Raw genomic sequence first — 45,649 nt, 5'->3', positions numbered from 1 at the left:
CCCTCGCCGCATGACCACCCAAAACAGCCCGATACCCGGCACCACGTCCTTGACGAAGGACATAGAGACACCCCCCCCGCGCCGGGGCCGCCGTCGGGTCGTTTCCCGGGGAGCAGGACGGGAGGGTGCTCCGTGCACCAGGTGCGGTAGCGGGCGACGAGGCCGTCGAAGGCCGCGGGCTCCAGGCCGGTGAGGCTTGGATGACGCAGCCAGGCGGGGGTCTTGTCGCCGGCGGGGAACCGGCCGAAGGCCGGGTCATGGGGCGGAGTGGCCGCAGGATCGGGCGGGGCGAGCGGCTCCGGGCGCAGGGTGTAGTTCCAGGTGCCGTGCCACTCGTGCGGGGTGAGGGGCAGGCGGTTCATGATGCTGTCGGGGACGGTGACGCCGGTGGGGTAGGTGCCGGGGTCGAGTTCGGCGTGGACGGTGAGCCCGGTGCGCGTCCGGGTGGCGCCGATGGTGGAGACCACGACTTCGTGGCTGGTCAGCGGGCGTTCCCGCCAGTTGATGCTGATCTGGGAGAACAGTCGGTGCTCTATCTTGTTCCACTTCGACGTGCCCGGCGGAAAGTGACAGACCGTCACTTGCAGCCCGCTGGCCAGGGCGAAAGCGGCGAGCTCCTTCTTCCAGGCCCGCACCCGGTAGCCGTTGGAGCCGCCCGCGTCGGCGGTGATCAGCAGCCGGGAGGCGTCCGGGTAGCGGTGCCGTCCCTCCCCGTCCCACCAGCGGCGCAGGGTGGCCACGGCGAAGGCGGACGTGTCGCCGTCGCACCCCACCGCCACCCAGCCGGCATCCGCGCCGATGTCGTAGATCCCGTACGGAACCGCCTTGAGAGCACCCTTCTCGGGAAAGTCGTGGGCCCGAACCTCCACAGGCTGCCCGGCCCGGTGCCATTCCCGCCCGATAACCGCGTAGCGGCCCAGCGTCTCCTTCTTCTTCGCATCCACACTGATGACCGGCTGCCCGTCCGCGAGATACGCCGTGACCTGGTCATTGATGTAGCGGAACTGGGCGTCACGATCGGGGTGGCGGGCTCCCTCGGTGGTGCGCGAGGTGGCCTGCAGGGAGAACCCCTCGTCCTTCAGCAGCGTGGCCACGGTGTCATGCCCGACCCGCCGCCCCTGCCCGGACAGCTCCGCCGCCAGGGCGCGGGTGGACTTCACCGTCCACCGCAACGCAGACTCCGGATCCCCCCGCTCATCGGGCTCGACCAGCGCCAGCAGGTCCGGCACCAACTCCGGGTCGAGATCCCGCAGCCGATTGCGGCCCGCGCCGGCCACCCGGACCCGACCGTCGCTCTCCCCGCCCCGCTCCAGCTCACGCAGTCCACGCGAGACCGTCGACCCCCGCATCCTACGAGCCAACGGACCTATGAAACCGAGGAGTTATTTATCGACAGCCCCCTGGGTGGCTCACGGCCGCCGGGCCGCCGGGTGCCGCCTACCAAGTTCCGACAGAACTAGCGCGATCTCCCCACCCGTAATTGTGCAAGTTTCTTTCCTCGAAGTACGCGTCCCCCTCCCACGCCAACACCCTCGTGAACGTTTCCCCCAAATAGTCGTTGTGCTCATACAGTTCAGTCACCCGAGTTCCCACCATCTTGAAGGAAGAGATCTCGTCGTTCCAACTGCCCAGTTTCCTGAACCCCCGATTCTTCCGCAGATTTTTCCAATCTCCTTCGAAGTTTATGTGTTCATTGAATCCCGTTTGAGGGAACGGGGGGGCGGCCCTTGCGAAGAGGCTTGACGATAGGGGCTCGGTAATGGGGGGCAAGCAACGACCGTGCCGATATTGTTCAAGGAAGGTGAGCTGGCGCCAACTCGCGAACAGTTCTCGATCGTCTAGCACCAGCATGTGATCGCCCTCCGGCGACGCCACAAAATGGAGCTCTTTGCCATTGAAGCGGGTGATGTCTTCCGGGTCATATACTGTTCCGTTGAGGACGAATGGGACCTCTGGGATTCTTTGCACGATGGCGGATACGAGCTCTCGAGGTGTTTCCCTGCGTGTAAGCTCAAGGCTTAGAGGCTGTCCGACATTTTCTTCGTCGGTTTCGAGGAGTCTGAGTCCCTCACTTAGCGCCGAGAGCAGATCTCCCGTGGACACGATTCCTTCATTCTTGAGTTCGGCCACGCCGTCTTGAATATCTGCATCGCCCGCCACAATGGCAGTAAGCAGGGTCAATGCCTTGTTCTCATCCGAATTAGATGTCATGGGGGGCCAGCCTTCTGCTCTATCCTGGCTTGCTTTCTGTGGCTCAGACACCGAAACGTCTGAGGATCGGCCCGCACACGTGCCACTCGTCTCCGTTGTCGTGTGCTACATGGGGGAGGTGTGCGATATACCAGAACACGATGTCAGTCTTGTCGGTGCTTTCCATTTCTTTCATTAGGGTTTTCAGGTCATCGCTATATCGACTCCCGAGAGCTCCTTGAAGATCTTCGCTGCCGCGGTATCGAAGGACATATGCGTCAGCGAGGGAGAAAGAGTCGGCTCTCCCATCAAAGGGTCCAGGCGTGATCACGTAGCCGGGGCCGTTTGGGGTATTCATTACTGCCCATGCGCGCTCTCCAGGGCTCTTGAGGAGCCAGCTCTCCGATTCGATGGGCCACCAACCGGGGCCGTATCCCCAGTCCAGCGCCCAGTTTGAGTGATACAAGGCCAGGTCGGAGGATGCTCCGTCGATGTCGAAGTCGAAGCGCCAGTAGACATGGTGGCGATGGTTGGCATCGTGTTGAAGCCCCGCACTGTGAAGCTGAGGAAGAATGGTGCCATCGGACAGGAATAGCCAGCGATTCAGGAGGTGGTAGCGTCCGAGGCTGCCTCCCTTGTGATACGCGTCCACTGCCAAGGTGAGCAGGCCGGAAATCTGGCACTGGTAGATTTTGATGTAGCTCAGGTTGTGTGCATTCAGGGAATCTTTGTAGGGTCCGTGATTTCCGTCGTAATGCACTCGAATCAGCGGCACGCTAGCCTTGTGGAAGATCTTGCGGCCGCGATATTTCACCTGAGAAAAGACTGTGCCCTCACCGGGGAAATCGGCGATCCACCAGTGGAACGTCCAGATCGGATCCTCCCACGGCCAATTAATAAATCCGGATTTCATGTCATCCCCCCGTCATCGGAGAGTTCACAGAGTAACTCTGGGGGTAGACGCCGATTGTCACGACATCGCCGGCGCTCAGGTCAACTACCGCCCACGCGCTTGGCCAGCGGTGTTCCTCCGGTCCGAACCGCAAATCCTCAAGGCGGTGGCCTCGCCTGGGACTTTTGGGTAGCTCTTCGCTTATCGCGATTCCATGACCATGCGCCACGTCAATCCCCGCCTTGACCAGCACGGCGTGTTCGGCTACCAGCTCCCTGGCGCGCTCTTCCTCTGCCGGGCTGAGCGGCGGCTGGTAGTGCTTCTTCGCCAGTTCGACCACCCGTTGCGCTTCCGGGTCGAGAGCCGCCTCCAAGACCACATCGTCGTTGTATCGATAGACCACGACGACCGGTTGCGGCGGCTCTTCCTTTCCCGCCCACAAGAGCGTTACGCCCATTACTTCATAGTGCATTCCCGCGAGCTGACTTGACATCTCGTTGGAGTCAAGTGCAACCTCCTGAGCCCGCATGGCCAGTTCGTCACTCAGCGGTGGTTCGAATGTGGCGCTCTCGACGGGTCGGACGTCATCCGGAACATCGGGCGTCGGCCACTGATATGCATCAGTGAAAGGTGGGTCGATGATCGGACCCAGGTTAATGAACGGGCCGGGGAAGGGCCCTGGGATTCTCATACCTTTCATCGGTCACCACCACGATTGGGTTGAGAGGCTGACCTGAGTCGGAGAACCCTGCTATAGCCAGCCTGGGTACTGAAGGCCGATGGGGCAACTCGAATGGGTGTAGTTCGGGGGGGAGAAGATCGCCGGCTAGGCCGTGAGGTGGTATTTGTGCTGGTCGGGGGGGATAGAGGCGTTCGTGCTCGCGGGCGAGGTGATAGCGCCAGTACTCCTCGAAATCGCCGTTGTCGTTGAGCGCGCGGAGTTTGAGGACGGCTTCGGCGCCGGTGAGACCCCAGCGGGCGCCGGTGATCTCGAGGCGGTCGCCGATGAGATGCCTGCATGCGCCCTCGATCGCCCCGGTGGCGATCGGCCAGCCGGCGGCGAGGGCGGTGTCGTAGTGGAGTTGGTCGAGGTGGCCGGTGAGGTAGCGGACGCAGGCGTCAGCGGCCTGGCGTTTCGCTCCACGTAGTCCGTCACGTTCGGCCTGGGTGGTGATCTCGGCGGCGGCGCGGGCGGCCTGGCCGTGCAGGATCGTCGTCAGGTGGCCGGCGACCCAGGCTTCGGCCTCGGCGGTGCCGGCCTGGTGGAAGCCGTGCGCGGCCGTCCAGACGTACTCCGAGACGTGCACGATGTCGAGCAGAACGTGGACGGTGACCTCGCGCCGGCTCGCTTCGGCGGCGATCAGGTCGAGTTGGTGGCGGGCGCCGTCGACGAGGACGACCCAGTGGCGAGCGTGATCGCGGTCGCGGGCCTCGGCCTGGTCGAAAGCGGCGGCGATTGTGTGCTCGGGCGGGTGGATCACCGAACCGCACAGCCACTTCGCCCGTGCCTTCGGTCCCGGCCGCGGCGCCCGGGATCCGGTGCGGCCTGTTGGTGGGGCGATGATGTCGTGCGGCCGTCTGGGGGCGGGGTCGGCGTCGAACACGCAGGCCAGGGTGGCCATCCGTTTGCGGTGCGGCTTCTCGCCCGGTACGAGCCGGGTCCGCATCGCCGGTTCCTTGGCCAGGTGCGCCTTCAACGTCGCCGGCCGCAGGGCCTCGGGCCGCATGACGATGCCCTTGCCGTCGACCTGGAGGACGAGCGCGGTCGCCGCGGTCGCCGGCAAGGGAATCTTCTGCCGGTAGAAGGAGTCGATGTCGCCGGCCGCGGCCACGACCAGTTGTTCGGTCTGGCGTTTGCCCATCACCTTCCCGCACCGACGGTCGATCGCCGCCTTCGCCTGGTCATAGGAGCCGCGGACCGCTTCCAGGACGGCGAGCCGGCGCAGGCCATGGGAGTGCAGACCCGCGGGCAGCGACAGTTCGGCATCGGCCGGATGGACATTGCCCAGCGGCTTGCCCCGCCACGCGACCCGGCCCACCGTGACCGTCCCGAACACACAGGCCAGAGACCTGTGATGGCCGGGCTCCCGGTGCGGACGCAACCGCCCCTCGCCGCCCCGGACCTCCCGCGCGCTCTCTTCCCGCTCCCGCGCTTCCCGCTGATCGAGGAATCCCTGGAACAGCAGCCGCAGTACCTCGCGGCCCTCCGCCTCGATCAGCAACTCCACCTCGTGATGGCGCGAATCGCCCCTCGCCGCCCCGGACAGGGCACTCGTCAGGCGGTCAAAGGCCCTCGCAGCGGGAGCGAACGGACCACTGGCATCCCAGGCGTCGTACGGTTCCATCACGGCTCTTCTTTCTGTCCTTCGGTTTGGCTGGTTACCTCCGAAGGTAGAGAGAAGAGCCTTTATCGTTCCGGGAGTTCACCGATCCTCATCCCGACACCGGATGCGCCGCCGTGAACAGCCCGGGCCGCTCCTCCACCAGCCAGCCCCGCTCCACCAGCCGCTTCAGCTTCCCCCGCGTCCCCTCGATCTTCGCGGTCACCGCCGGCAGCCCGATCCGAGGGACGATCTGCTTCGCCTGCATCGGCCTCGACGCGTCCGCGAGGACCTCGACGATGTCCCGGTACACATCCGGCAACGCCTCCACCGACAGCCCCTCCCGCCAGTGCGGCACCATGATCGCCCCCACCACCCGCACCCCGGGCTCCACCGACACCTGCGGCATCACGGTCCTGGCCGTGTCCAACCCGGATTCGGACAACTCCCCGAGCACCTCTGCCACCGTCTCCCGAGCGATCTTCAACCGCGAGAGAGCCTCCCGCCCACCCTCAAGACGCACCGTCAGCTCCGCGATCTCCACCTCGAGAGCCTCCACCCGAGCCCGGGCCGCCGCCTCCCGCGCTTCCAACTCCTCGATCAACGACCCCATCAGCGTCGCCTCCTCCACCCCCACGGTAGAGACCCGACCACGCCACCATCACCCCAACCAACGTTCTCCCAGCTCAACCTGTCCCTCGAGGAGAGCTACACCCAACGGCGAAGGCACCATCACGAAGCGCAGCGATGCCCTGCGGGGACTACCTGACCTACTGGATCGCCGTGGTGGCGCCGAACCGTCTGAAACCCGCGAACCTGAGCGGCTACGAAGGGCTGACGCGGCCGGTGCGTCGCGGCCTTGAAGGCGCACAAGGCCATGCAGGAGCGGGAACAGGAGATCGCAGGGAAGAGGTGGATGTCTTTGGATCACCAGCCGAACGGGCTGATCTTCGCTGGTGATGAGGGACCGGAGGAACCGTGGCCGCTTAGGGGGCCCGGGTGCGTTGACGCCACCCGCTGACGCCAAAGGCCCCCTGGAGATTCTCCAGGGGGCCTTTGATCTGTGTGCACTCGGCAGGATTCGAACCTGCAACCTTCTGATCCGTTGCTCTAGCGAGATCGGTCAGCGACAGCCATACCGGCCGCTTCCCGGTCCCTCAGAGTCACCGCCGGTCAGCCTTGGTTGCGGTGGTTGCGGTGGTTGCGGTGGTTGCGGTGGTTGCGGTACGAGGCTGCTGCACATGCTGCGGCCATCAACGCCACGAGGGCCCGCAGCATCACTGACGGGCAATTTCCGTGCCCGCGGAGGGCTCCACCGCTGCCATCGATAACACAGCGCGCCCGCACCACAACGGAGTGTCGCGATAGGGTCGCCTGGTGCGCAGAACACAACGGACTTGGTGGTGGATCCTGCTGGTGACTGCCGGGACGATCGGACTATTGATCATGCTTACGCTCTCCACGGTGGATCACTACATCTATACTCCCGCTTCCGGCGACGCTACCGACCAGGTCATGTTCCAGAAGGGAGTGGCCGAGGACCGCAAATCCCTCTTCAACGGGGTCCTTTACTACGACCCTCCGAAGACGGTGGACGTGGGCGACACCCTGGAGTTCGCGGTGCAGCTCAGGGCAATCCGCGGCGAGACCCCGCCCATGTGGCCTCCCGGCGATGTGGTGGCCCAACGCGCTTTGAGCGTGGGCGGGGTGCAGAAGGCGCATCTCTCCGAGGCCGGGAATAACGTGGACATCGAGGTGCTCGGCTCCCAGAGCGGCACCATCGCCGCGCCCGATGACGAGGTGGAGTGGCGCTGGTACATCACCCCGCGCAAGCCCGGCAGGTACACCCTCAAGCTGATGGTCGAGACCTACCGGGGCGACTCGGAAGTTCTCCTCGCCCGTACCTCCCCACCCATCGACATCGCGCTGACCGCCCGCACCACCTGGGGCTACCGCATCACGTCGGCCCGGAACTGGCTCATCGGCTTGGCAGCTTTCCTTGCCGCTCTAACAGCGGTGGGGGCGGCTTTCCGCAGGCCTCTGGCCGCGCTCTTCTCCCGCGCCCTCGGCCGCGAGCGGAGAGGTGACCGGCAGCAACCCTGAGGGCGTCATGCCAAGCCCCCGGGTCTCCTGCACGTTTCCCGGCGCGCCGGGAAAATCAAGCCCTAGGCGATCTCGAAAACCGTCGTGCCAGCGATGTCACCGTGGGTTCAAATCCCACACCCACCGCAGGTAAATTGCCCCTGACCAGCAAGAACGGTCAGGGGCCGTTCCGTATGAGTGATGTCCGCCAGCGACCGCTGTTCCCCGCTGTTTCCCCACCGAACGGGCACGGGAAGGGCACGGCCACGCTCTGATCCGTAGCTCTAGCCAGACCGGTCAGCCAGCCTTCGCGCAACTGGCCCGGGTAGCGCAGAAACCCCCGCCAGCCGGCCCTCCGCAGGCGCACATGCGGTGGTCCTGTGCACCCAATCGGGCACAGTTCCCGGCTCAACCGAACGCCGTCGAACAGTCGGGGAAGGGATGTGCTACCAGAGGAACACCTAGGAGATCCCATGTTTGACGGAAACTTCCACCTGTATCAGAGCAATGGGCTGGATGTCATGGTAAACGTAGCCCCCATCTCATCGGGCGGCCCTTTCAAAGGTAAGGCCAAGACAACGTTCACCACCTTCTTTGGCGGCACTGAGACTCTGGAAGTGGAATTCGAGGGCTTCTGGAACGGCCACCATCACACGAGCTTCCTCATTGACTGGAATAAGTCGACTTCCAAATTTGCCAGGTTTTATCCATACGCCAATGTCTGCCGCTATATGGGCTATCTCAGCGAGCTGCAACATCCGGTACCCGAGGTCACTCACACCCTTGGGGGAGGGGAGTCCCAGTCCGCATGGTGCGGCCAGTTGGTCGACTTGGCGAACCATCACAATCAGGCCTTGTGGTACGCGCGAGGTCCGGTTGTCGAGTAGAAAGTGATCGCTGACCGGGAGCGCTGCCAACCTGTGTCGACGCGAACCCCGTCCTGACAGAAACCCGTAGCTGCACCAAAACGAGGCAGATGGCAGGCGACCGAAAGGCGCGCATTAAGGTGTCTTGTGTTCCTTGCCGCACCGGTGATGGGGCCCTGATTCTCGCCTCCTTCGGCAAGCTCGGCTTCTAGGTCGCGCGGCGAGCTCAGCCACAATGTGCCCCTGCTGTCATCCCGTCTGCCGTCGACCCACACGGAGTGATAGCGGGGCAGGCTTCTGGGGCCCAGGTGGAGCGCCCTGCTGGACGAACGACCTGGGTCCCAGAAGCCTGGTCTGCTATGGCTTGCCTGGGTCGACGGCAGGCGGGATGACAGCTCCCCTCCGCACCACGAACCGGCCGGTAGTCGCAGGACGGGCCCCGGTCATCCCGGAGCCTGAGCGCCCCCGCCGGAGGCATCGGTCTTGGCAGATAGCCGACCGATCAGACGGGCCCCAGCCCATCAAGCCCTTAGCCGCATTGGCGCGCGGCCGGCGGTCCGGGCTGGAGCGGGGCGCAGACAGGAGCGCAGGCCCGGGGCGACGGCGCGCGACGCCGCCTTGGCGGCGGAAGCGCCCTTGATGAAGTAGGGAAACTCTTACCGCGCCCGGGCCAGGTGCTTGCCGTCATGGCTCCGGACATGTGGGCCATCCCCGTCCAGGGCGTCCAAGAGGCGGACCGCGAAGACCTCGGACATCTGCTCGGACACCTCCTCCGGGGTGAGCCACGCAACCGCAGTCAATTCCTCCGAAGTGCGCACGGTCCCGCCGGACGGCTTGCAGCGAAAGAACAGGGCGACGATGCCTCGGGTGGTGTTCTTGTAGACCCCGGTGAGCTCGTCCCAGGCCCGTCGCGACTCGGCACCGGACGCTCGCCGCCTTCCTCTCGTACTGGCTGGACTCGATCGTGAAGCCCAACCTGGCCCCGCTCTCCTACGTCTCGTACGAGGGGTACGTCCGGCTCTACATCGCCCCGCACCTCGGCACGAAGCGGCTCGACAAGCTGACCGTCCGGGACGTCCGCGAGTGGCTGACCAAGCTGTCGGCCATCTGCCAGTGCTGCGCCCAGGGCAAGGACGCGAAGCGCGCCACCGCGAGCCGGCGGTGCTGTGCCATCGGGGAGTGCTGCGAGTCGCACCCGTCCCGGCGCGTGATCCAAGGCTCGCGTGACGCCCTGCGGGCCGCCCTGACGCATGCCGTCGCCGAGGAGGAGATCGGCAAGAACGTCGCCTCCCTCGTGAAGGTCCCCAAGCCCCGCCGCAAGCGGATCAAGCCCTGGTCCGTGGCCGAGGCCGGCCAGTTCCTCGCCGATGCGGCGGACCGGGACGACCACCTGTTCGCCGCCTGGGTGCTCGTGCTCTGCCTCGGCCTGCGACGCGGGGAGGTGCTGGGCCTGACGTGGAAGTCCGTCGACCTCGAAGCCGGGGAGCTGTACGTCGACCACCAGATCCAGCGGGCCGGGCGGCAGATCCTGCACCGGGAGACCAAGACAGAGGAGTCCGACGACTTCCTGCCGCTACCGGCGCTCTGCCTGAAGGCGCTCCGGATGCGGCGGGCCCAGCAACTCGGTGATCGCAAGGCTGCCGGGGAGCTGTGGCAGGACGGCCACGGACTGATCTTCACGACGAAGTACGGAACCCCGATCGAGCCGGGGAACCTGACCCGGATGTTCGGTCTGCGGGCACGTCGCGCCGGCCTTCGCGTGATCCCGCTGCGGAACACCCGGCACACATGCGCGGCGCTCCTGGTCGTGCTCAAGGTCCACCCGAAGGTGGCGCAGCGGATTCTGCGGCACTCGCAGATCACCATGACTATGGAGGTCTACGCGGCGGCCGGCGACGAGGATGTGCGGGACGCCTTGGACCGGCTGCCCTCCGCGATGGGTGGCAGCGGCTGAGGCGGTTGCTGTACTTCGCTGCTGTACGGCGGAAACGCCAGAAGCCCCGGACTTTCGTCCGGGGCTTCTGAGCTGCTGTGCACTCGGCAGGATTCGAACCTGCAACCTTCTGATCCGTAGTCAGATGCTCTATCCGTTAAGCTACGAGTGCTTGGCTGGCCGGGGTTTTGCGCCCCGTTGGCCTTGCGAGAACAACAATACATGGACCTCGCCGGGACGCGAAATCCATTAGCCCCACCCGATCTGACCTGCGGAAATGGCCTGGAAGAAGATCATCCGGTTGGGTGCCGGGGCGTCCCCGGCGCGCGTCTGCGCGGGCAGGTCCCGCCACCTCCCGGACCGAAACGCACCGAAGCCCCGGTCCGCAAGGACCGGGGCTTCGTGAAGTGCGGAGGCGGAGGGATTTGAACCCTCGATGGGGGGTAAGCCCCAAACCGCATTAGCAGTGCGGCGCCATAGACCGGACTAGGCGACGCCTCCAGCACACCCCCGCGTACGAAGGTGCGTGCAGATGATGACACAGGCCAGGGGCCGGTCACCAATCCGCTCCCACGGTACAAGGAGGGCGGCCCGCAGAGCAAAGCCTTAAGCACCCCCGTGTGCGGAACGTCGGCGCCGGCTCGTCGTTGGTCTGTCGTACGACGTACGGACGACCTGGAGTTCCCCATGCTGCGTCTCGCCGCTTTCGCCGTCGCCTCCGCTCTGGCCGCAGGAGCGGCGGGCCCCCTGCCCCCGCTGCCACCCTTGAGCCGGCTGCTGGCTGCCCCCGACCGGCTCACCATCCTCGTGGCCGACACGGGCAACCCACTGGCCGACGGCGAGTACCGGCTGGAGTGCGACCCGCCCGGCGGGAACCACCCGCGGGCCGAGGACGCCTGCGCCCGCCTCGAAGCCCTCGCGCGCGAGGGGAAGGACCCCTTCGCTCCCGAGCCCAAGAACCAGCTCTGCACCATGCAGGACGGCGGCCGCGCCACGGCCCGGATCACCGGAACGTGGCATGGCCACAGGGTGGAGTCCCGGTTCCGCCGGACGAACGGATGCGAGATCCGCCGGTGGAACGACTTGGAACCTGTGCTTCCACGTGGGCGTTCCTGACCTGGGAGGATGCCCGGGTCGGGCGTTATGCGCCGGGCATCCGCCCCCTCACCGGGAGCCCGTGCGCTTAGACTCCTCCCGTGACATGCCGGTAGTTGTGGTCAGGGAGGAAGCTCGTCGTGAGCAGCAGGCCATCCCGAGGCGCTGCTCGCCTCGCAGCAATACTCGACGCTCTTCCGGACGCGCTGTTGCTCGTCAACGCCAACGGCACGGTCGTCAACGCGAATTCGATCGCCCTCGAGGTCATGGAGAGCCCCGGTACCGGGCTCGTCGGCCGGGGTGTGCTCGACCTCCTGCCCGAGTTCGACTCCAAGCTGATCCCCGGCTCCATGCGCCGGCCCGGCGAGGACGAGGGTGGCCGCGCCCACCCGAAACGGATGGTCGCGCGCCGCACCGACGGCAGCGAGTTCCCCGTCGAGGTCACCGCCGCCCATCTCGACGGCCGTGACGCCTACCGCGAGCCGCAGCCCTCGTACACCGGCGACGAGCTGCTGATGCTCGTCGTACGGGACCTCTCGCAGACGGTGGACACCGAGGCCGAGCTGGCCCGCTCCCAGCGCCAGACCGAGATGATCCTGCGCGCGGCCGCCGAGGGCGTCGTCGGCACGGACACCGACGGCAGGGTCGTGCTGGTCAATCCGGCCGCCGCCCAGATCCTCGGCTACCGCGCCACCGACCTCGGGAACCGCGAACTGCACGGGCTGGTCCAGCACTCGCGCGCCGACGGTTCGCCGTTCCCCTTCGAGGAGTCCCCGCTCGCCGACACCCTGCGCAGCGGACGCAAGCACCGGGTCCGCGGCCAGGTGCTGTGGAACAAGGCCGGGCAGCCCGTCGCCGTGGACCTGACCACCTCTCCCGTACGGGACGGGGAGCAGCTCGTCGGCGCCGTCATGACCTTCACCGACCGGCGCTCCTACGACGCGCTGGCCGCGCGCCACGCCCAGCTGCTGTCCGTCCTCGGCGACTCCCTGCGCGGGCCGCTGGAGGAGCTGCGCGGGGAGCTGGCCACGCTGGCCGCCGACGACGCGGGACAGCTCTGGCCCGAGGCCAACCAGCTCCTGCACCACCTGGCCGCCGGCTACTCCCGGATGACCACGCTGGTCGACAACGTGCTCGCCTTCCAGCGCCTCGACGCGGGCGGTGAGAAGCTCGACAAGAAGAAGGTGCTGATCGACGGGGTCGTCGCGGCCGGTGTCGACGGCGCGGTAGAGCTCATCGGCCCCGGGCGCGCGCAGTTCGCGGTGCACGCCCCGACCATCGAGGCCGAGGTGGACGCGGAGCGGATCGCGACCGCCCTCGCGCACCTCGTCGCGGACGTCGCCGGGGTGGACGCCACCGGCAAGACCCGCCAGGGCAGCGGGTACATGGACTCGACGATCGTGGTGGCCGCCGCGCAGCGCGGCGAGGTCGTACGGATCGAGGTGCGCGGCCCGTACGAGGGCGGCAACCCGGTGCACGAGCCGATCGTGCGCGGCATCGTCGAGGCGCACGGCGGTGTGCTGCAGACGGTGGAGGTACCGGGCGCTCCCGGCGGGGCGTACGTACTGGAACTGCCGCTGGGTGCGGGAGCCGGGACGGTCACCCTGCCCGAGCCGGTGGAGGCTCCCCCGGCCGAGCCCGGGACCGAGGGCGGCCCGGGGCAGGTCTCCGGCGGCCGGCGGGCCCGGCGCGGTGTGGACGCGTTCCTCGACGATGACGCAGCCGCCGGCGCGGGAGCCGAAAGCGGCTCCGGCAGCGGCTCCGGCAGCGGTTCCGCCAGCCGTTCCGGCACCGGCGTGGCGAAAGCGGGCCGGGAATCCGACGGCGGGAGCGCGCTCGCGCTGCCCTCCGGCCGGCGCCGGGGCGGCGAGGCCGGGGCGGTCGCCCGGCCCGGCGACGGCGCTCCCGCGGAACTGGCCCAGTCCCCCGTGAACCCGGCTGGCCTGGGTGGCAGCGGCGGCACGGGGCGGCGGCGCGGCCAGAACGGCGACGGCAGCGACGGCGGCGGCGACTCCGGCGGCGGCAACGACCGTCCGGGCGGCCCCGGGCGGCCCGTGCCCCCGCAGGGGACCGCCATGCCCGCGCTCCCGCCCGTTCCGGTGGCTCCCGTGCCGGTGCCGGCGTTCCCGGGGCTCCCCGTTCCGCTGACGGAGCACCCCGCCGGGCGGCGGCGTGCCCTGGGCGCGGCGGGACCGGCGCAGCCGGGCGGCCCGGTGCCGGCGACCGGGCTCGGGCCGACGCCCGCGCCGATGCCCGCTTCGATGCCGGCGCCTCCATCCTCCCCCGCTCCCGCTCCCGTACGGCCCATCGCCCCGGAGGGCGGCTTCGCGCTGCCCGCCGGGCCGACGCCGCCGCCGCAGCCGCCGCAGGGCCCCTCCGAGGCCGACGCCGACGCCGACGCCGCGAACGGGCGGCGCGGGCGCCGGGTGCTGAGCGCCCCCGGCACCGACTCCGAGGGCGCCGAAGCCGCCGCCGGGCGGCCGGACGCGGACGCGCAGGGCACCGTAGGCCCCGAGACGCATCCCACCGGGCGGCGGCGTGCGCTGCCCGCCACCCCGGCCTGGCCCGTTCCGGCGGCCCGTACCGCCCCCGAGGACTTGGACGGCAGCGGGCAGATCGCCGTACCCGGAGCCCGGCAGCCGCAGGACACCCCCGCGGAGGCCGCCGGGGCGCCGATCAGCGTCCGCGCGCTGGGCAGCCTCGGCCAGGGCGGCTCCTCCACCGACACCAACGGCTCCGGCCGGCGGCGCCGGCTCGCGGAGCCCGCGCCCGAAGGCCGGGCCTTCGCCATAGGAGCCCCCGAGGCGGGCTCGGCCGAGGGCCCCGAGCCGCTGGACGGGCCCGGTGGCGCCGTCGAGGTGGTCAACCGGACCGTGCCCCGTCCCGTGGACGACGAGCTGCCGCCCGAGCCGCTGGACAACCCGCGCCGGCTCCTGGTCTGGCCGGCTCCGGACGCGCAGACGCAGGCCGCACTCAGCGACCGCGGCTACCGCCCGGTGATCGTGCACTCCCGCGAGGAGGTCGACGCGCAGATCGCCGCGTTCCCCGCCGCGCTGTTCGTGGACCCGCTGACCGGACCGATCACCCGGACGGCCCTGCAGTCGCTGCGCCAGGCCGCGGTGGCCGCCGAGGTGCCCGTGCTGGTCACGGCCGGGCTGGGGCACGCCACGCGCGAAGCCGCGTACGGAGCCGATCCGGCCGTGCTCCTCAAGGCGCTCGCGCCGCGCGACAGCGAGCAGCACCCCTCCCGGGTGCTGCTGATCGAGGAACACGACGAGATCGCGACGGCGCTGACCGCCGCCCTGGAGCGGCGCGGCATGCAGGTCGCACGGGCCGACGCCGATACGGACGCCGTGGAGCTGGCGACCCGGATGCGGCCGAACCTGGTGGTGATGGACCTGATGCAGGTGCGCCGCCGCCGGGCCGGGATCGTGGACTGGCTGCGCGCCAACGGGCAGTTGAACCACACCCCGCTGGTCGTCTACACGGCCACCGGGATCGAGCCGGCCGAACTGCCGCGGCTGGCCTCGGGCGAGAGCGTGCTGTTCCTCGCCGAGCGGTCCACCACCGCGGACGTGCAGGGTCGCATCGTGGACCTGCTGGCCAAGATCGGCACCAACTAGTCATTCTGGCCGCATGGCCATCACCGACACGAGCGAGCAGACCGTCCCCGCCGACAACGGGGAGGTCAGCCTGCTCATCGCGCGACAGGTTGATCCGGGCCACGAGGAGAACTTCGAGGCCTGGGCCCACGGGATCCTGGAGACGGCCTCGGCCTTCCCCGACCACCTGGGGTACGGGCTGTTCCGCCCGGCGGTCGAGGGCGGGCCCTGGTTCCTGGTGCACCGGTTCCGCAACCAGGCGGCCTTCCAGCGGTGGCAGGACTCGGCCGAGCGCGCCGCCTGGTTCTCGAACTGCCTCGGGCACCACCACACCGAGATAGCCCGGCGCGAACTGCACGGCATGGAGACCTGGTTCGCGAAGCCGGGTACGGCCCGGCCCGCGCCGCCGCGGTGGAAGATGGCGATCAGCTCGGGGCTGGCCATCTTCCCGATCTCGCTCGTGGGCAACGCGCTGCTCGGGCCGTACCTGGTGAATCTGCACTTCGTACTGCGGACGGCCGCGTTCGCCGTCGTCTTCAGCACCCTGATGACCTACGTGGCCATGCCCGCGATCAGCAAGCTGCTGCGGCCCTGGCTCACGCGCGGGCAGTAGGGACCGCCGGCCCCGCGGCTGTCAGTCGAGCTTGGTGACGTCGAGGACGCCGTCCGCGTACTGCTTGCGGATCACCTTCTTGTCGAACTTGCCGACGCTCGTCTTCGGCACCGCCTCGACGAACGCCCAGCGCTCCGGCAGCTGCCACTTGGCGATCGACTGGCCGAGGAAGGCGCGCAGGCCCGCGTAGTCCACGGTGGCCCCCTCCTTCAGGACCACGGTGGCCAGCGGGCGCTCGTCCCACTTGTCGTCGGGGACGGCGACGACCGCCGCCTCGGCGACCTCGGGGTGGGCCATCAGCGCGTTCTCCAGCTCCACGCTGGAGATCCACTCCCCGCCGGACTTGATGACGTCCTTGGCGCGGTCGGTGAGGGTGAGGTAGCCGTCGGGGCTGATCACGCCGACGTCGCCGGTCTTGAGCCAGCCGTCCGCGCTGAACTTGTCCTCGGGGCGGGTCGGCTCGCCGCCCACGCCGCCGTAGTAGGAGCTCGCGATCCAGCTGCCGCGGACCTCGAGCTCGCCCGCCGACTCGCCGTCCCAGGGCAGGCGGTCGCCGCCGGGGCCGACCAGGCGGGCCTCGACGCCCGCCGGGAAGCGGCCCTGGGTGATGCGGTACGGCCACTCCTCGTCGGCGGTCAGACCGGCCGGCGGGTGGGCCATGGTGCCCAGCGGCGAGGTCTCGGTCATCCCCCAGGCGTGGAAGAGGCGCACGCCGAGCTTGTCGTAGGCCTCCATCAGGGCCGGCGGACAGGCCGCGCCGCCGATGGTGACCTGCTTCATCGAGGTCAGGTCGCGCGGGTTGGCGGTGACCTCGGCGAGCAGCCCCTGCCAGAGGGTGGGGACGGCCGCGGCGTGCGTGGGCTTCTCCCGCTCGATCATGTCGGCGAGCGGGGCGGGCTGCAGGAAGCGGTCCGGCATCAGCATGTTGATGCCGGTCATGAAGGTGGCGTGCGGCAGGCCCCACGCGTTGACGTGGAACTGCGGGACGACGACGAGGGAGGTGTCCTTGTCGGTCAGGCCCATCGACTCGGCCATGTTGACCTGCATCGAGTGCAGGTAGATCGAGCGGTGGGAGTAGATGACGCCCTTGGGGTCCCCGGTGGTGCCGGAGGTGTAGCACATGGCCGCGGCCTGGCGCTCGTCCAGCTCGGGCCAGTCGTAGGTGTCCGGGCGGCCCGCCAGGAGCTCCTCGTACTCGTGCACGCGCACGCCGAGGCCCTCCAGCGCGGAGCGGTCGCCGATGCCCGCGACCACGACGTGCTCGATGGTCGGCAGGTGCGGCAGGAGCGGGACGAGCAACGGCAGCAGGGTGCCGTTGACCAGGACGACCCGGTCGGCCGCGTGGTTGACGATGAAGACCAGCTGCTCGGGAGGGAGCCGCAGGTTCAGCGTGTGCAGGACGGCGCCCATGGAAGGGATCGCGAAGTACGCCTCGACGTGCTCGGCGTTGTTCCACATCAGGGTCGCGACACGGTCGTCCTGCTGGACGCCCAGCTCGTCGCGCAGGGCATTGGCCAGGCGCGTGGCACGGGTCCCGATCTCGGCGAAGCTGCGGCGGTGCGGCTCCGCCTCTCCGGTCCAGGTCGTGACCTGGGACTTCCCATGGATCGTCATCCCGTGCTGCAGTATGCGGGTGACGAGGAGTGGTACGTCCTGCATGGTGCTCAGCAAAGCGTCCTCCCGGTGGGCGCTGCGGCGCTGCGGCGGCTACGGATGCTGCGATTCTGCGCACGTACCGGTCGGCATGTCACTACCCAAGAGTAGAAACGCGGCCGATGTTTCACGTGAAACATCGGCCGGGCGGGGCAGGATTCAGCGGACGGGCGTCAGTTCCGGGTCCTCGCGGAGCTTGACGAGCGCCCTGGAGACGGCGCTCTTGACGGTGCCCACGGAGACGCCGAGCAGCTCGGCGGTCTGGGCCTCGCTCAGGTCCTCGTAGTAGCGCAGGACGACCATCGCCCGCTGCCGGTCGGGCAGCCGGGTCACCGCGCGCCACATCGCGTCGCGCAGCGCCTGTGCCTCGGCGGGGTCGGCGGCCGGCGGCTCGTCGGCTTCGGGGAGCTCGTCGCAGACGAACTCGTCGACCTTGCGCTTGCGCCACTGGCTGGTGCGGGTGTTGACCAGGGCCCGGCGGACGTAGCCGTCCAGGGCGCGGTGGTCCTCGATGCGGTCCCAGGCAACGTAGGTCTTGGCCAGCGCCGTCTGGAGGAGGTCCTCGGCGTCGCAGGGGTTGGCGGTGAGCGAGCGCGCGGTGCGCATCAGGACCGTGCCGCGGGTCCGGACGTACGCCGAGAACGACGGGTACGGCGTCGGATTCGAGGCGAACGTACACACAGGCGTGGTCATGCCTCCACGCTAGGAGCGGCGCGGCCCCACCGGATCGGCCGCAAGTGCCGAAGCGGGATCCCCCTCAGGTTGTAGGGGTGGGGCCCGCCCCACCTCCTGAAGGTGGAGGAGGCGGGGCTTCCGCCCGGAGGGGGCCGGCAGGCTCAGCAGCCGTCTGCAGTCGGCCGGTCAGCCGTCCGCGACGGGTGGAGTCGGCCGTCCGCGACGGCGAGGTCAGCCGTCCGCGCCCAGGATCAGCCCGGAGGTCGGGACCCCGGTACCGGCGGTGACCAGGGCGTGGGCGGCGCCGGGGACCTGGTTGACGGAGGTTCCGCGCAGCTGGCGGACCGCCTCGGCGATGCCGTTCATGCCGTGCAGGTACGCCTCCCCGATCTGGCCTCCGTGGGTGTTGAGCGGCAGCGCGTCCGCGGCCACGAAATCGGCCGCCTCCCCCGGCGCACAGAAGCCGAACTCCTCCAGCTGCATCAGCACGAAGGGCGTGAAGTGGTCGTAGAGGATGCCGACGTCGATGTCCGAGGGCCGCAGCCCACTGGTCCGCCACAGCTGGCGGGCGACCACGTCCATCTCCGGCAGCCCGGTGAGGCCGTCCCGGTAGAAGGAGGACATGGCCTCCTGCCGGCGGCCCGCACCCTGCGCCGCCGCCGTGATCACGGCGGGCTTCTGCCGCAGGTCACGGGCCCGTTCGGCGGTGGTGACGACGATGGCCTGGCCGCCGTCCGTCTCCTGGCAGCAGTCGAGCAGGCGCAGCGGCTCGACGATCCAGCGCGAGGCGGCGTGGTCGGCGAGGGTGATGGGCTTGCCGTAGAAGTAGGCGGCCGGATTGTTCGCGGCGTGCCGGCGGTCGGTGACCGCGACGTGGCCGAAGGCCTCCGGGGTCAGGTTGTAGGCGTGCAGGTAGCGCTGGGCCGTCATGGCCACCCAGGAGGCCGGGGTGAGCAGCCCCCAGGGCAGCGACCAGCCGAGCGCCGCGCCCTCCGCCGAGGGTTCGCGCTGCTGGACGCCGGATCCGAAGCGGCGGCCGGAGCGTTCGTTGAAGGCGCGGTAGCAGACCACCACCTCCGCGACCCCGGTGGCGACGGCGAGGGCGGCCTGCTGGACGGTGGCGCAGGCGGCGCCGCCGCCGTAGTGGATGCGGGAGAAGAAGGAGATGTCCCCGATGCCGGCCGCCTGGGCGACGGTGATCTCGGGGCTCGTGTCCATCGTGAAGGTGACCATGCCGTCCACGTCGGCGGGGGTGAGCCCGGCGTCGTCGAGGGCCGCGTGCACGGCTTCGACGGCCAGCTTGAGCTCACTGCGGCCGGAGTCCTTGGAGAACTCGGTCGCGCCGATGCCGGCGATGGCGGCGCGGCCGCCGAGCTGGTCACGGGTGCGGACGCTCATGCCGTGCCCTCCGGGGTGCCGAGGGTGACGGTGACGGTGCCCGTGACGTGGTGGCCGATGCCGTTGGCGCCGACCACGCGGATCTCGGCGGTGTCCCCGTCGAGGGCGGTGACGGTGCCGGTCAGCGTCATGGTGTCGCCGGGGTAGTTCGGGGCACCGAGGCGGATCGCGACCTTGCGCAGGACCGCGCGCGGGCCGAGGTGGTCGGTGATGTACCGGCCGACCAGGCCGTTGGTCGTCAGGATGTTCATGAAGATGTCCGGGGAGCCCTTCTCCCGCGCGAGCACCGCGTCGTGGTGCACGTCCTGGTAGTCGCGGGAGGCGACCGCGCCCGCGACGATCAGGGTGCGGCTGACCGGTATCTCCAGCGGCGGCAGTGTGTCGCCGATGTTCATGCCTCGTCCCCCTCGGGCGTGGATGCGAGCGTGTATGCGGGCGTGTCTTCTGGCGTGTCTTCTGGCGTGTCTTCTGGCGTGTCTTCTGGCGTGTCTTCGGACAGGACCGCGCCCAGCTCGGCCAGCAGTTCGCTGCCGCAGCCCAGGTACGCGTCGAGCTGGCGTCCCCACAGGAAGTGCCGGTGCACGGGGTGGTCGAGGTCGGCGCCCATGCCGCCGTGCAGGTGCTGGCCCGCGTGGACGACCCGTTTGCCCGCTTCCGAGGCCCACCAGGCCGCCGTCAGCGCGTGCTCGCCCGCCGGGAACCCCTCGTCCACGCGCCAGGCCGCCTCGTACGCGGTGACCCGTATCGCCTCGGTGTCCATGTAGGCGTCGGCCGCGCGCAGCATGACCCCCTGGTTGGTGGAGAGCGGCCGGCCGAACTGCTCGCGGGTGGAGGTGTACTCCACGGCGCGGGCCAGCGAGCCCGCGCAGACCCCCGCCTGGAGGCCGGCGAAGGCGGTCCGGGCGACGGCCAGCACGTCCGCGTAGGCACCCTCCCCGCCGACCCGTTCCGCCTCGGCGGCGGTCAGCGTCAGGGCTCCGGCCGACCAGGGAGCGGTGGTCTCCACCGGCTCCGTACGCACCCCGGGCGCGTCCGTCCGTACGAGCCACAGGGCTCCCGCCGCGTCCGGGACCAGGACGTGCGTGGCCTCGCGCAGCCAGGGCACGGCGGGGGCGCCGCCGGTGAGCCGGCCGTCCGGCGAAGCGGTGATCCGGCCCCGGTCCGGGAAGGCTCCGGTGGCGACCGCGTCGCCGGAGCCGAGCGCGGGGAGCAGCCGGGCGCGCTGCTCGTCGCTGCCGTGCCGGGTCAGGGCGAGGATCCCGTACACGCACGTGGCGGCGTACGGGACCTGCGCGGTCGTGCGGCCCTGTTCCTCCAGCAGGAGCACCAGGCCGAGCAGGCCGACGTCCTCGACGGCGGCGGTCAGCCCGGCGGTGGTGAGGGCCTTCCACAGCTCGGCGTCGCTGCCGGTGCCCGCGGCGCCGAGGCGGTCGTGGGTGGCGAGGTCGCCGAAGATCCGGGCGGCGAGTCCGGCCGCGGCGGCCTGTTCCTCGGTGGGGTGGAAGTCCATCAGGCCTCGCTCCCCCGGAAGACGGGCAGTTCCAGTTCCTCGTCCACGCGCAGGAACTCCAGGCGCACGGGCAGCCCGATGCGGACCTTGTCGTACGGGACGCCGGTGATGTTGCTGACCATGCGGACCCCTTCGGCGAGTTCGACGAGGGCCACCGCGTAGGGCGGGTCGAAGGCGGGGAAGGGCGGGTGGTGCATGACCACGTACGAGAACACCGTGCCGGCGCCGGACGCCTCGACCGTGTCCCAGTCCGGGCTCCCGCAGGTGTTGCAGCCGGGGAGCCAGGGGAAGCGGAGCGTCGCGCAGGCGGTGCAGCGCTGGATCAGGAGCCTGTGCTCGCGGACGCCGTCCCAGAAGCCCTGGTTGTCGCGGTTGATCACGGGGCGGGGGCGCTGGGCGGGCTTCTTGCCCGGCTCGGTGGCTTTCTTCGCCGCCGGCTCGGTGGGCTTCTTCGCCTCCTGCTCGGTGGGCTTCTTCGCCGCCGGGACGTACTTGAGGATCCGGAAGCGGTGCGTCCCGGCGAGTTCGCCGTTCGCGCGGACGTCCATGCGGGTGGTCACGAAGTGGCCGGTGCCCAGCTTGGTCGTCTTGCGCGGCGACACCGACTCGATGACGGCGTCGAAGGTGATCGCGTCGCCGGGGCGCAGCGGCCTCAGGTACTCCTGCTCGCAGTCGGTGGCGACGACGGAGGTGCAGCCCGCGCCGTCGAGCAGCGCGAGGAGGTCGTCGTAGGCCGAGGAGCGGCCGGCGTGCCCGGAGAGCCCGCCCATCGTCCATGCCTGGAGCATGGTGGGCGGGGCGATGGCGTCCGGCCCGGTGTAGGCGGGGTTGGCATCGCCCATCGCCTCGCACCAGTGGCGGATCATCGGCTCGTTGACCGCGTCCTTGCCCTGGCCGGCGGTGGCGGCGGGCTGCCCTTCGAAGGCCGTGAGCAGGGTGTGGAAGCGCGCTGCTTCCGTCTCCGGTTCCGCTGCTCCCGTGGCGGGCGTGGCGGTCATCGCTTCCTTCCCTTCATGCCGAGCCGCATCATCGCGACGATCTCCCGTTGGACCTCGCTGACGCCGCCCCCGAAGGTGTTGATCTGGGCGGCCCTGTTCATCCGCTCCAGCTCACCGCCCGCGAAGACCTCGGGGCCCGATCCCCGGATGAGCGCCTCCTCCCCCACCACCTCCTGGCAGATCCGGTACACCTCGACGGTGGACTCGGTGCCCAGGAACTTCACGCCGCTCGCGTCGCCCGGGGCCAGGGTGCCGGCGCCGACGTCCTGGACGAGGCGCCAGTTGAGGAGGCGTACGGCGGCGAGGCGCGCGTGGGCCTCCGCGAGCCGCGACTGCACCCAGGGGCGGTCGGCGGGACGCTCGCCGGTGACCGGGTGGGGGGTGCGGGCATGGTCGAGCGCGCCCTGGTAGAAGTCCTCGGCCTGCATGCCGATGGCGGCGAGGGCGACGCGTTCGTGGTTGAGCTGGTTGGTGATCAGGCCCCAGCCGCCGTGCTCGGGGCCGACGAGGTTCCCGGCGGGCACCCGGATGGAGTCGTAGTACGTGGCGGTCGTGGTCAGCCCGCCGACGGTGTCGATCGGGGTCCAGGCGAAGCCGGGGGCGTCGGTGGGCACCAGGATGATGGAGATGCCCTTGTGCTTGGGGGCCTGCGGGTCGGTGCGGCAGGCGAGCCAGATCCAGTCGGCGTTCTGGGCGTTCGAGGTGAAGATCTTCTGGCCGTCGATCAGCCAGCCCTCGTCGTCCCGGACGGCCCTGGTGCGCAGGGAGGCGAGGTCGGTGCCCGCCTCGGGCTCGGAGTAGCCGATGGCGAAGACGAGTTCGCCCTTGAGGATCCGGGGCAGGAAGTAGTCCTTCTGCTCCTGCGTCCCGTACTTCATCAGGGTCGGGCCGACGGTGTTGAGGGTGACCATGGAGACGGGGGCACCCGCCCGGTAGGCCTCGTCGAAGAACACGAACTGCTCGTCCGGGCCGCGGCCCTGGCCTCCGTACTCGACGGGCCAGCCGAGGCCGAGGAGTCCGTCGGCGCCGATCCGGCGCAGTAGTGCGCGCTGCTCGGCGGGGTCCTCGGGCACCCCGTCCGGCAGCAGGTTTCCGAAGTACTCCCGCAGCTCGGCGCGGAGCCGCAACTGGCCTTCGGTCGGGGCGAGGTGCACGGCGCTGGCCTCCCGGCATCACATCATCAAGTGGAGCTGACTGTCCGTCAGATTCCAGGTGGATGTCAAGGCCGGGGCACTGTGACGGAGCACGTAAAACGCCCGAGGGCGCCCGCGGTACCGGACCCCAGCCGGTCCGGTCGTGCAGGCGCCCTGGGCGGTCGGTGCGACTCAGGCCGCGGCTACCACCACGGGTAGAAGTTCACCGCGACGTTGGAGTTGTGCTGTTCGATCGCGGTGAAGGCCGAGCCGTTGACCTGCGCGGTGTTGTTCTGGTTGGACGCGCCGGATCCGGTGGCCACCTGCTGCGAGGTGGAGGAGTTGCCGTGGTTGTTGCCGCCCACGCCGCTGCCGATGATGCTGGCGACGCTCGCATTCGATCCGTCGTTCGCGAAGGAGCCGTTGTCGGCCGATGCCACCCCGCCGAAGAGGGCGACGGCGAGGGGGAGAGCGGCGACGGCGGCGATGACGCGGGCGGTACGGATGCTTGCCATGTCTTTATCCTCCAGAAAACCGAAGTCGGGTGTACTCCAAGGCAGTTGGCCGACCGCCTCGGTCGTTCCGTGTGGTGACGACGTCGCGAGATCAGAGTTGCCCACCGAATCCCCGGCGAACCACCCCGGAGTCCTCGATTCCCCCGCAAGCATGACCAACATCGGATAAACCCCATTCGCGCCCCCGGCGCCCCAGGTCAACGCCTTCAGACCCGCTGAAACCCCTGCCGGGGAAGGGCTGAACCGTTCCGCCAACCGGCCGGCCCCGGACATGCCGAAAAGGGCCGCGCCGTCCGGGAACCCCACCGTCTCCCGGGCCTGCGGCCCTGCGCTGCCAAGCTTCACGCCCCCTGCACGCCCCCGGCGCTCGCCGGGGCCTTCCCACTGTGCCCCGCTCCGGGGCACCTTCACGGCGCGATCCGCGGTCGCGGCCTACTCACACCGACCGACCGGGCTCAAGCGCCTGCACTGCGTTGCTCTCACGTTCTGCTGCGTTGGTCCTACGTGCCTACGTGCGAGCTGCCTACGTGCGTGCTGCGTGCTGCGTGCTGCGTGCTGCGTGCTGCGTGCTGCGTGCTGCGTGCTGCGTGCTGCGTGCTGCGTGCTGCGATTAACGGGCCTGCGGTCAGCGGATCCCGCATCTGCGCGGTACGAGTACTCCGTGCCGGGCGCGCTACGCGGCGAGCGCCATCTCCCGGCGAGCGGCTGCGACCCGGAGCGCTGCGGCGGTCGCGGCGCTACGGACGCTGCCGTCCACTCCGGGCTCGGACTCGAACCCGGCTCCGGAGCCGGCGGCCAGGGCGGTGGTGGAGCGGCGGACGGACGGGGTCTTGCCGTGGGCCTCGGCGCGGATGCGCTGCTTGATGGTGGGCGGGAGCGAACCACCGCGCATCATCGCCCTCCAGGTCCGCCGGGCCATGAAGGCCGGCCGGTTCGCCGCGACGGCCGCGGGGGCGGCGGGGGAGGAGGAGAGCGGGGTGGCGGCGGCCTGGGCGACCTTGCCACCGAAGCCGAGGGAGGTGAGGAGGGCCACGAGAGCCGCGAGGACGGTGGTCCAGATCGACGTGATGGTGCTGCGGTGAGCCATGACGGGTCCCTCTTTTCGCGATGTTCCGACGGGCGGATCTGAATACATTCGTCATGATGCGGGCGCAACCGGAACGCCTCCACGCCCCGCGCCGATCTTCCGACAAACACCACTCAAAGGGGCTAATAGCACAATCCGGCCCCTCTGGATCCTTACGTGACGACGGGCCGGAACCCCGCCCGAAGATCCCCATCTCCCCGCCCCTGGAGGGATGTTGACATCCACTCAGCCCGACCAGCATGCTCCACCCACGGCGCGGCGGATCTTCTTCTCATGGTCGGGGGACCAGGTTTCCATGCAGAACCGAAACGTACTGATATCGGGTGCCGGCATCGCGGGTACCGCCTTGGCCTACTGGCTGCGCCACCACGGCTTCCGGCCGACCGTGGTCGAGCGCGCCTCCGCCCTCCGGGAGGGCGGCTACAAGATCGACATCCGGGGTGCCGCGCTCGACGTGGTCTCCCGCGCCGGGGTCCTCGAAGCGGTCCGTGCCCAGCGGACCGACGTCCAGGGCGGCTCCATCGTCAGCGCGGCCGGCAAGCGGGTGGCGACGCTGGACGGCGACACCTTCGGCGGCCGCGCGGGCCACGACGCGGAGATCCTGCGCGGTGACCTCAACCGGATCCTCTACGACCTCACCGTCGACGGAGCCGACGGTGTCGAGTACCTCTTCGGCGACTCCATCGCCTCCGCCACGGAGACCGCGGCCGGCATCGAGGTGACCTTCGACAGCGGGGAGCGCCGCGTCTTCGACCTGGTCGTCGGCGCCGACGGGCTGCACTCCAACACCCGGGCGCTGGTCTTCGGCCCCGAGGAGCGCTTCATCCGGGACCTGGGCTACTACGTCTCGATCTACAGCGTCCCCAACCACCTCGACCTCGACCGCTGGGAGCTGACCTACCTCTCCCCCCTGCGCACGGCCCTGACGTACAGCACAGCCAAGGACAGCGGCGCGAAGGCGATGTTCCTCTTCGCCTCGGAGCCGCTCGAGTACGACCGCCACGACGTCTCCCAGCAGAAGAAGCTGCTCGCGGAGGCGTACGCGGGCGAGGCCTGGGAGGTGCCCCGGCTCCTCGCGGCACTGGACGAGGCCCCGGACTTCTACTTCGACTCCCTCAGCCAGGCCCACCTGGACCACTGGTCCAAGGGCCGCACCGCCCTGGTCGGCGACTCCGCGTAATGCGCCTCGCCCGCCTCCGGCCAGGGCACGAGCCTGGCCCTGGTCGGCGCCTACGTCCTGGCGGGCGAGCTCGCGGCGGCCGGCGGCGACCACGGGACCGGCTTCGCGGCGTACGAACGCGAGATGCGCAGCTTCGCGGAGGAGAACCAGAAGCTCGGCCCCTCGAACATCAAGCACATGGTCATGCGGACCAAGCGCCAGATCTCGGTCCAGCTGACCATCCTCTCCCTCCTGGGCCGCCTGCCGGGCAAGGAGCGGATGATGGCCAAGGTCATGCAGCCGATCCAGAAAGCCGCGAACTCCATCACCCTCAAGGACTACTGACCGCGCCGGCGGTGGGTGTCCGCCGGGGCGCCCACCATCGGTCCGGCGGGCACACCGCAAATCCCTCGCCCGATCCCACCCCACCGAGCACAATTCCCGGCATGGGGACAGACATCTACGGCTTCATCGAATGCCGCTGGGATCGCTGGCTGGACGAGGACGACCGCAGCTGGAGCAAGGCCGCCGACATCTCGGACCTTTACAACGGCCGGTCCTACGCCGCCTTCGGGGCGCTGTTCGGCGTGCGCGATACCGGCGATTTCCGTCCGCTCGCCGACTACCGCGGCCTCCCCGCGGACGTGTCCCAGGAGAGCCGCACAGCTTTCGAGTCCTGGGGTACGGATTCGAGGGGCTCGTCCTGGATCACCTGGGCGGAGCTGGCGGCCGTGGACTGGGACGAGGTGGCGAACGAGGCCGACGGCTGCGTCCACGAATACCGCCGCGGCGCCGACGGAGCCTGGGAGCTGTACGGCAGGAACACCAGCCTCACCCGCTTCGCCGAGCTCTCCAGCATCACCGATCCCCGCGTTCTCCACCGAGCGGGCCTCTCCTACCCCGAGGGCACCGAGTGGCCGGACGGCGACCGAGTCTTCCGCATCGCCCGCCTCACCCGGAAACAGGCCGTGCCCGACAGCGACTGGGGCGCGGTCTGGTCGGTCATGCGCACCCTGGCGAGCCTCCACGGCGACGAGGGCGTCCGCCTGGTCGTCTGGTTCGGCTGACTCCACGGCCCGCGCGCATGAAGGGGTGCCACCGGATCGTGATGTACGCCGCTGTCGAGCCGCTTCACGGCCGCGCGTGAACTCACCTGTCGAGAGTCGGCGACAAGGCTACGCTCGTGATCAACATCGACTTGGGGGAGTTCAGAATGCAAAGTGCCGTCGTCACAGCGGGCGGTGACCGGATCCGCTGGGCCGAACTGCCCGGGGCCGGACCGGCGCGGGTCTACGTGCACGGGCTGGGATCCACCTCGCCCGCATACTTCGCGGCGAGCGCCGTGCATCCGCTGCTCGCCGGGCGGCGATCCCTGCTGATCGACCTACTGGGGCACGGGCACAGCGACCGGCCCGAGGACTTCTCGTACACGCTGGAAGCGCATGCCGACGCTCTCGCCGCCGCGCTGGAGCAGGCTGGTACCGGCGCCGCCGAACTCATCGCGCACAGCATGGGAGGCGCTGTCGCCATCGTGCTGGCCGACCGGCACCCCCACCTCGTCTCCCGGCTGGTGCTGGTCGACGCCAACCTGGACCCGACCCCGCCCGGCCCCGCCGCCCCGGGCAGCAGCGGGCTCGCCACCTACACCGAGCAGGAGTTCCTGGCCGGCGGCTGGGCCGAGGTGCGCGACCGGGTCGGCGCGCACTGGTGGTCCACGATGCGGCTGGCGGGCCGCGTCGCCCTGCACCGCAGCGCCGTACACCTGGGGGCGGGCACGACGCCGACGATGCGCGAGCTGCTGGTGGAGCTGAAGATCCCGCGCAGCTACCTGGTCCCGGCCGAGGACGGCAGCGTCCCCGAGGCCGAAGCCCTGGAGGCGGCTGGAGTGGCGGTCATCCCCGTCCCGGACTGCGGGCACAACATCATGCTCGACAACCCTGACGGCTTCGTACGGGCCACCGCGAACGCCCTGGCCAGGGACTGAGGACAGGGTGAGCAGAGAGGGCGGGCACCCGATTCGGGTACCCGCCCTCTGACCTGCTACTTCTCTGACCTGGCGGTGGGTGTGGGATTTGAACCCACGGTGACTCGCGCCACGACGGTTTTCAAGAGCGCTCCGCTTGCAGGGCCCGTTAAGGCTCTGACCTGCACACAAGACCCATTCGCGCGCCTTCGCCGCTCCCCCTGGCCCACACATGGCCCACAGGGTGCCCTGCGCACCGCGAAATCAGTGCGGCCTTCCGAGCCCCGCTTCGCAAGTACGTGGCGGACCGCACCTCGCCTGGTGACCGACTCGGACGCGATCGCTGCGCTCACGAATGTGACAGCAAGGGGAGTGGAAGGCCCCGCTCAGGAAGCCGATACTCCGCCCGTACGAGGGACCCTGTCCATGTTTCCGCAGGCCAGGACAACATTCGCGGAACGTGATTTCACCGGAACACAGGCGCGGCCAGTCCCCTAGCTGTAAGATTTTCTTGTTTCGCCTGGTGTGCACTTTCCACTGTGGACGACTGGGCCCCCCGGTGACAGCCGAGGGGCCAGCCATGCAGCAGTGGTGAGGCTAGGTGGGTCTGGCCGACTTCGCAGAGGTCAGACCCGCTTAGCGAGCCATCTCTCGGCCGAACCACCTCTCGCGCGTCCCGCTTGCGCTAGGACTCGATCCTCTCCACCAGGGCCGCAAGCGCTATCAGCGCGCCGAACAGCCTGACGCCGATACTCAAGGGCACCCAACGGGGCCCCGGGTCTCGACGCTGTCGACGCTTACGCCTGCGCTTCCCCATACCGAACCTCCCAACTCAAGAACTCCCGTTACCGGGAGGTCCCGACCATGCGGTCGAGACGTTCATGGGTCGCTGCGAGGTCCAGCCCGATAAGAGTATCCGGGCCCCTCACCCAACCCCCCTGAGACCAACAAAAGTTCATGCCGTTAGGGGAAAGAAGCCCGGTCTCTGGACGCATGACCGGGTGTTCTCGCGTGTAACATCCCGCGCCCGCCCACGTCGGAGCAGCGGGCACAGGTCCCTGCCGGGCATCAACCAGGTTGCGCCCGGGCAGCCTCCGGACGCCCTGGGCTCGTCGCCCCAAGATTCGAAGGGAAGAGAGACAGGTATGGCCGCGGCACCCGAATTGCTCCCCGACTACGCTGGCCGGTGCCAGCCAACGAACGGGGAGAGTGCTCTGAGGATGGGACCGAAGTCGACGAGGGTCTACCAGACGATCCGGTCGTGGATCGAGTCGGGCAAGTATGGGCCCGGTGAGAAGCTTCCCTCCGAGCGGACCATGAGCGCCGAGCTGGAGATCGGCCGTACCGCCCTGCGCCAGGTACTCGCGCGGCTGGCGAGCGAGCGGCTCATCAAGGCCTACGACCGCAGCTCCTACCGAGTCGTCGGCAGCGAGACCGTGGCCACGCCGGCGGAGATGGAGCCCTGGACGATCCACGGCAGCAGGACGGTCTACGAGAACCGGTGGGTGAACCTCGACCTCGTCGACGTCGAGCCGCCCGGGGTCGAGCGGTTCGAGCACCACGTGGTGCGCCTCCACCATGTAGCGATCACGGCTGTGATCGACGAGCAGCAGCGTGTCCTGATGCTGTGGCGCTATCGCTTCGTCCCGCAGCAGTGGGGATGGGAACTCCCCGGCGGGATCGTGGACGAAGGCGAGGACGCGGCGACCACGGCGGCGCGCGAGACCGAGGAAGAGACCGGCTGGCGCCCGACGAACGTCGAGCACGTCGTGACGTACCAGCCCATGATCGGCATGGTCGACTCGCCGCACGAGATCTTCGTGGCGCGGGGTGCGGTGAAGGTGGGCGAACCCACGGACATCGAGGAGGCCGGACAGATCGCTTGGGTACCCCTGGCGGATATCCCCGGACTCATGGCCGAAGGGAAGCTCATGGGGTCAGGAACCCTGGTCGCCCTCCTTCACGTCCTCGCGTCCCGGGCTACAGCCGCCCCGTAAGCAGCTCCACACGCCGGCGATGCCGCACTGACCCCGTGCGGTTCGCCAGCAGGCGCGCCTGCTGAAGGTTCGAGCGGGCCTCGTCGAACTCGCCGCGGGCAAGGTGTGCCTGCGTCAGGTCGCTGTGGAGGCCTGCCTTGGCGCGGACGAACGTGGGGTCCGTCGTCTGGAGCGACGCGTAGAGGTCGTCCATGGCCGAGCTGTCGCCCAGGAGTGCCAGCACATTCCCCCGCCAGCGAGCTAGGTGGTCCCCGTTCAGGAAGATGCTCAACATGTCCGAGTCGCGGGCATGGGCACCTTCTGGGAGTGTCGCCGCCGCCCGGTCGAGCGCGTGCCTGGAATCGTCGTGCATGCCGGCGGCGGCGCACAGCTCTGCTTCCGCCGCACTCAGCCAAGCCCGAAGGCGCGGTGACTGCCTCTCCGCGTGGGTGCGCTGCGCGTCCCGGATGAGCTCAACCGCCATCTCCGGGCGCCCGGCATCGCCCAGGACGTATGCCTGCTCCCCCATGGCGTGAGCCAAGTACTGCGGCGCGTCAGCGTCCTGCGCAGCTCGTTTCGCCAGCTCGTAGTGCCTCCACGCGCGCTCCACAGAACCCGCGTCCAGCGCTTGCCATGCCGCCAAGGTTGCGGCCCCGGCCAGCGCCCTTGCGATGGGACGACGAGTTCCTGGCAGAACCGCGAAGGTGAGCGCGTCCTCCATCGTCGTCAGGTGCCCGTTCATCTGGTCCACCAGGCCCGATGCACCCATCTGCCGGTCCATGGTCCGAAGTAGCTCGGTCTGGTCCATGAAGGTGCTCACCATGGAATCGCTGACGCTCCGCGCCGAGTCGATCCGGCTCAACAGGTCTTCGTAGCCGTCTGCTTGCTGGGGGACTACGCGTGCAGGCTCCCCGCCCAGCTCGACGTCCGTCACCCCGAGCAGCGGCCGGAGGATCACGGCGTACCGCTCCGTGATGGCCCGCCGGCCGTTCTCCCACTCCGACACGTAGGTCTTCAAGCTCGCGCTCGATGCGACGTTCAGCATGTGCTGCCGCGCGTAGCGCTCAATCTCGAAGATCAGCCGCTCCTGCGACCATCCCCGCGCAGTACGAACTGCCCGTAATCCCTTGCCCACGTGCATCGCCTCCGATGGCCGTGCCACCTGCGAGGGCTTAACCGGATCACCGCAGGTGGGAGCGGGTTAACACCCCTGAGGTTAACCCCTGTTGGCTACCGAGACCCCCTGTCTGGGCCGTTTCCTGGAGTCACACCGGAAGAACACCGGCAAGCCCCGAACGAACCAAGGGCTTGCATCTGGTGCGCACCAGATGCCATGCTTCTGGTGCGCACCAGATGGCCCGCAAGGGCTCAACTTCGGTGTGCACGTACGACCAGGAGCCCCGCATCGGACGGGGGGAGGGCCCCGGATCCCTTGTCAACCGGAGGGCGAGACCGAAAGGTCACCGTCTCGCATGCCTACAACGGGAGCTCGTGTTCCCGAAGGCGAGACACCTTTTCGCACGTCCGACCCCCTGTTGGAGGTTGATGTGTACCGACGACATCTCTGGGCGCTTCCCCTGCTGGACCGGCACAGGAAGCCGCCCTTCGCGTCTCCACTGCCGCAGCCGTAGCGCTGTGGCCGGTTGCCTCCCCCGCGCGTCCGCCGCTTCGGCGGTGTACGTGCGGGGTTGCAGGGAGCCGAGTGCCGCTCCACCCCCAACGAAGTGCAGCCCCCGGCGCTCGAACGCCGGGGGCTGCTGAGTCCCGTTCCTCCGTCGAAGGAGCAAGACCCATGAAGTCCATCGCTGCACTTCAGAGCATCGTTACCCCGTGGTCGGACGGCTTGGAGCCGTCGGATGCGGAGCTGGACGCGATCGAGGTCGAGATGCCGCTGATCCTGGCGGAGGTCGACCTGCTCGACGCGCTGATCTCCCAGCTCGACCGGCCGGCGTCCGAGTTCAACGCCCGCCGGATCCGCCGGGCCCGCAACCGGGTCCTGACCGCCCGCCGTGACGCCACCAACCGCACCGCCGCCACGAGCATGCAGGGCGGTGCCGCGTGAACGACCCGTCCCTGCGAGAGATGCAGGCCCCACTCCTCGTCCTGGGCGTGTTCGCCGGCCACTTCTGGCATCTGCCCGCGCCGACCGTATCCGTGTCCAGCGTCTTCCCCGATCGGCTGGACATGGACTTCTTCGACACCCCGGCCGCGTTCGAGGCCTGGCGCGAAGCCCTCGGAATCGACCCGCAGACGATCTCCGAGCACGTTCAAGGCAACGGGGTCAATCGGGTCCTGGAGGTCGAGGCCGAGTGGGGCGGAGCCCGACTCCGTATGCGCTCCTTCGCCCCGGTCCCGGCCTTCGCCGAGGAACGTTCACGGGTGGAGGTCGCGTCGTGATGGATGTTCAGATCCGTTCATCCGAGCGTGCCCTGTCGGTCGGGACGTGGCTGATCGTGGGCGGGGCGATGCTTTACTCCGTCCTGACCGTCACCCCGCTGATGGCCGCGCACACCGCCGAGGAGTGGCGGTGGACGGCCCCGATCCTGCCGCTCGTGGTCGATGCGGCGGTGGTCATCGTGGTCCGCCTTGACTCCGTCCTGGCCCGCCTCGGCGGCCACGGCGGCGCCTGGCCGGTCGCGCTGCGGTGGATGACCGGCGCCATGACCCTGGCCCTGAACATCGGGGCATCCGCGCTGGCCGGGGACCTGGTCGGCGTCGCGATCCACTCCGTCGCACCGCTCCTCCTCATCGTCACGGCTGAGGCTGGTCTCGCCTATCGGCGGGCCATCACCACCGCCGTCCGGGCCCTACAGGCCGAGCAGCGGGCCGAAGCTCAGGCCCGGACGAAGGCGGTCGAGGACCGGGAGGAAGCGCGCCAGTTGCGGGTGCGTGAACGCCGTGACCATGAGGCGGCCCTCGCCCGTGAACAGCGTGAACACGAAGCCCGACTCGTGCGCGAGGAAGCCGAGCGGCAGGACCGGATCCGGCGCGAAGAGCAGGCCCGTGCTGATGCCGCCGCGGCCGCGGAACGTGAGGCCCGTGAACGCGGTGAACGCGAGCGTGAACAGGCTCAGGTCGAGCGTGAACAGGCCGATCGGCGGGCCGCGCAGCAGCGCGAACTGGAGGCCCGGCGGAAGGCGGAGCGTGAGCGTCAGGCGCGTGCCGAGCAGGTGGAGCGTGAACGCCGTGAACGCGAGCGTGAACAGGAGCGGATCGAGCGTGAACGCGCCGCCCTCCTCGCCGCCGGACCGCCGGCCGAGAAGCTGAAGGAAAGCCAGGCGCTCGCCACTGTCCGGGCCGCGTTCGACGTGGGACTGCCCGTGCGGGTGGCCGCTGAGCTGACTGGTTGGTCTGTCGGCTGGGCCTCCGGCCGCTACCAGGAACTGCGCGATGCGAACAGCTCCACCGTCCAGGCTCTTGAAGGGGCCACGTCGTGAGGCCGACCCCGCTCAGTGCGGTAGCGACCCTTCCCGTCTACACCTGGCGCCTGGCCCCCGACGGCCTGGCCACCCGCCGCCAACTCCGCGCCGCCGGCCTCCGCCCCGGCGGACAGGACGTCGTCGCCCAGGTGGAACGGCTTCGATACCGGCGCGGCCCGCTGGTCGCCTTCCTCTATCGGATAGAGCTCGCCCGCCCGGTCCGACCCATGACGCCGGCCAAGGCCGCCGCGCTGGCGAAGGCCAACGCGGCTCGCCGTACCTGCCCGACCTGCTCGCGTGATGCCGGGTACGTGATCCCGGCCTCGCTCGGCATGTGCGTCCCGTGTGCGTACCCCGATGACGAACAGTGCGTCGCCTGAACCACCTCAGCAGGGCCCGGCCGCCCACCTCTCACAGCGTCGGCCGGGCCCTCTTCTCCCCTGAAGGAGCACGTTCAGCATGACCGAAACGACCGTTGAACCGCAGGCCCCACCGCAAGAAGCCACGACCAGCCCGGCCCCGACCGAGCCCACCGCCACGGCCAAGGCCAAGGAGGTGGAGCACACCCCGGGCGGTTTCCCCGTGGGGCCGCTGTCCCTGACCGGGACGAACACCGCCGCCGGACTCCTGGCCACCGCCGCCCTGGTCGGCGGCCCGATCGCCGCCGCGATCGCGATGACCGGCGCCGCTGTCCTGGGTACCGCCGCCGCCCACCAGCGCAGCAAGGACCGCAAGAAGAAGCCCGCGGCAAAGCCCACCCCAGCCGCCAACCGCACCGCCGGGGGAAAACAGGGCCGCAGCACCCTGGGCCGGATCCCCTCCCAGCCCCGCACTAGCGCTCGTACCGGTGGGGGATCTGGATCCCCCCGCCGGGCCGGTGGCGGGCAGGCCCGGCACCGCGCGGCCGCCGCGGCCGGTGTCCGGTCTGCTGGCCGGTCCGGCGCTTCGTTCAACAAGGCGGGGAAGCCGTCCGCCCGTCAGCGGGCTGGGCAGGCAGTCGGTCGTCTGGCCGGTGGCCGGGCCGGGCAGGTCCGCGACCTGCGCTCCCAGGCCAAGACACAGGCCCCGACCCGATCCGCTGCCCGCACGGCTGCAGTTCAGGCACGCCGCCAGGTCGCAGACACCCGGCGGGCAGCAAAAGCCGCCGCGCGCGCCACCTCCACCGGTACGAAGGCGCGTGGTCCGGCTGCCCGCACCCTCGCCAAGTCCATGGGCAAGGCCGCCGCCGTCCGCGACAAGGCCGTTGGCGCCGTCCGCTCCTTGCGGGACCGCGGCGCGGGCCGGGCGGTCGCCAACGGCCGGGCCGGTGTCCAGGACAAGGCGTTCCGCAAGCGGGTCAAGCAGCTCGCCGCCCCCGCCCGCAAGGCGACGCGGAAGGCTCTGCGGAAGTCCGCGGCCCGTTTCCACGCCCGCCGGGCGATGGCCGGCGTGCTCGGCGCGCTGCTGGGCGCCATCGGCCTGCTGACCACACCGCTTGGCCGGAAGCTCGGCTGGGCCTGGCTCCAGAATCCCGGGCGCCGCCTCTACCGGCGTCTCCTGGCCCGTGCCGAGGACGAACGCCACGAGCGTGACCTCGGCATTGCCGCGCAGCACGACGCCGACATGGAGGAGGTCCTGGCCGAGGCCAGGACCGAGCAGGAGGCCGAAGGCGACCTCCTCGGTGACCGCGCCGCCCGTCCCACCACGCACGTTCCCGCACCTCCCGTCAGCCAAGGAGTAGCTGTGAGCAACGCATCCGGGTTCAGGTTCGAAGAGCTCGCCGCCGAGATGGAGCAGGCGGCCCAGGCCTACGAGCCCGAGAACGCCATGGAGATCCTCGCGATGATCGAGGGCCTGCCCGAGGCTCTCGCGTCGATCGCGAACGTCATGCAGATCCTCGCGGAGCGCTCCGACACCGAGTTCCCGCTGGAGAAGGAAGTCGCGGACGGCTTCGCCGACATCTACGGCGCGATCAACTCCGCCGTCGCCGTGGCCGAGGACCTGGGACCTGCCTTCCGCAAGGCACACGAGGCCGACATCGCCCGCCACGAGGACCCCCGCAACGGGCCCGAGGCCGAGAAGGGCTGGAACGTCTGATGACCACCACCAACACCGTCACCCACAACGGGCTCGCGCTGGACTGGGCCGCCGGCCACGGCCCCATCACCGGCGCCCTGTCCGCCACCACCGGCGCCTACGCCGTCGCCACCGTCGGCACCCTCGCCCACATGCCCCCGACCTGGGCCCTCGCGATCGGGACGGTCGGCGCGATCGGGCACACCGCTTCGGGGCTGCGGCAGAAGCTCGCGGCTCGCACGATCGGCGCGCGGGCCGCGTCCTGGCTGCTCGGGTCCGGCTGGACCACGTGGGCGTTGGCCACCGGCCCGCTCACCTGGACCGCGCTGGGCTCCCTCGCTGTGATCGGTGTCGGCATGGGGGCCGCGGCCCGCTCGGTCGGCTTCTACGAGGAAGCCCGCGAACTCGAAGCCATCGCCGCCGCCGAGCGGCAGGTGGCCCGCGAGCTGTCCGCCGACCGGCGGGCCATCGCCGCTGAGTGGGTGGACCGGGTCCAGCGGGTCTGCGGGATCACCCTGCGGATTGTGGCCGTGGAGATGTGGCCGACGAACACCGGCTTCACCATCGACGCCGAACTCCCCGCGGGCGGCACCACCTACGACCGGATCGCCCGCGAGAACGCCCGCCTGTCCGCCGATGCCCGCCTCCCGCACGGCTGCACCGCCGCCGCATCCCCGGGCATCGACCAGGGCCGCGTCCTGATCGACGTGACCACGGTCAACGTCCTCGCGGCGGAAGTCCCCTACCCGGCCGACTACAGCGCTCTGTCGATCCACACCGGCATCCCGTGGGGCTACCGCACCAACGCGGAGGAGATCCTCACCTACCTCCGCGAGCAGTGCGCGCTGGTCGTGGGTCCAACCGGATCCGGTAAGACGAACATGGTCCACGTCATCCTGGCCGGGTTCGCCCGGGCCGACGACATCCTGACCTGGGTCATCGACCTCAACGCCGGATCGGCCGGCCTGCCCTGGATCCGGCCCGCCATGGACGGCTCCGGCCAGGGCCAGCCGGTGCGGCCCGGGATCGACTGGCTCGCCGCCAGCCACGAGGAAGCCCACCTGATGCTGGACGCGGCCCTGCGCGTCGGCAACTACCGCAAGCGCGCCTACCAGGACCTCATGGCCAAGGCCAACACCGACCTCCTGCCCATCAGCCACGAGATCCCGCAGATCATGCTGCTGATCGACGAGGGCGCGGAGATCCTGATCAGCCGGGACCCCGAAACCCGCAAGCTCGCCAAGAAGATCCTCGAAGTGATCCGGATGCTCCGCGCCATGGGCATCCGCACCGTCCTCACCGCCCTCGGTGCCACCGGCGCGGTCCTGGGGGACATGATGATCCGGCGCGAAGCCAAGACCCGCGTCGCCCTGACCGGCGGTGCGACCGAGGGCATGGACCTGTCCAAGCTGTTCCCCGGAGGGACCGGCCTGCGGATTGAGCAGGCACCCCACAAGGGCACCGGATTCATGGGAACCCCGGAATCCCCCGCCGCCCTCTTCGGGACCTGGCGGATCCTGCCGAACCAGATCCGCGACATCGTCCACGCCACCTCGGAGCGGCACCCATACCTGGACGCCGTCTCCGCCAAGGCTGCGGGCCCGGACTATGCCCGCCGCTGGGACACCGCCCGCACCGCATGGATCACCGAACACCAGCACACCGCAGCCGACCCCGACGCCAGCACGCCGGGCACCGCACCGACGGGCCGGACAGGTACGGGTCTGAACCTGTCCGCGCACCGCGAGCAGGCCCCGGCCGCCGCGGAGACGAGCGACATGGACGCGGAGTTCGAGCGGCTCATGTCCGTCGAGTTCGCCCCCGACCCCGAACCCGAGCAGGAGCAGCCGCGGCGGCCGGGGCTGAACCTGTCCGCGCACCGGGGCGAGGGCGGCCGGGATGCCGGGCCGGGCTGGCTGCCTGAAGCCGTCACCGCAATCTACGCGGCCGGGGCCGAGGGCATGAAGCCGGCGGCCGTCGCGGACCTCGTCGGCAAGGACCGCAAGACCGTCCGCGCTGCCCTGCGGGCCGCCGCCGAGCGGGGCGAGCTGGTCTACCGGGACAACGGACCGCACTCGGTCTACGTCCACCCCGACCACGCCTGACCGTGCACGGACAGCTACCGGGTACTGGGTAGTGGGGCACACCCCACTACCCAGTAGAACACCCCACTAGCGCCCCCACAGGCCCCCAACGGGCCCTTTCTACTGGGGACCCCACTACCCACTACCCAGTAGCCGCGCCCCACTAGAACCACGCAGAGCGACCACCCACAGCGGGCGGCCCCACCACCACGGGGGCCGCCCGCACCGCGTCCAGGAGCCTGCAATGCCCTATGAGCCCACGATCCAGAGCGCCACCCCCGCCACCCGCTACGGCGACCCCATCGTCTACCCGGCCGCGATCCACCAGCCCGCCATGCTGCCCACCGAACTCCCCCCGGGAGTCGAGATGGTCACCCTCCCCGGCGGCTACCGGACCCTCGCCTATACCCAGCCCCAGCACCTCGCCCCGGCCGCGCAGCCGGTCCCCGCATGGGCCAAGACCACCGCCCTCCTCGCCCCGACCGTCGGTGGCGGGATCGCCGCCGCCGGGTTCGGGATCTCCTACGCCGCACCGGGACTGATCGCCATGGCCGAAGCCCTCTGGGCCGCCATCGCCCTCATCGCCGCCGGCACCCTCGCCCCGCTCCTCCTCCGCGCCGGACGCGGAGCCATCGGCCGGGGTGCGGCGCCCATGCAGCACGTCACCCAGAACATCACCGCGTCCGGGATGTTCGGCCGCGCCACCGGAACCATCAACCAGCGCTGAGGAGAACACGTGCGACTGCGCATCCGCCGAACCGCCTGGCCTCGCCCGGCCCTGATCCTGACTGATACTCCCCAGCCTTCGTGCCCCCTCTGTCTCGGGGAGGGTGGCCACAACCACGACTACGGCGACCACAACGGCGAGTACGCCGGCACTGACTGGGAGCCCTGCACCTGCTGGGACGAAACCCGCCGACTGGTCCTTCTCCCGCTCCCGCCCCGCCGCTCCGGCGGCTACAGCGACGAACCGCCTTTCTGACATGCAAGAAGGGCGGCCCTCACTCACGCCAATGAACAGGGCCGCCCTCTTCCAGAACCTCAGAACTGGAGACCCCAAGCATGACCCAACCTGCCCCCATCCGGCGAGACGGCCGGGTACGACTGCTGGCCGAAGCCCTCGCCCTCGCCGCCCGCGGCTGGCCCGTCTTGCCGCTCCACCCCGGATCGAAGGCCCCCGCTCTCCATGGCGAAGACCGCTGCCCCCACACCGGCGGCTGTGCGGGCGGGCACCTGAAGTGGGAGCAGCGCGCGACCACTGACGGGGCCGCGATCGTCCGCTGCTGGACGCACAAGCCGTACAACATCGGCTTGGCCACCGGCCCCGCCGGACTGGTCGTGATCGACCTCGACACGCCCAAGCCCAACAGCAGTCAGGACGCGCCTAGCGGCGCGGAGAACTTCACGGCGCTCTGCGAGCGCGCCGGGCAGGCCGTCCCCACCACCTTCCGCACCCGGACCCCCTCCGGCGGGTCCCACCTGTACTTCACCGCCCCGTCCGGGATCCGGCTGGGGAACACGGCGGGCAAGCTCGGTCCGCTCATCGATACCCGCGCGCACGGCGGATACGTCGTCGCGCCCGGCAGCAGTACCGCGGCGGGGATGTACGAGGTGACCGACCCCGCCCCGGTCACCGAGTTCCCCGGCTGGCTGCTGCCCCTGCTCCAGCCGCCCGCCCCCGTCCCGGCCCGTCGGCTCGTGGCGCCGGCCGTCAGCGGCACCAGCGCGGCCCGCGCAGCGCTGGACGCCGAGTGCAACGTCGTCCGTACCGCCCCCGCGGGGCAGGCGAACAACACGCTCAACCGGTGCGCCTTCAAGGTGGGGCGCTTCGTCGCATGGGGCGACCTGGCCCGCGACGAGGTGGAGGTGGCCTTCCAAGGAGCGGGGGAGGAGCGGGGACTCACCGCTGCCGAGTGCCGCTCCACGATCCGCAGCGCCCTGGACAGCTCCGCCCGTACGGTCCGGGCCCGGGATGCGGCATGAGCACCCGACCTCATCCCCGCTTGGAAGGCCCCACCCCGGCGCCCACCGGCCCCAGCTCCGCCGAACCGGCCCCGGCCACGGACGGCAATGGCGCGCCGAAGGTCGTCGCCGAAGGCGTCCTTTCATCTGTTCGCTCGAACCCGTCCTTCGACGACGGACGCCGGCCCGTCGCCTGGCTCCACATCAGTGCCCCTGGCCGCGGCGTCACCCCGTCCGCCCGGTCCTGGTGCCAGTGCGGGCGGGACCTGTTCGCCGCCGGCCAGACCCGCGCGCTCGCGCTGATCGACGACCACGTGCGCCACCGCACCGTCTGCCCCCAGCTCGTATCCCAGGAAGGGAAGGCCGCCTGATGAGCGACCCCAAGCCCCAGGCCGCGCCCATCGACGGTGCCGCGCTGCTCGACGAGGTGGAGGCCTTCCACCGCCGGTTCAACATCTTCCCCAGGGAGGGCGCCTACGTCGCCGTCGCCCTGTGGGATGCACACGCGCACCTGCTCGACGCGTTCGACTCCACCCCCCGCATCGCGTTCCTCTCCCCGGAACCCGGCTCCGGAAAGTCCCGAGCCCTGGAGATCATGGAGACGCTCGTACCCAACAAGATGGCCGCCGTGGACGCCTCCCCGTCCGCGCTGTTCCGGTCCGTCGCCGGTATCGAGGGGGAGCGGCCCACGATCCTCTACGACGAGATCGACACCGTGTTCGGCCCCAAAGCTGGAGACAACGAGCAGCTCCGCGGCTTCCTCAACGCCGGACACCGACGCGGACGGCTGATGTACCGGTGCGTCGGTGACGGTGCCAACCAGACCGTGCAGGGCTTCCCGTCCTACTGCGCCGTGGCCATGGCCGGCCTTGGCGGACTGCCCGACACAATCCTGGACCGCTCGGTCATCATCCGCATGCGGCGCCGCGCCCCCAACGAGAAGGTCGAGCCCTACCGTCTCGGCACCCACGAGCAGCAGGGCAACGCGATCCGAGACCGCCTCGCCCTCTGGGCCGACCAGGTCCGTGACAAGGTCAAGGCCACATGGCCCGCGATGCCCGAAGGCGTCACGGACCGCCCCGCCGACGTCTGGGAGCCGCTCCTCGCCGTCGCCGACGCGGCTGGCGGCGACTGGCCCGAGCGGGCCCGAGCGGCCTGCATCGAGCTGATCAAGTCGTCGCAGTCGAACGGCAAGGCATCGCTGGGCATCCGGCTGCTCACCGACCTGCGCGACCACGTCCTGATCGGACTCGACAAACTGCCCACCATCGCCGTCCTCGACCGGCTCAACGCCCTGGAAGACGCGCCCTGGGCCGACATCGACGGCAAGCCGCTCGACTCCCGCAGCCTGTCGAAGATGCTCAAGGAGTACCGGACCGGCAACGACGAGCCGATCGTCTCCCGGAACATCCGCACCGCCGGCGGCATCCTCAAGGGCTACTACGCCGTGGACCTCCAAGACGCGTGGACCCGCTACTGCCCGCCGCCGCAGAACTCCGCTACATCCGCTACGCCGCTACAGACCAGCTCACAGCCGGTGCTCGCGTAGCGGCAACCCCAGATGTAGCGGCTACACCCCTGCCCCCACGAGCCCCTCGGCAGGCCGGTCCCGGCGCACCCTGGGCCCGGCCCGAGAAGCCGTGAAGCGGGATGTAGCCGCTACATCGAACCCCTCCGCTACACCCGCACCCCCGCTGACCTGCGATGTAGCGGCGTAGCGGATGTAGCGGACTTCCCAAGAGGGAGGGAAGCCCTCCCGTGGTCTCGAAGGAGAGACGTCCATGGCCCGCCCACAGATGCTCAAGCTCCTCGAAGTACTGGCAGAGATCGGCATGAGCCGAGCCGCGTTCTACCGGATGCGCGCACGGGGACAAGGCCCGCGGCTCATCAAGCTGCCCAACGGCCAGCTCCGCGTTCGCCGCGCGGATCTGGACGCCTGGCTGTCCGAGTGCGAGGAAGTCGCCGCCTGACCTGCCCCGTCCAGAGAGAGGGCCCACCCTTCGGTGGGCCCTCTCTCCAGTTGGAGAGAAAATGCTGACGTACGACGTTGACATCTGGTCCATCCGGGAGCGGAAGGGGCGCCCCAAGCCGTTCGAGCTTCGGTGGCGAGCAGGGGAGCGGCCGCACTCCCGAAGCTTCAAGCTCAAGGTGCAGGCTGACGGTCGCCGTTCCGAACTGCTCGCCGCGCTGCGGAACCGGGAACAGTTCGACGAGCAGACCGGTCTGCCGGCCTCGGAGTTCGAAGCCCTGAGTACGCCTACGTGGTACGAGCACGCCACGGCCTACGTGCTGATGAAGTGGCCGAAGGCCGCAGCCAAGCACCGCGCGAGCATCGCCGAGACGTTCGCCACCGTGACGCCGGCGTTCGTTTCCAGCTCACGCGGCGCTCCCGACTCCGCCGTCTTGCGGAAGGCTCTGTACGGGTGGGCGTTCCGCGCAGTACAGGCAGACGACGGACCTCTTCGTCTGCGGCACGAGGTCGAGACGCCGCCGGAGGACATCGCAGCCGCCCTCGCCTGGGTCGCATCGAGCACGGTCAAGATGACCGAGGTTGCGCGGTCCGACCGCCTACGTGGGGCCCTTGATGCCCTGTCCAAGAAGCTCAACGGAAAGCCCGCTGCGGACAACACGGTGAACCGGAAGCGCATGGTCATGAGCAACGCTCTGCGCTACGCCGTGGAGCGCGGCACCCTCCCCGCGAACCCCCTCGGCCGTCTCGACTGGACCGCGCCCGACAAGGACGACGAGGTCGATTTCCGGTACGTACCCAACCCCGATCAGGCCGCGGCTCTGATCGACGCCGTAAGGCAGTCCGGCGGCCGGGGGGAGCACATGGCCGCCTTCTTCGGCTGCCTGTACTACGCGGCCATGCGCCCTTCGGAGATCGCTGCCCTGCGCGCCTCTGACTGCACCTTGCCCGCAACCGGGTGGGGAGAGCTGGTCCTCGCGGGAAGCCGTCCCGAGGTCGGCTCGGGGTGGACCGACGACGGGCAGTCGTTCGAGCAGCGCGGACTGAAGCGGCGGGCCCGAACAGCAACAAGGTCCGTACCCATCCCGCCCGTCCTGACCACGATGCTCCGGGACCACAAGGAGAAGTACGGGGTCGCCGACGACGGTCGCCTCTTCCGGGCCGCGCAGGGGGGACGGGTCCGCTCGACGGAGTACTGCAACCTCTGGGATGCGGCGCGACACAAGGCCCTGCCGGCGGAAGAGGCCAAGACGCCACTCGCAGACGTGCCGTACTCGCTCCGGCACGCGGGGGTGTCCCTGTGGATCAACTCCGGCGTGGACCCGATGGAGGTCGCGCAACGAGCCGGGCACAGCCTCACGGTGCTCTTCCGCTTCTACGCCAAGATCCTGAAGGGTCAGCAGTCCCGAGCGAACGAGCTCATCGAGAAGGGTCTCAGCGGCGGGTAAGCCCCCGGATCTGGCCCACACATGGCCCATACGTGCTGGTCAACAGCGGGATACGGGCGATCCAAGGTGAGACAGGGTGAGCAGAGAGGGCGGGCACCCGAATCGGGTGCCCGCCCTCTGACCTGCTACTTCTCTGACCTGGCGGTGGGTGTGGGATTTGAACCCACGGTGACATCGCTGCCACGACGGTTTTCAAGACCGTTCCCTTAGGCCGCTCGGGCAACCCACCTGGCGGGTACAGAGTACCGGGCGGTGGGGGTGGGCGGCGCTGGGGATTCTCGGAGGGTCAGGCGGTCTGGGCCTTGTCGTAGGCCGCCTTCGCCTCGTTGCCGAAGTACGGGCCGAACATGCGGTTCGGGAGGAACGTGTAGCCGAAGCTGTTCACGGAGACCTGGGTGCCCAGGCCGGTCGCCTCGTTGAAGTCCTGGAACCAAGGGCCGCCGCTGGAGCCGCCGGTCATGTTGCACGGCAGGCTGTGGTCCTTGGTCAGCAGGAAGTCCTTGCCGCTGTTGCCGCTGCAGTACACGAGTTTGGTGCCGTCGTACGGGGCCGCCGCCGGGAAGCCGAAGGCGTACATCTTCTTGTTGTAGCCGCCGTTGAAGACGATGCCCTGGGCTCCGACGGTCTGGCTGAGCGTCCGTCCGTTCAGCGGTGCGACGACCGCCAGGCCGACGTCCATGTTCATGTCCTCGCTCGCCACCCACTGGTCGGTCGCGAAGGTCTTGGTGGCCCTCCACTGCCCGTAGGGCGCGTTCCCGTTGTCGTACCCCGGGACGAAGATCCAGTCGGTGTGCCAGGCGCCCTGGTACTTCACGCAGTGGCCGGCGGTGATCACCGTGCTGCCGTTGGCGCTGGTGATCGAGTCGCCCGAGCAGGAGGCGCTCTTCCCGTTGAAGGTGAAGAAGACCCGGCCCGAGGTTTTGACCACCGCGCCACCGGACGTCCAGGCTCCGCCCGGCTGGGGGAAGGCCGCGGGGAGGGCCGTGGCGGAGTCGCTCGCCGGGGTCGGGGCGATGGTCGTGGGGCGCTCCGCGGTGGTGGGCGCCGTACGGGCGGCCGCGCCCGGGGCGGCAATGCCCGGGGTGGCCGTGATGTCCAGCGGGGTGGCGGCCCGCATCCGCTCGGCCGACCAGGAGCCCGGCGCGGGGCGCTGCGCGGCGGCCGAGGGGGAGGCCGCCGTCAACGCACCCGCGAGCAGGGCCCCCGTCGCGAGCAAGACCGATATGGCTGTCCGATGGCGATTCACGCATGACTCCTTCTGCCGTGCCCGGATGAAGAGTTGTCGGTGCGGATCGGGGGCAGAGTGGCACGCCGGGAACGAGATGTCAGGCACCAGTCGGAACGTTCGGTCGGTTCCGGCCAGGAAATGGCCAACTCCGGTTAGGTGGTGAGGAGGACACCCGCGTACGAGGCTCCGGCCACCACCACCCAGGCCGCGAGGCCCAGGAGAGCGGCCCGGCCGCCGGTACGGGACAGGGTGGGCAGGTGGACCGCGCTGCCCAGGCCGAACAGGGCGGCGGCCAGCAGCAGTTCCTGGGCCGTGTGCGCCCACTCCAGCGCTACGCCGGGCAGTAGCCCGGTGGCGCGCAGCGCGGCTGCCGCGAGGAACCCGGCCACGAACAGCGGCACGGGGGCCGGCCTGCGGCCCGATGAGGTGCGTATTCCGCGCCTGTGGGCCCGTACGGAGAAGGCCACCACGGCGACCAGCGGGGCCAGCATCGCCACGCGCATCAGCTTGACCAGCACCGCTTCGCCGAGGGCTCCGGGCCCGGCCGTCTGGGCGGTCGCCACTACCTGGCCGACGTCGTGGACGCTCGCGCCCACCCAGCGGCCGAAATCCGGGTCGGAGAGTCCGAGTGGAGACTGGAGGAGCGGGAGGACGGCGATGGCGAGGGTTCCGCACAGGGTGACCAGGGCCACCGAGGAGGCCACGTCCTCCTCGTCGCTGCCCGATACCTGGCTGACGGCTCCGATGGCCGAGGCTCCGCAGATCGAGTACCCGGTGGCGATCAGCAACGGCTGGTCCCCGGGGAGTCCGAGCCGCCGGCCGAGCCAGAGGGTACCGAGGAAGGTCGCCGCCACCACCGCGCCCACCATCGCCACGGTGGCCCAGCCCAGCCGGAGCACCTCGTCCAGCCCCAGTGCCAGGCCCAGCAGGACGATACCGATCCGCATCAGGCGCCGCCCTGCCAGGGACAGGCCAGGGCGCGCGGGGCCCCGTACGAAGCCCCGTAGACGGGGGAGGTGGGCCGCGGCGATGCCGAGCACCACCGACACCGTCAGCATCGGCGCCCAGGGCGCCAGCCGGTGCACCGACCAGGCCGCCAGGACTCCGGCCGCCGCGAGGCCCAACCCGGGCCATGATGACGATGTTTCACGTGAAACATCGCCCGGATCCGGTGATCCCGCCCCGCGCACCGGGCGGTTCAGCAGGGCCATCAGTCGGTCGGGAGCGTGTAGACGCGGCGGACACTGCTGCCCAGGCGTACGACGTCGGCGCCGTAGACGTGCAGGGATATCGCCTTCGTGCGACAGGAGTTGCGGACCTTGTGGATGTCGCCGGGCGGGGCGAATCCGCAGACCTCACCGGGGCCGTTGACCACGTGCTCGGTCGCCACCAGCCGGGCGCCGGTGGTGGCCGTGGCGGGGGCGAGGCGGTAGCGGAGCTCGCTCTCCTCCCCCTCGTGCACACCGGCCACGCACCACGAGACGTGGTCGTGGATGGCGGTCTCCTGGCCCGGCAGCCACACCAGGGCCACCACGGAGAAGCTTCCGTCCGGCTCCGCGTGCAGGACGTGCTGCCGGTAGCGGTCGGGGTGACCCTCGCGCTGCCCGGCGGTGAGCAGACCGGGCGTCCCCAGGTGCGGGGCGAGGCGTTCGCCGACCAGGTAGGCGGTCAGGTCGGGGGCCAGTCCCCGGTCCACGACCGTACGGATCTCACTGACGAGGGCGGCCGTCCTCGCGGTCGTGCGGGCCGGCGTGGTGGTGGTCATAGGGGCAGCGTCGAGGAGCCCACCCATCACGTCCAACGACAGTTGTGAGCTGAAATCC

Annotated in this window: 40 protein-coding genes, 3 tRNA genes and 4 pseudogenes; 24 read left to right on the top strand and 23 right to left on the bottom strand. The window is 69.9% G+C overall.

The window, feature by feature from the left end; genetic code table 11:
- The 6 genes and pseudogenes from MTF69_RS06020 to MTF69_RS05995 form a co-directional block, all read right to left on the bottom strand.
- Positions 1–1,358: pseudogene (locus MTF69_RS06020) on the bottom strand (ISAzo13 family transposase); the annotation flags it as partial.
- A gap of 79 nt (positions 1,359–1,437) precedes the next feature.
- Complete coding sequence (locus tag MTF69_RS06015; protein WP_243331334.1) at positions 1,438–2,211, bottom strand: hypothetical protein; 774 nt, start codon at positions 2,209–2,211, stop codon at positions 1,438–1,440.
- A gap of 43 nt (positions 2,212–2,254) precedes the next feature.
- Positions 2,255–3,103: a hypothetical protein gene (locus MTF69_RS06010; RefSeq protein WP_243331333.1), complete on the bottom strand. Its 849-nt coding sequence runs from the start codon at positions 3,101–3,103 to the stop codon at positions 2,255–2,257.
- A gap of 1 nt (position 3,104) precedes the next feature.
- Complete coding sequence (locus tag MTF69_RS06005) at positions 3,105–3,782, bottom strand: hypothetical protein (RefSeq protein WP_243331331.1); 678 nt, start codon at positions 3,780–3,782, stop codon at positions 3,105–3,107.
- Between the two features lie 126 nt (positions 3,783–3,908).
- Positions 3,909–5,427 (bottom strand): annotated as a pseudogene (locus MTF69_RS06000) (ISKra4 family transposase).
- 88 nt (positions 5,428–5,515) lie between these two features.
- Positions 5,516–6,034, bottom strand: coding sequence for a hypothetical protein (locus MTF69_RS05995; RefSeq protein WP_243331329.1), 519 nt, complete (start codon positions 6,032–6,034; stop codon positions 5,516–5,518).
- An 815-nt stretch (positions 6,035–6,849) separates the two neighbouring features.
- Between MTF69_RS05995 and MTF69_RS05990 the strand changes: the two genes are divergently transcribed.
- Positions 6,850–7,506 (top strand): hypothetical protein, encoded by a 657-nt coding sequence (locus MTF69_RS05990; RefSeq protein WP_243331327.1) that lies wholly within the window; start codon positions 6,850–6,852, stop codon positions 7,504–7,506.
- Between the two features lie 452 nt (positions 7,507–7,958).
- The gene (locus tag MTF69_RS05985) at positions 7,959–8,372 is read left to right on the top strand and encodes a hypothetical protein (RefSeq protein WP_243331325.1); all 414 of its coding nucleotides are present in this window, start codon (positions 7,959–7,961) and stop codon (positions 8,370–8,372) included.
- 635 nt (positions 8,373–9,007) lie between these two features.
- On the opposite strand, the pseudogene MTF69_RS05980 reads toward MTF69_RS05985, so the two are convergent.
- Positions 9,008–9,250: pseudogene (locus MTF69_RS05980) on the bottom strand (NUDIX hydrolase); the annotation flags it as partial.
- On the opposite strand from MTF69_RS05980, the pseudogene MTF69_RS05975 reads away from it, so the two are divergent.
- Positions 9,244–10,305, top strand: a pseudogene (locus MTF69_RS05975) (tyrosine-type recombinase/integrase); the annotation flags it as partial. The pseudogenes MTF69_RS05980 and MTF69_RS05975 overlap by 7 nt on opposite strands.
- A gap of 78 nt (positions 10,306–10,383) precedes the next feature.
- Here the strand turns inward: MTF69_RS05975 and MTF69_RS05970 are convergent.
- Positions 10,384–10,456: transfer RNA gene (locus tag MTF69_RS05970), tRNA-Arg, on the bottom strand.
- A 238-nt stretch (positions 10,457–10,694) separates the two neighbouring features.
- Positions 10,695–10,785: transfer RNA gene (locus MTF69_RS05965), tRNA-Ser, on the bottom strand.
- A gap of 186 nt (positions 10,786–10,971) precedes the next feature.
- Here MTF69_RS05965 and MTF69_RS05960 point away from each other — a divergent pair.
- The 3 genes from MTF69_RS05960 to MTF69_RS05950 all read left to right on the top strand — a co-directional run bounded on the left by MTF69_RS05960 (position 10,972) and on the right by MTF69_RS05950 (position 15,594).
- Entirely contained in the window at positions 10,972–11,400 is a 429-nt protein-coding gene (locus MTF69_RS05960; RefSeq protein ID WP_243331320.1) for an SSI family serine proteinase inhibitor, read from the top strand.
- A gap of 119 nt (positions 11,401–11,519) precedes the next feature.
- Complete coding sequence (locus tag MTF69_RS05955) at positions 11,520–15,002, top strand: PAS domain-containing protein (RefSeq protein ID WP_243331319.1); 3,483 nt, start codon at positions 11,520–11,522, stop codon at positions 15,000–15,002.
- Positions 15,003–15,015: 13 nt separating this feature from the next.
- Entirely contained in the window at positions 15,016–15,594 is a 579-nt protein-coding gene (locus MTF69_RS05950; protein WP_243331317.1) for an antibiotic biosynthesis monooxygenase, read from the top strand.
- A gap of 21 nt (positions 15,595–15,615) precedes the next feature.
- Here MTF69_RS05950 and MTF69_RS05945 read toward each other — a convergent pair whose 3' ends face one another.
- The 9 genes from MTF69_RS05945 to MTF69_RS05905 all read right to left on the bottom strand — a co-directional run bounded on the left by MTF69_RS05945 (position 15,616) and on the right by MTF69_RS05905 (position 24,563).
- Positions 15,616–17,265, bottom strand: coding sequence for a long-chain fatty acid--CoA ligase (locus MTF69_RS05945; protein ID WP_243331315.1), 1,650 nt, complete (start codon positions 17,263–17,265; stop codon positions 15,616–15,618).
- Positions 17,266–17,406: 141 nt separating this feature from the next.
- Entirely contained in the window at positions 17,407–17,940 is a 534-nt protein-coding gene (locus MTF69_RS05940) for a SigE family RNA polymerase sigma factor (protein WP_243331313.1), read from the bottom strand.
- Positions 17,941–18,153: 213 nt separating this feature from the next.
- Positions 18,154–19,320, bottom strand: coding sequence for a lipid-transfer protein (locus tag MTF69_RS05935; RefSeq protein ID WP_243331311.1), 1,167 nt, complete (start codon positions 19,318–19,320; stop codon positions 18,154–18,156).
- Entirely contained in the window at positions 19,317–19,715 is a 399-nt protein-coding gene (locus MTF69_RS05930; protein WP_243331309.1) for a MaoC family dehydratase, read from the bottom strand. Before MTF69_RS05930 ends, MTF69_RS05935 begins: the two co-directional genes overlap by 4 nt.
- Entirely contained in the window at positions 19,712–20,830 is a 1,119-nt protein-coding gene (locus MTF69_RS05925; protein ID WP_243331308.1) for an acyl-CoA dehydrogenase family protein, read from the bottom strand. Before MTF69_RS05925 ends, MTF69_RS05930 begins: the two co-directional genes overlap by 4 nt.
- On the bottom strand, positions 20,830–21,828 hold the full coding sequence (locus tag MTF69_RS05920) for a bifunctional MaoC family dehydratase N-terminal/OB-fold nucleic acid binding domain-containing protein (protein WP_243331306.1): 999 nt from the start codon (positions 21,826–21,828) through the stop codon (positions 20,830–20,832). The genes MTF69_RS05925 and MTF69_RS05920 overlap by 1 nt, the downstream gene beginning before the upstream one ends.
- On the bottom strand, positions 21,825–22,982 hold the full coding sequence (locus MTF69_RS05915; protein ID WP_243331304.1) for an acyl-CoA dehydrogenase family protein: 1,158 nt from the start codon (positions 22,980–22,982) through the stop codon (positions 21,825–21,827). Before MTF69_RS05915 ends, MTF69_RS05920 begins: the two co-directional genes overlap by 4 nt.
- 182 nt (positions 22,983–23,164) lie before the next feature.
- Positions 23,165–23,476 carry a hypothetical protein gene (locus MTF69_RS05910; protein ID WP_243331303.1) on the bottom strand — a complete coding sequence of 104 codons (312 nt, stop codon included), beginning with the start codon at positions 23,474–23,476 and terminating at the stop codon, positions 23,165–23,167.
- A gap of 673 nt (positions 23,477–24,149) precedes the next feature.
- Entirely contained in the window at positions 24,150–24,563 is a 414-nt protein-coding gene (locus MTF69_RS05905) for a DUF6344 domain-containing protein (RefSeq protein ID WP_243331302.1), read from the bottom strand.
- A gap of 295 nt (positions 24,564–24,858) precedes the next feature.
- Here MTF69_RS05905 and MTF69_RS05900 point away from each other — a divergent pair, with 295 nt between their 5' ends.
- The 5 genes from MTF69_RS05900 to MTF69_RS05880 all read left to right on the top strand — a co-directional run bounded on the left by MTF69_RS05900 (position 24,859) and on the right by MTF69_RS05880 (position 29,682).
- A complete protein-coding gene (locus tag MTF69_RS05900) occupies positions 24,859–25,743 on the top strand; it encodes an FAD-dependent monooxygenase (RefSeq protein ID WP_243331301.1) in 885 nt (294 codons plus the stop codon).
- 123 nt (positions 25,744–25,866) lie between these two features.
- Positions 25,867–26,067, top strand: a complete 201-nt coding sequence (locus MTF69_RS05895) for a hypothetical protein (RefSeq protein WP_243331300.1) — start codon at positions 25,867–25,869, stop codon at positions 26,065–26,067.
- Between the two features lie 101 nt (positions 26,068–26,168).
- Positions 26,169–26,789: a hypothetical protein gene (locus MTF69_RS05890; RefSeq protein WP_243331299.1), complete on the top strand. Its 621-nt coding sequence runs from the start codon at positions 26,169–26,171 to the stop codon at positions 26,787–26,789.
- Positions 26,790–26,935: 146 nt separating this feature from the next.
- Positions 26,936–27,706, top strand: a complete 771-nt coding sequence (locus tag MTF69_RS05885) for an alpha/beta fold hydrolase (protein WP_243331298.1) — start codon at positions 26,936–26,938, stop codon at positions 27,704–27,706.
- 1,199 nt (positions 27,707–28,905) lie between these two features.
- Positions 28,906–29,682, top strand: a complete 777-nt coding sequence (locus MTF69_RS05880) for an NUDIX domain-containing protein (protein WP_243331297.1) — start codon at positions 28,906–28,908, stop codon at positions 29,680–29,682.
- Here MTF69_RS05880 and MTF69_RS05875 read toward each other — a convergent pair.
- On the bottom strand, positions 29,666–30,796 hold the full coding sequence (locus MTF69_RS05875) for a helix-turn-helix transcriptional regulator (RefSeq protein ID WP_243331296.1): 1,131 nt from the start codon (positions 30,794–30,796) through the stop codon (positions 29,666–29,668). The two genes, MTF69_RS05880 and MTF69_RS05875, sit on opposite strands and share 17 nt — an antisense overlap.
- A 657-nt stretch (positions 30,797–31,453) precedes the next feature.
- Between MTF69_RS05875 and MTF69_RS05870 the strand changes: the two genes are divergently transcribed.
- The 13 genes from MTF69_RS05870 (at position 31,454) to MTF69_RS05810 (ending at position 42,598) form a co-directional block, all read left to right on the top strand.
- Positions 31,454–31,723 carry a DUF6284 family protein gene (locus MTF69_RS05870; protein WP_243331295.1) on the top strand — a complete coding sequence of 90 codons (270 nt, stop codon included), beginning with the start codon at positions 31,454–31,456 and terminating at the stop codon, positions 31,721–31,723.
- Entirely contained in the window at positions 31,720–32,058 is a 339-nt protein-coding gene (locus MTF69_RS05865; RefSeq protein WP_243331293.1) for a hypothetical protein, read from the top strand. Before MTF69_RS05870 ends, MTF69_RS05865 begins: the two co-directional genes overlap by 4 nt.
- Complete coding sequence (locus MTF69_RS05860; protein ID WP_243331291.1) at positions 32,055–33,098, top strand: DUF2637 domain-containing protein; 1,044 nt, start codon at positions 32,055–32,057, stop codon at positions 33,096–33,098. The genes MTF69_RS05865 and MTF69_RS05860 overlap by 4 nt, the downstream gene beginning before the upstream one ends.
- Positions 33,095–33,460, top strand: a complete 366-nt coding sequence (locus tag MTF69_RS05855) for an RRQRL motif-containing zinc-binding protein (protein ID WP_243331289.1) — start codon at positions 33,095–33,097, stop codon at positions 33,458–33,460. The genes MTF69_RS05860 and MTF69_RS05855 overlap by 4 nt, the downstream gene beginning before the upstream one ends.
- A 79-nt stretch (positions 33,461–33,539) precedes the next feature.
- The gene (locus MTF69_RS05850; protein ID WP_243331287.1) at positions 33,540–35,156 is read left to right on the top strand and encodes a hypothetical protein; all 1,617 of its coding nucleotides are present in this window, start codon (positions 33,540–33,542) and stop codon (positions 35,154–35,156) included.
- Positions 35,156–37,240: a hypothetical protein gene (locus tag MTF69_RS05845; RefSeq protein ID WP_243331286.1), complete on the top strand. Its 2,085-nt coding sequence runs from the start codon at positions 35,156–35,158 to the stop codon at positions 37,238–37,240. The genes MTF69_RS05850 and MTF69_RS05845 overlap by 1 nt, the downstream gene beginning before the upstream one ends.
- Positions 37,241–37,463: 223 nt before the next feature.
- A complete protein-coding gene (locus MTF69_RS05840) occupies positions 37,464–37,946 on the top strand; it encodes a hypothetical protein (protein WP_243331284.1) in 483 nt (160 codons plus the stop codon).
- A gap of 9 nt (positions 37,947–37,955) precedes the next feature.
- Positions 37,956–38,201: a hypothetical protein gene (locus tag MTF69_RS05835; RefSeq protein ID WP_243331282.1), complete on the top strand. Its 246-nt coding sequence runs from the start codon at positions 37,956–37,958 to the stop codon at positions 38,199–38,201.
- A gap of 80 nt (positions 38,202–38,281) precedes the next feature.
- Entirely contained in the window at positions 38,282–39,202 is a 921-nt protein-coding gene (locus MTF69_RS05830; protein WP_243331280.1) for a bifunctional DNA primase/polymerase, read from the top strand.
- Positions 39,199–39,552: a hypothetical protein gene (locus MTF69_RS05825; RefSeq protein ID WP_243331279.1), complete on the top strand. Its 354-nt coding sequence runs from the start codon at positions 39,199–39,201 to the stop codon at positions 39,550–39,552. Before MTF69_RS05830 ends, MTF69_RS05825 begins: the two co-directional genes overlap by 4 nt.
- The gene (locus tag MTF69_RS05820; protein WP_243331277.1) at positions 39,552–40,730 is read left to right on the top strand and encodes a DUF3631 domain-containing protein; all 1,179 of its coding nucleotides are present in this window, start codon (positions 39,552–39,554) and stop codon (positions 40,728–40,730) included. The genes MTF69_RS05825 and MTF69_RS05820 overlap by 1 nt, the downstream gene beginning before the upstream one ends.
- Positions 40,731–40,962: 232 nt before the next feature.
- Positions 40,963–41,151 carry an AlpA family transcriptional regulator gene (locus MTF69_RS05815; RefSeq protein WP_243331275.1) on the top strand — a complete coding sequence of 63 codons (189 nt, stop codon included), beginning with the start codon at positions 40,963–40,965 and terminating at the stop codon, positions 41,149–41,151.
- Between the two features lie 61 nt (positions 41,152–41,212).
- A complete protein-coding gene (locus MTF69_RS05810; RefSeq protein ID WP_243331273.1) occupies positions 41,213–42,598 on the top strand; it encodes a tyrosine-type recombinase/integrase in 1,386 nt (461 codons plus the stop codon).
- 139 nt (positions 42,599–42,737) lie between these two features.
- Here MTF69_RS05810 and MTF69_RS05805 read toward each other — a convergent pair.
- The 4 genes from MTF69_RS05805 to MTF69_RS05790 all read right to left on the bottom strand — a co-directional run bounded on the left by MTF69_RS05805 (position 42,738) and on the right by MTF69_RS05790 (position 45,591).
- Positions 42,738–42,827, bottom strand: a tRNA-Ser gene (locus MTF69_RS05805).
- A 57-nt stretch (positions 42,828–42,884) separates the two neighbouring features.
- Positions 42,885–43,844 (bottom strand): serine protease, encoded by a 960-nt coding sequence (locus tag MTF69_RS05800; RefSeq protein ID WP_243331271.1) that lies wholly within the window; start codon positions 43,842–43,844, stop codon positions 42,885–42,887.
- Between the two features lie 134 nt (positions 43,845–43,978).
- Positions 43,979–45,037, bottom strand: a complete 1,059-nt coding sequence (locus MTF69_RS05795) for a YeiH family protein (RefSeq protein ID WP_243331269.1) — start codon at positions 45,035–45,037, stop codon at positions 43,979–43,981.
- A complete protein-coding gene (locus MTF69_RS05790) occupies positions 45,037–45,591 on the bottom strand; it encodes a cysteine dioxygenase family protein (protein WP_243331268.1) in 555 nt (184 codons plus the stop codon). The genes MTF69_RS05795 and MTF69_RS05790 overlap by 1 nt, the downstream gene beginning before the upstream one ends.
- Between the last annotated feature and the right edge of the window lie 58 nt (positions 45,592–45,649).

The sequence above is a fragment of the Streptomyces sp. AP-93 genome, from assembly GCF_022808175.1.
Taxonomy (GTDB): domain Bacteria; phylum Actinomycetota; class Actinomycetes; order Streptomycetales; family Streptomycetaceae; genus Streptomyces.
Note: the sequence above shows the minus strand (reverse complement) of the source record. Positions and strands in the feature narration are given on the sequence as shown.

Excerpts from the sequence above, each read along its gene's own strand:
- MTF69_RS05950 (WP_243331317.1), top strand. The coding sequence starts at position 15,016 with ATGGCCATCACCGACACGAGCGAGCAGACCGTCCCCGCCGACAACGGG.
- MTF69_RS06010 (WP_243331333.1), bottom strand. The coding sequence starts at position 3,103 with ATGAAATCCGGATTTATTAATTGGCCGTGGGAGGATCCGATCTGGACG.
- MTF69_RS05850 (WP_243331287.1), top strand. The coding sequence starts at position 33,540 with ATGACCGAAACGACCGTTGAACCGCAGGCCCCACCGCAAGAAGCCACG.
- MTF69_RS05910 (WP_243331303.1), bottom strand. The coding sequence starts at position 23,476 with ATGGCAAGCATCCGTACCGCCCGCGTCATCGCCGCCGTCGCCGCTCTC.
- MTF69_RS05790 (WP_243331268.1), bottom strand. The coding sequence starts at position 45,591 with ATGACCACCACCACGCCGGCCCGCACGACCGCGAGGACGGCCGCCCTC.
- MTF69_RS05825 (WP_243331279.1), top strand. The coding sequence starts at position 39,199 with ATGAGCACCCGACCTCATCCCCGCTTGGAAGGCCCCACCCCGGCGCCC.
- MTF69_RS05890 (WP_243331299.1), top strand. The coding sequence starts at position 26,169 with ATGGGGACAGACATCTACGGCTTCATCGAATGCCGCTGGGATCGCTGG.
- MTF69_RS05990 (WP_243331327.1), top strand. The coding sequence starts at position 6,850 with ATGCTTACGCTCTCCACGGTGGATCACTACATCTATACTCCCGCTTCC.
- MTF69_RS05845 (WP_243331286.1), top strand. The coding sequence starts at position 35,156 with ATGACCACCACCAACACCGTCACCCACAACGGGCTCGCGCTGGACTGG.
- MTF69_RS05810 (WP_243331273.1), top strand. The coding sequence starts at position 41,213 with ATGCTGACGTACGACGTTGACATCTGGTCCATCCGGGAGCGGAAGGGG.
- MTF69_RS05795 (WP_243331269.1), bottom strand. The coding sequence starts at position 45,037 with ATGGCCCTGCTGAACCGCCCGGTGCGCGGGGCGGGATCACCGGATCCG.
- MTF69_RS05895 (WP_243331300.1), top strand. The coding sequence starts at position 25,867 with ATGCGCAGCTTCGCGGAGGAGAACCAGAAGCTCGGCCCCTCGAACATC.
- MTF69_RS05960 (WP_243331320.1), top strand. The coding sequence starts at position 10,972 with ATGCTGCGTCTCGCCGCTTTCGCCGTCGCCTCCGCTCTGGCCGCAGGA.
- MTF69_RS05870 (WP_243331295.1), top strand. The coding sequence starts at position 31,454 with ATGAAGTCCATCGCTGCACTTCAGAGCATCGTTACCCCGTGGTCGGAC.
- MTF69_RS06015 (WP_243331334.1), bottom strand. The coding sequence starts at position 2,211 with ATGACATCTAATTCGGATGAGAACAAGGCATTGACCCTGCTTACTGCC.
- MTF69_RS05815 (WP_243331275.1), top strand. The coding sequence starts at position 40,963 with ATGGCCCGCCCACAGATGCTCAAGCTCCTCGAAGTACTGGCAGAGATC.
- MTF69_RS05920 (WP_243331306.1), bottom strand. The coding sequence starts at position 21,828 with ATGACCGCCACGCCCGCCACGGGAGCAGCGGAACCGGAGACGGAAGCA.
- MTF69_RS05905 (WP_243331302.1), bottom strand. The coding sequence starts at position 24,563 with ATGGCTCACCGCAGCACCATCACGTCGATCTGGACCACCGTCCTCGCG.
- MTF69_RS05940 (WP_243331313.1), bottom strand. The coding sequence starts at position 17,940 with ATGACCACGCCTGTGTGTACGTTCGCCTCGAATCCGACGCCGTACCCG.
- MTF69_RS05925 (WP_243331308.1), bottom strand. The coding sequence starts at position 20,830 with ATGGACTTCCACCCCACCGAGGAACAGGCCGCCGCGGCCGGACTCGCC.
- MTF69_RS05985 (WP_243331325.1), top strand. The coding sequence starts at position 7,959 with ATGTTTGACGGAAACTTCCACCTGTATCAGAGCAATGGGCTGGATGTC.
- MTF69_RS06005 (WP_243331331.1), bottom strand. The coding sequence starts at position 3,782 with ATGAAAGGTATGAGAATCCCAGGGCCCTTCCCCGGCCCGTTCATTAAC.
- MTF69_RS05930 (WP_243331309.1), bottom strand. The coding sequence starts at position 19,715 with ATGAACATCGGCGACACACTGCCGCCGCTGGAGATACCGGTCAGCCGC.
- MTF69_RS05820 (WP_243331277.1), top strand. The coding sequence starts at position 39,552 with ATGAGCGACCCCAAGCCCCAGGCCGCGCCCATCGACGGTGCCGCGCTG.
- MTF69_RS05840 (WP_243331284.1), top strand. The coding sequence starts at position 37,464 with ATGCCCTATGAGCCCACGATCCAGAGCGCCACCCCCGCCACCCGCTAC.
- MTF69_RS05900 (WP_243331301.1), top strand. The coding sequence starts at position 24,859 with ATGCAGAACCGAAACGTACTGATATCGGGTGCCGGCATCGCGGGTACC.
- MTF69_RS05885 (WP_243331298.1), top strand. The coding sequence starts at position 26,936 with ATGCAAAGTGCCGTCGTCACAGCGGGCGGTGACCGGATCCGCTGGGCC.
- MTF69_RS05830 (WP_243331280.1), top strand. The coding sequence starts at position 38,282 with ATGACCCAACCTGCCCCCATCCGGCGAGACGGCCGGGTACGACTGCTG.
- MTF69_RS05880 (WP_243331297.1), top strand. The coding sequence starts at position 28,906 with ATGGGACCGAAGTCGACGAGGGTCTACCAGACGATCCGGTCGTGGATC.
- MTF69_RS05935 (WP_243331311.1), bottom strand. The coding sequence starts at position 19,320 with ATGAGCGTCCGCACCCGTGACCAGCTCGGCGGCCGCGCCGCCATCGCC.